This is a genomic window from Kordia jejudonensis, assembly GCF_001005315.1.
Classification (GTDB): Bacteria; Bacteroidota; Bacteroidia; order Flavobacteriales; family Flavobacteriaceae; genus Kordia; species Kordia jejudonensis.
The window spans coordinates 1-57,671 of sequence record NZ_LBMG01000023.1; the positions used below are offsets into that span (position 1 = coordinate 1).

58 protein-coding genes (1 of these 58 running past the window's edge) are annotated in these 57,671 nt (G+C 33.5%); 20 read left to right on the forward strand and 38 right to left on the reverse strand.

The features are described from left to right. Nucleotides 1–97: 97 nt before the first annotated feature. From AA089_RS11935 to AA089_RS11960, 6 genes are all read left to right on the forward strand, one after another. Complete coding sequence (locus AA089_RS11935; RefSeq protein WP_046757187.1) at nt 98–1,105, forward strand: glycosyltransferase; 1,008 nt, start codon at nt 98–100, stop codon at nt 1,103–1,105. 89 nt (nt 1,106–1,194) lie between these two features. Beyond that, complete coding sequence (locus AA089_RS11940) at nt 1,195–2,070, forward strand: YbbR-like domain-containing protein (protein ID WP_156168987.1); 876 nt, start codon at nt 1,195–1,197, stop codon at nt 2,068–2,070. Then, entirely contained in the window at nt 2,067–2,660 is a 594-nt protein-coding gene (gene coaE, locus AA089_RS11945) for a dephospho-CoA kinase (RefSeq protein WP_046757189.1), read from the forward strand. The genes AA089_RS11940 and coaE overlap by 4 nt, the downstream gene beginning before the upstream one ends. A 72-nt stretch (nt 2,661–2,732) precedes the next feature. Next, nucleotides 2,733–4,310 carry a sensor histidine kinase gene (locus tag AA089_RS11950; protein WP_046757190.1) on the forward strand — a complete coding sequence of 526 codons (1,578 nt, stop codon included), beginning with the start codon at nt 2,733–2,735 and terminating at the stop codon, nt 4,308–4,310. Nucleotides 4,311–4,314: 4 nt separating this feature from the next. Next, complete coding sequence (locus tag AA089_RS11955; protein ID WP_046757191.1) at nt 4,315–5,028, forward strand: response regulator transcription factor; 714 nt, start codon at nt 4,315–4,317, stop codon at nt 5,026–5,028. A gap of 171 nt (nt 5,029–5,199) precedes the next feature. After that, nucleotides 5,200–6,750 (forward strand): delta-60 repeat domain-containing protein, encoded by a 1,551-nt coding sequence (locus tag AA089_RS11960; protein ID WP_046757192.1) that lies wholly within the window; start codon nt 5,200–5,202, stop codon nt 6,748–6,750. A gap of 14 nt (nt 6,751–6,764) precedes the next feature. Here the strand turns inward: AA089_RS11960 and AA089_RS11965 are convergent, their stop codons facing one another. From AA089_RS11965 to AA089_RS12020, 12 genes are all read right to left on the reverse strand, one after another. Beyond that, complete coding sequence (locus AA089_RS11965; protein ID WP_046757193.1) at nt 6,765–7,280, reverse strand: cupin domain-containing protein; 516 nt, start codon at nt 7,278–7,280, stop codon at nt 6,765–6,767. Between the two features lie 1,134 nt (nt 7,281–8,414). Next, nucleotides 8,415–9,323 (reverse strand): tRNA (adenosine(37)-N6)-dimethylallyltransferase MiaA, encoded by a 909-nt coding sequence (gene miaA / locus AA089_RS11970; RefSeq protein ID WP_046757194.1) that lies wholly within the window; start codon nt 9,321–9,323, stop codon nt 8,415–8,417. Between the two features lie 8 nt (nt 9,324–9,331). Continuing rightward, nucleotides 9,332–10,162 carry an ion transporter gene (locus tag AA089_RS11975; RefSeq protein ID WP_046757195.1) on the reverse strand — a complete coding sequence of 277 codons (831 nt, stop codon included), beginning with the start codon at nt 10,160–10,162 and terminating at the stop codon, nt 9,332–9,334. Between the two features lie 90 nt (nt 10,163–10,252). Continuing rightward, nucleotides 10,253–12,214, reverse strand: coding sequence for a DUF3857 domain-containing protein (locus tag AA089_RS11980; RefSeq protein ID WP_082113263.1), 1,962 nt, complete (start codon nt 12,212–12,214; stop codon nt 10,253–10,255). Nucleotides 12,215–12,217: 3 nt separating this feature from the next. Further along, the gene (locus AA089_RS11985; protein WP_046757197.1) at nt 12,218–13,582 is read right to left on the reverse strand and encodes an exonuclease domain-containing protein; all 1,365 of its coding nucleotides are present in this window, start codon (nt 13,580–13,582) and stop codon (nt 12,218–12,220) included. A 58-nt stretch (nt 13,583–13,640) separates the two neighbouring features. Continuing rightward, nucleotides 13,641–14,309, reverse strand: coding sequence for a YggS family pyridoxal phosphate-dependent enzyme (locus tag AA089_RS11990; protein WP_046757198.1), 669 nt, complete (start codon nt 14,307–14,309; stop codon nt 13,641–13,643). 163 nt (nt 14,310–14,472) lie between these two features. Next, on the reverse strand, nt 14,473–15,711 hold the full coding sequence (locus tag AA089_RS11995) for a DUF1015 domain-containing protein (protein WP_046757199.1): 1,239 nt from the start codon (nt 15,709–15,711) through the stop codon (nt 14,473–14,475). A gap of 1 nt (nt 15,712) precedes the next feature. Then, a complete protein-coding gene (locus AA089_RS12000; protein ID WP_053002351.1) occupies nt 15,713–16,333 on the reverse strand; it encodes a M23 family metallopeptidase in 621 nt (206 codons plus the stop codon). Further along, nucleotides 16,330–16,770, reverse strand: coding sequence for a YcxB family protein (locus tag AA089_RS12005; RefSeq protein WP_046757200.1), 441 nt, complete (start codon nt 16,768–16,770; stop codon nt 16,330–16,332). Before AA089_RS12005 ends, AA089_RS12000 begins: the two co-directional genes overlap by 4 nt. Then, nucleotides 16,770–17,657 (reverse strand): 3-hydroxybutyryl-CoA dehydrogenase, encoded by an 888-nt coding sequence (locus AA089_RS12010; protein WP_046757201.1) that lies wholly within the window; start codon nt 17,655–17,657, stop codon nt 16,770–16,772. Before AA089_RS12010 ends, AA089_RS12005 begins: the two co-directional genes overlap by 1 nt. A 10-nt stretch (nt 17,658–17,667) precedes the next feature. Beyond that, on the reverse strand, nt 17,668–18,360 hold the full coding sequence (locus AA089_RS12015; RefSeq protein ID WP_046757202.1) for a hypothetical protein: 693 nt from the start codon (nt 18,358–18,360) through the stop codon (nt 17,668–17,670). A 4-nt stretch (nt 18,361–18,364) separates the two neighbouring features. Further along, nucleotides 18,365–19,330: a Gfo/Idh/MocA family protein gene (locus tag AA089_RS12020; RefSeq protein ID WP_046757203.1), complete on the reverse strand. Its 966-nt coding sequence runs from the start codon at nt 19,328–19,330 to the stop codon at nt 18,365–18,367. Nucleotides 19,331–19,605: 275 nt separating this feature from the next. On the opposite strand from AA089_RS12020, the gene AA089_RS12025 reads away from it, so the two are divergent. Continuing rightward, the gene (locus AA089_RS12025) at nt 19,606–20,247 is read left to right on the forward strand and encodes a protein-L-isoaspartate(D-aspartate) O-methyltransferase (protein WP_046757204.1); all 642 of its coding nucleotides are present in this window, start codon (nt 19,606–19,608) and stop codon (nt 20,245–20,247) included. A 196-nt stretch (nt 20,248–20,443) separates the two neighbouring features. Continuing rightward, nucleotides 20,444–24,007 carry an amino acid adenylation domain-containing protein gene (locus tag AA089_RS12030; protein ID WP_046757205.1) on the forward strand — a complete coding sequence of 1,188 codons (3,564 nt, stop codon included), beginning with the start codon at nt 20,444–20,446 and terminating at the stop codon, nt 24,005–24,007. A 185-nt stretch (nt 24,008–24,192) separates the two neighbouring features. Here AA089_RS12030 and AA089_RS12035 read toward each other — a convergent pair whose 3' ends face one another. From AA089_RS12035 to smpB, 11 genes are all read right to left on the reverse strand, one after another. Further along, entirely contained in the window at nt 24,193–24,975 is a 783-nt protein-coding gene (locus AA089_RS12035) for a hypothetical protein (RefSeq protein WP_046757206.1), read from the reverse strand. A gap of 166 nt (nt 24,976–25,141) precedes the next feature. Then, nucleotides 25,142–25,564 (reverse strand): DUF4345 domain-containing protein, encoded by a 423-nt coding sequence (locus AA089_RS12040; protein ID WP_046757207.1) that lies wholly within the window; start codon nt 25,562–25,564, stop codon nt 25,142–25,144. A 193-nt stretch (nt 25,565–25,757) separates the two neighbouring features. Next, on the reverse strand, nt 25,758–26,276 hold the full coding sequence (locus tag AA089_RS12045; protein ID WP_046757208.1) for a RidA family protein: 519 nt from the start codon (nt 26,274–26,276) through the stop codon (nt 25,758–25,760). Between the two features lie 217 nt (nt 26,277–26,493). Next, nucleotides 26,494–26,772 carry a hypothetical protein gene (locus AA089_RS12050; RefSeq protein WP_046757209.1) on the reverse strand — a complete coding sequence of 93 codons (279 nt, stop codon included), beginning with the start codon at nt 26,770–26,772 and terminating at the stop codon, nt 26,494–26,496. 3 nt (nt 26,773–26,775) lie between these two features. After that, nucleotides 26,776–27,339 (reverse strand): lasso peptide biosynthesis protein, encoded by a 564-nt coding sequence (locus AA089_RS12055; protein WP_046757210.1) that lies wholly within the window; start codon nt 27,337–27,339, stop codon nt 26,776–26,778. Beyond that, entirely contained in the window at nt 27,305–28,270 is a 966-nt protein-coding gene (locus AA089_RS12060) for a CFI-box-CTERM domain-containing protein (protein WP_046757211.1), read from the reverse strand. The genes AA089_RS12055 and AA089_RS12060 overlap by 35 nt, the downstream gene beginning before the upstream one ends. A gap of 77 nt (nt 28,271–28,347) precedes the next feature. Beyond that, nucleotides 28,348–29,994 carry a hypothetical protein gene (locus tag AA089_RS12065; protein ID WP_046757212.1) on the reverse strand — a complete coding sequence of 549 codons (1,647 nt, stop codon included), beginning with the start codon at nt 29,992–29,994 and terminating at the stop codon, nt 28,348–28,350. A 222-nt stretch (nt 29,995–30,216) separates the two neighbouring features. Further along, the gene (locus tag AA089_RS12070; RefSeq protein ID WP_046757213.1) at nt 30,217–31,188 is read right to left on the reverse strand and encodes a hypothetical protein; all 972 of its coding nucleotides are present in this window, start codon (nt 31,186–31,188) and stop codon (nt 30,217–30,219) included. A gap of 323 nt (nt 31,189–31,511) precedes the next feature. Further along, the gene (locus AA089_RS12075; protein WP_064972222.1) at nt 31,512–32,123 is read right to left on the reverse strand and encodes a hypothetical protein; all 612 of its coding nucleotides are present in this window, start codon (nt 32,121–32,123) and stop codon (nt 31,512–31,514) included. A 148-nt stretch (nt 32,124–32,271) separates the two neighbouring features. Further along, on the reverse strand, nt 32,272–33,330 hold the full coding sequence (locus AA089_RS12080) for a hypothetical protein (RefSeq protein ID WP_046757214.1): 1,059 nt from the start codon (nt 33,328–33,330) through the stop codon (nt 32,272–32,274). Between the two features lie 459 nt (nt 33,331–33,789). After that, complete coding sequence (smpB, locus tag AA089_RS12085) at nt 33,790–34,248, reverse strand: SsrA-binding protein SmpB (RefSeq protein WP_046757215.1); 459 nt, start codon at nt 34,246–34,248, stop codon at nt 33,790–33,792. Between the two features lie 263 nt (nt 34,249–34,511). Here smpB and AA089_RS24740 point away from each other — a divergent pair, with 263 nt between their 5' ends. Then, nucleotides 34,512–34,676 (forward strand): hypothetical protein, encoded by a 165-nt coding sequence (locus AA089_RS24740; protein WP_156168988.1) that lies wholly within the window; start codon nt 34,512–34,514, stop codon nt 34,674–34,676. 188 nt (nt 34,677–34,864) lie between these two features. Here AA089_RS24740 and AA089_RS12090 read toward each other — a convergent pair whose 3' ends face one another. The 5 genes from AA089_RS12090 to AA089_RS12110 form a co-directional block, all read right to left on the reverse strand. After that, on the reverse strand, nt 34,865–35,389 hold the full coding sequence (locus AA089_RS12090; protein ID WP_046757216.1) for a SixA phosphatase family protein: 525 nt from the start codon (nt 35,387–35,389) through the stop codon (nt 34,865–34,867). Between the two features lie 19 nt (nt 35,390–35,408). Beyond that, the gene (gene deoD / locus AA089_RS12095; protein WP_046757217.1) at nt 35,409–36,107 is read right to left on the reverse strand and encodes a purine-nucleoside phosphorylase; all 699 of its coding nucleotides are present in this window, start codon (nt 36,105–36,107) and stop codon (nt 35,409–35,411) included. Between the two features lie 3 nt (nt 36,108–36,110). Continuing rightward, entirely contained in the window at nt 36,111–36,776 is a 666-nt protein-coding gene (deoC, locus tag AA089_RS12100; protein WP_046757218.1) for a deoxyribose-phosphate aldolase, read from the reverse strand. Between the two features lie 321 nt (nt 36,777–37,097). Further along, complete coding sequence (locus AA089_RS12105; protein ID WP_046757219.1) at nt 37,098–37,586, reverse strand: acyl-CoA thioesterase; 489 nt, start codon at nt 37,584–37,586, stop codon at nt 37,098–37,100. Between the two features lie 54 nt (nt 37,587–37,640). Continuing rightward, nucleotides 37,641–38,237 carry a TetR/AcrR family transcriptional regulator gene (locus tag AA089_RS12110; protein ID WP_046757220.1) on the reverse strand — a complete coding sequence of 199 codons (597 nt, stop codon included), beginning with the start codon at nt 38,235–38,237 and terminating at the stop codon, nt 37,641–37,643. Nucleotides 38,238–38,380: 143 nt separating this feature from the next. Between AA089_RS12110 and AA089_RS12115 the strand changes: the two genes are divergently transcribed. Both AA089_RS12115 and AA089_RS12120 read left to right on the forward strand, forming a co-directional pair. Further along, nucleotides 38,381–38,569: a hypothetical protein gene (locus AA089_RS12115; protein WP_046757221.1), complete on the forward strand. Its 189-nt coding sequence runs from the start codon at nt 38,381–38,383 to the stop codon at nt 38,567–38,569. Between the two features lie 47 nt (nt 38,570–38,616). Beyond that, nucleotides 38,617–38,859 carry a hypothetical protein gene (locus AA089_RS12120; RefSeq protein ID WP_046757222.1) on the forward strand — a complete coding sequence of 81 codons (243 nt, stop codon included), beginning with the start codon at nt 38,617–38,619 and terminating at the stop codon, nt 38,857–38,859. Between the two features lie 185 nt (nt 38,860–39,044). Here the strand turns inward: AA089_RS12120 and AA089_RS12125 are convergent, their stop codons facing one another. Beyond that, complete coding sequence (locus AA089_RS12125) at nt 39,045–40,139, reverse strand: adenylate/guanylate cyclase domain-containing protein (RefSeq protein WP_046757223.1); 1,095 nt, start codon at nt 40,137–40,139, stop codon at nt 39,045–39,047. A 248-nt stretch (nt 40,140–40,387) separates the two neighbouring features. Continuing rightward, nucleotides 40,388–42,994 (reverse strand): ATP-dependent chaperone ClpB, encoded by a 2,607-nt coding sequence (gene clpB / locus AA089_RS12130; RefSeq protein ID WP_046757224.1) that lies wholly within the window; start codon nt 42,992–42,994, stop codon nt 40,388–40,390. A 168-nt stretch (nt 42,995–43,162) separates the two neighbouring features. Here clpB and ytxJ point away from each other — a divergent pair, with 168 nt between their 5' ends. The 7 genes from ytxJ (at nt 43,163) to AA089_RS12165 (ending at nt 48,007) form a co-directional block, all read left to right on the forward strand. Next, nucleotides 43,163–43,558, forward strand: a complete 396-nt coding sequence (gene ytxJ / locus AA089_RS12135) for a bacillithiol system redox-active protein YtxJ (RefSeq protein WP_046757225.1) — start codon at nt 43,163–43,165, stop codon at nt 43,556–43,558. A 120-nt stretch (nt 43,559–43,678) separates the two neighbouring features. Beyond that, nucleotides 43,679–44,800 (forward strand): helix-turn-helix domain-containing protein, encoded by a 1,122-nt coding sequence (locus tag AA089_RS12140; protein WP_046757226.1) that lies wholly within the window; start codon nt 43,679–43,681, stop codon nt 44,798–44,800. Between the two features lie 150 nt (nt 44,801–44,950). Further along, on the forward strand, nt 44,951–45,148 hold the full coding sequence (locus tag AA089_RS12145; RefSeq protein ID WP_046757227.1) for a hypothetical protein: 198 nt from the start codon (nt 44,951–44,953) through the stop codon (nt 45,146–45,148). Nucleotides 45,149–45,208: 60 nt separating this feature from the next. Further along, entirely contained in the window at nt 45,209–45,403 is a 195-nt protein-coding gene (locus AA089_RS24745) for a hypothetical protein (protein ID WP_156168989.1), read from the forward strand. A 46-nt stretch (nt 45,404–45,449) separates the two neighbouring features. Next, nucleotides 45,450–45,629: a class I lanthipeptide gene (locus tag AA089_RS12155; RefSeq protein ID WP_046757229.1), complete on the forward strand. Its 180-nt coding sequence runs from the start codon at nt 45,450–45,452 to the stop codon at nt 45,627–45,629. A 116-nt stretch (nt 45,630–45,745) separates the two neighbouring features. After that, the gene (locus AA089_RS12160) at nt 45,746–46,495 is read left to right on the forward strand and encodes a sulfite exporter TauE/SafE family protein (protein WP_046757230.1); all 750 of its coding nucleotides are present in this window, start codon (nt 45,746–45,748) and stop codon (nt 46,493–46,495) included. Between the two features lie 210 nt (nt 46,496–46,705). After that, the gene (locus AA089_RS12165; protein WP_046757231.1) at nt 46,706–48,007 is read left to right on the forward strand and encodes a polysaccharide lyase family 7 protein; all 1,302 of its coding nucleotides are present in this window, start codon (nt 46,706–46,708) and stop codon (nt 48,005–48,007) included. A 127-nt stretch (nt 48,008–48,134) separates the two neighbouring features. Here the strand turns inward: AA089_RS12165 and fahA are convergent, their stop codons facing one another. Beyond that, entirely contained in the window at nt 48,135–49,424 is a 1,290-nt protein-coding gene (gene fahA / locus AA089_RS12170; protein ID WP_046757232.1) for a fumarylacetoacetase, read from the reverse strand. A gap of 122 nt (nt 49,425–49,546) precedes the next feature. On the opposite strand from fahA, the gene glyA reads away from it, so the two are divergent. Together glyA and AA089_RS12180 are read left to right on the forward strand one after the other, a co-directional pair. Beyond that, nucleotides 49,547–50,821 carry a serine hydroxymethyltransferase gene (gene glyA / locus AA089_RS12175; protein ID WP_046757233.1) on the forward strand — a complete coding sequence of 425 codons (1,275 nt, stop codon included), beginning with the start codon at nt 49,547–49,549 and terminating at the stop codon, nt 50,819–50,821. A gap of 174 nt (nt 50,822–50,995) precedes the next feature. Beyond that, a complete protein-coding gene (locus AA089_RS12180) occupies nt 50,996–52,708 on the forward strand; it encodes an FG-GAP-like repeat-containing protein (protein WP_046757234.1) in 1,713 nt (570 codons plus the stop codon). A 12-nt stretch (nt 52,709–52,720) separates the two neighbouring features. Here the strand turns inward: AA089_RS12180 and AA089_RS12185 are convergent, their stop codons facing one another. The 7 genes from AA089_RS12185 to AA089_RS12215 all read right to left on the reverse strand — a co-directional run. Beyond that, nucleotides 52,721–53,080, reverse strand: coding sequence for a hypothetical protein (locus tag AA089_RS12185; RefSeq protein ID WP_046757235.1), 360 nt, complete (start codon nt 53,078–53,080; stop codon nt 52,721–52,723). 180 nt (nt 53,081–53,260) lie between these two features. Beyond that, a complete protein-coding gene (locus tag AA089_RS12190; RefSeq protein WP_046757236.1) occupies nt 53,261–53,932 on the reverse strand; it encodes an alpha/beta fold hydrolase in 672 nt (223 codons plus the stop codon). Further along, nucleotides 53,907–54,230 (reverse strand): hypothetical protein, encoded by a 324-nt coding sequence (locus AA089_RS12195; protein ID WP_046757237.1) that lies wholly within the window; start codon nt 54,228–54,230, stop codon nt 53,907–53,909. The genes AA089_RS12190 and AA089_RS12195 overlap by 26 nt, the downstream gene beginning before the upstream one ends. 102 nt (nt 54,231–54,332) lie before the next feature. Further along, nucleotides 54,333–55,907: a hypothetical protein gene (locus AA089_RS12200; protein WP_046757238.1), complete on the reverse strand. Its 1,575-nt coding sequence runs from the start codon at nt 55,905–55,907 to the stop codon at nt 54,333–54,335. A 76-nt stretch (nt 55,908–55,983) separates the two neighbouring features. Then, on the reverse strand, nt 55,984–56,142 hold the full coding sequence (locus AA089_RS12205) for a hypothetical protein (protein WP_156168990.1): 159 nt from the start codon (nt 56,140–56,142) through the stop codon (nt 55,984–55,986). Between the two features lie 90 nt (nt 56,143–56,232). Continuing rightward, nucleotides 56,233–57,171: a carboxypeptidase-like regulatory domain-containing protein gene (locus AA089_RS12210; protein ID WP_046757240.1), complete on the reverse strand. Its 939-nt coding sequence runs from the start codon at nt 57,169–57,171 to the stop codon at nt 56,233–56,235. A 104-nt stretch (nt 57,172–57,275) separates the two neighbouring features. Further along, nucleotides 57,276–57,671: the 3' portion of an MFS transporter gene (locus tag AA089_RS12215; protein ID WP_046757241.1), read on the reverse strand. Its footprint extends 780 nt past the window's final position; 396 of the gene's 1,176 nt are visible here — the last part of the coding sequence; the start codon falls outside the window, past its right edge; it ends in the stop codon at nt 57,276–57,278.

Genomic DNA, 57,671 nt, shown 5'->3' on the forward strand with positions numbered 1-57,671 from the left:
AACGGTTAAATTCGTGAAGTAATCTTTTTTAAACATATATTATCATTAAAAGCTGTTCTTCATTGAACAGCTTTTTTTGTTTCCCTATATTTGCGATATGCAACTAAAATTCTCAATTATTGTTCCTGTCTATAACAGACCCGATGAAGTAGAGGAATTATTGGAAAGTATTGTCAAACAAACATTTCAACAAGATTTTGAAGTGGTTATTGTGGAAGATGGCTCTACGATTCCAGCCAAACATATTGTGGAAAAATACCAAAGTAAACTTACTATAAGTTACTTCTTTAAGCCGAACTCAGGTCCAGGTGACTCTAGAAATTACGGAATGCAACGCGCAAAAGGGAATTATTTTTTAATATTTGATTCTGATTGTATTTTACCGCCACAGTACCTAACTGAAGTTGACATAGCACTAAAAGAAAATTATTACGATTGTTTTGGTGGACCAGATGCAGCACATAGCTCGTTTACAACTATACAAAAAGCAATTAGTTATGCAATGACCGCTTTTTTAACAACTGGAGGAATCAGAGGAGGAAAAAAAGCAGTAAACAAATTTCAACCAAGAAGTTTCAACATGGGAATTTCCAAAGAAGCTTTTGAAAAAACACAAGGTTTTGGGCAAATTCATCCAGGAGAAGATCCCGATTTAACCATACGAATCTGGAAATCAGGCTATGAAACCACATTGCTTCCAAAGGCGTATGTATATCACAAACGGAGAATTTCGTGGGAAAAATTTCATATTCAAGTCAATAAATTTGGAATGGTACGCCCAATCTTAAATTTGTGGCATCCTGAAACCGCAAAAATTACCTATTGGTTTCCAACACTATTCTGTATAGGTTTTATAATTTCAATACTCACAAGTATATTTTTAAAATTTCATTGGTTTTCATTCGGATATGGCGTATATTTTATTGCAATATTGTTAGATGCGTTGCGAACCACAAAAAATATCAAAATTGCTGTGTTGGCAGTATTTGCCGTTTGTATACAATTTTACGGATATGGATGGGGATTTTTAAAATCGACACTTGCCATAAAGGTGTTCAAAAACGATCCAGAAAAAAGATTTCCTAAATTATTCTTTAAAAAATAACTATGTTCAAAGGGATTAAAAATATATTTTCAGAAATATTTAAAGGAAGAAAAATAAATACTTTCCTGATTTTTTTCTTCGTCTCTTTCATGTTATGGACACTAATCAAGCTATCAAATACGTATACAGATACCATCAAAATGAACGTTACGTATACCAACTTATCAGATGATAAAATTCTATTAGGAAGTCAAGAAAATATAGTAGAAGCACAAGTAAAAACTACTGGTTTTCGAATGTTGCGACAGAAATTCTTCAAAAGTACCGTTGAAGTCGATTTAAAAAAAGTAAACAAATTCAAAGAAGCAGAAACATTTTACGTGTTAGCTGACGATGCGATTAATAAACATCTTTATCAAGAAACGGAAATATTAAAAGTCTCGCCCGACACATTATTTTTTAAACTGGGAAAAAACAAAACAAAAGAAGTGCCTGTAGTGCATCAATTAGCACTAGCATTTGAAAAAGGGTACAATTTATACGACTCATTACGAATTGAACCCAAAACAATTACCATTTCAGGACCTGAAGATATTGTCGATGCTCAAAAAGTAGTATTTACGGAAATAAAGCAAATTGAAGCGATCAATAAAGATATTGAACTTGACGTAAAGCTGCTAAAAAATGATTCCTTACAACGATTAACATACAATACTGAAAAAGTTAAGGCAATCGCTAAGGTTGATAAATTTACAGAAGGGAAACTCAATATTCCTTTGCAAGTAACCAATTTGCCCAAAGGCTATTCCATAAAATTATTTCCAAAAGAAGTAACGGTTACATTTACGGCAAACATTTCTGACTTTGATCAAATAACAGAAAATGACTTTTCAATATTCTGTGATTACAAAGAAGTAGAAAATACGGAAGCTTCCTTTTTAATTCCAAAACTTGGAAAACTTCCCCCAAAAGTAAAAACATATCGAATTGATACTAAAAAAGTTAACTTCTTAATAAAAAAATGATTGTAGGACTCACAGGCGGTATCGGAAGTGGAAAAACAACCATCGCAAAAATGTTTCATGAACTAGGCGTTTCCATCTACATTGCAGATGTTGAAGCAAAAAAACTCATGAACACTTCTAAAATCATTCAAAAAGAATTGATAGAAACCTTTGGAGATGAAACCTATGTCGATGGAGAATTAAATAGAAGTTACCTTTCTAACATTGTATTTAACAATCCTGAAGAATTACAAAAAATAAATGCAATTGTACATCCGCGCGTTGGCGAGCATTTTAAAAGTTGGTATCATGAACGTCGCAATGAAGCATACATCATCAAAGAAGTAGCTATTTTGTTTGAAAATGGTTCCTATACACAATGTGACAAAATCATTACCGTTGTTGCACCTATCGAAGCACGTTTTCGTCGTCTCATACAAAGAGATCAAACCACACGTGAAGCCATACAAAGTAGAATGAATAATCAATGGAGTGATGCGAAAAAAACAGCACTTTCAGATTACATTATTCATAACGACAACCTCGCAAAAGCAAAAGAACAAGTAAAAAAAATACACCAAGAAATATTGCTGAATAGCGAGAAAATCTGACAAAATTAACATATTTGTTAAGGTTTGGTTAAAAAGTTAAAATAACCGAGATTAAGCGTTAATTTTGATCAAATGAGTAAACGATTATTTATTGTTCTGGTCATTTTGATGAGTTTATCGCTCATCGGGATTATATTTGTGCAAGGATATTGGATTGCTTCTGCGGTAAAAGAAAAGCAGGAATCTTTCTCTCTAAATGCAAATCAAATTCTAACCAACGTTTCTGAAAGTATCAGCAAATCAGAACACCTGAAATACTATACTAAATTTCAAGAATTAATTGATAGTATAGAAGAACCTGAAAGTTCACAAATCATAGGTGTTTTAGAAATACGAAGTAGAAACGAAAAAAATAATGAAACTAGTATTTACACTAGAGGAATTATAGAAGAAGATTACAATATTTTCCCTTCGTTCATTGATAACAAAGACGATAGTACAAGCTTAAAAAACTATAAACGCGTTACCACACGTACCGTGTACAAAGAAGATTTGCTAGATGATGCCAACTTTAGTGGAATATCATTTGTGGAACGCATGCGTGAAGTAGATAATATCTCTATGAAAATGGCGCAATATCAGGAAGATATAGATGAGTTTACAAAGCAAGTGCCCATACACAAACGTGTATCTGTAGATTTTTTACACTTTCTGTTTAAAGATAATATCGATAAGCTTGGTATAAATTTAGATTATGAATTTGGTGTATATGATGATGGATTAGGAACAAAAATCAAATCTAAAAATTTCAAAATTACGGATAGCGGAATGTATGATGTTCCGATCTTTGAAACGTTAGAAGGCGAAAGTGGATATACATTATTTGTAAGTTTTCCGAAGCGTAACAAATACGTTTTATCGTCTATCATGGGAATGGCAATTATGTCAATTGTATTTACCTTAATTATCATCATTGCATATTCGAGTGCGCTGTATCAACTAATTAAGCAAAAACAGATTTCAGAAATAAAAACTGATTTCATCAACAATATGACGCATGAATTTAAAACGCCTATTGCGACAATCAATTTAGCGTTAGATGCAGTGCAAAATCCGAAAATAATTGATGACAGAGACAAAGTAAAACGATACCTGAGAATGATTCGTGAAGAAAACAAACGAATGCATGCACAAGTAGAAAACGTATTGCAAATCTCTAAACTAGAAAAAAATCAATTAGAAATTCGGAAAGATGAAGTTGATGTTCACGACCTAATTGAAGATGCAATGTCTCACATAGAACTCATTGTTGAAGATAGAAACGGATATGTGAAAACACATTTAGAAGCAAACGACTCAATGGTAATGGCAAATGATACACACTTTACCAATGTACTTGTGAACGTCTTAGACAACGCTATCAAATACACAGAAGGAGAACCAAAAATTGACATTTATACCGAAAAGGTAAAAAATAATATCATAATAAAAGTAAAAGATCAGGGACAGGGAATGTCCAAATCAGTACAAAAAAGAATATTTGAAAAATTTTATAGAGAACATACCGGTGATATTCATAATGTAAAAGGACATGGACTCGGCTTAGCTTACGTAAAACGAATCATAGACGACCACGATGGTCAAGTATCCGTTGAAAGTGAAAAAGGCAAAGGAAGTACCTTTATTATCAAATTACCACTAATATCGTAACCACATGGAGATTCAAAACAAAAAGATTTTATTAGTAGAAGATGATCCGAATTTTGGAACAGTATTAAAAGACTATCTATCAATGAACGATTATGACGTTGTTCATGCAAAGAACGGAATGGAAGGATTTGAAAAATTCAAAAAAGACAATTACGACCTTTGCATACTTGACGTAATGATGCCGTACAAAGATGGTTTTACGCTTGCGAAAGAAATCCGCGAGAAAAATACTGAAGTTCCAATCATTTTCCTCACTGCCAAAGCATTAAAAGAAGATGTGATGAAAGGATACAAAGTAGGCGCAGACGACTACTTAAACAAGCCTTTTGATTCGGAAGTATTATTGATGAAAATCAAAGCAATAATGCAACGAAAAACATCTGATTCTGTAGCTGATAGCAAACAATTCGAATTCGTAATTGGAAGATTTAGCCTAAACTCTAAATTAAGATTCTTAACATTTGATAATGAAGAACCTATCAAATTGTCTCCAAAAGAAAACGAATTATTGCGTTTACTAGCACTGCACGAAAATGATTTAATGCCTAGAGAATTGGCGTTGACGAAAATTTGGAGAGATGACAACTACTTTACATCCAGATCAATGGACGTGTATATTGCAAAACTACGTAAGTATCTAAAAAGAGATGAAGATGTAGAAATTCTTAATATTCACGGCGAAGGATTTAGATTAGTTATCAAAAACAAAGCAGAATAAAATAGAAATTATACACATTTGTTACCCCTAAACAATTGAAATATAGTCGACTGTAATGTCGACTTTTTCAATTAATCCCTAGTAAGTCTATGGGATACACTTTTTAAGTAAATAATTAGCGTCTTATTATTGATATTTTAATTTTTGTACATTTGTATAAACTGAGCTGCTATGAAAAAATATTGCTTATTATTACTTCCCTTTTTAATTACTTGTAGTTCGTTATTTTCACAAAATTTAGACACGTATAATTTTATAAAGACCACTATTAATGGTTATAATGTATGGGCTTATGATTTTGCCTATGATACCGCGGGAAATATTTATGCAGCGGGTAACATTGAAGACCCTAATACTGATTTTGAAGAAACAGCCGTTTTAAAATATCTGCCTAATGGTGTTTTAGATAACACATTTGGTATAGATGGAGTTTTTATCTATAATTTTGGATCAGAAAAGCAGACTGCTAGAGATATTGAAATTGATAGCAATGGCAAAGTGGTAATAACTGGGATTGCTATACATTCAAATACTGAAAGAGATATTTTTATTGCCCGATTAACACAAAATGGAACATTAGATACTAGTTTTAACAGTAATGGAATTGTATCAATAGCCAATGGTTATGCGAATGATGTTCATAAAGTCCTTATTAGTAACGAGGGGAAGATTATAGTAGGAGGAACTATAGCTACAAGTACAAACACATCTTTAGCACTTATCAGGCTGAATGATAATGGTTCATATGACAATACATTTAGTTTAAATGGAATCAGCACTATAGATGTAAGTACGATTTTTCCAGGTGCTACCTCTACATATGTAGGTAATTCTATTCATGATTTGCATATTCTTTCAGATGGAAAAATACTTGCGTTTACTTCTGTAAACCATAACACAATGTTAGTTAAATACAATACTTCAGGTAGTTTAGATACTACTTACGGAGCTGGTGATGGTATGTTTATATATAATCCACCTTCTGGAATTATACATTATCCACAGAAATTTCATGTAAATAATGATGGAAGCGTATTTATGTTTATTAGAGGATTCTGTTATAGCTGTAATGCTGGAAGCGGAAATGTTCTGTATTACTGGGTTTTTAAAATTGATGCCAACGGAGCATATGATATTACGTTCAGTGATGATGGACAATATTTTATATCAAATATTTCTTTTCCGCAAACTGCTATAGCAGTTTCTGAAACGCAAGAAGTATATGTTGGCGTTGAAATATATAGTAATTTTGAAGTTAGAAAGCTTACCAGTACAGGAAGTTTAGATACTTCTTTTCATGGTGATGGAAGTTGGAATCCTACAGAAGTAGAACGTAGAAAAATGTTTCCTTATGAAATGTCAGTAAATTCAAATAATGAATTGATGATATTAGGGAAATTTTTCATTAGTGGTTTTTTGGATAATTTCTTTTTCTATTCCCCGTTACCAACACAAAACAATGTGATACTAAGTGTTGAAGAAGCGGTTTTAAATGGAGAATTTGCCTTATATCCAAATCCTACAAAAGATGTTTTTTATGTAAAAAACGACAATTTCAGCAGACCTGTAACAATTGAAGTTTACAATAGTTTGGGAATGCGTTTATTTACCAAAGAAATCTCTACGATAGATAATACAGTTAGCTTAAAAGGATATGCAAGTGGTGTTTACTACATAAAATTCTCAGGAACAAATACAACAAGTACGATTTTAAAAAACTAACATATTCTAAGAAATTAACGTGTTAACTTATGAATAATGTCCGAATGTTGAGGATATTTTTCTTGTAAGGTTGAACGATCCGCTAATTCAAAATCATCAAAATCAAATCCTGGTGCTACGGTGCAACCTACAAACGCGTACGAATCTTTTACTGATACGCTTGACGCAAACCAACAACCTGCAGGAACTACCAATTGCGGCTGTTCTCCGTTGCTAAAATTCATTCCGACTTTATGTTCAGTATAAGCGCCGTTTTCGTCAATCACATGAACCGACAATGAGCTTCCACCATAAAAATGCCAAATTTCATCTTGTTTAATTCTGTGAAACGCAGAAAAATTCTCAGAAGTGAGCAAAAAATAAATGCTCGTACAATAATTACGATCGCCCGAAAAATCATTTGGCAACGCAGCTTTAGGAATCACTGACGAACTTCTATATACTTCCTTATAAAATCCACCTTCTGGATGCGGAAGGAGTTGTAAGCTTTCCACTAATTTTTCTATTTGGTATTTGTTCGCTGCGCTCATGGTATGTTAGTATGTTGGTATTTTGGTATGTTAGTATTTTGGTATGTTGGTATTTTAGTATGTTGGTGTATTGGTATGTTAGTATGTTGGAATATTGGTATTTTAGTATGTTGGTAGTTAAATTAAATTTTTAACTTTCTTTACTCTTTACTCTTTACTCTTTACTCTTTACTCTTTACTCTTTACTCTTTACTCTTTACTCTTTACTCTTTACTCTTTACTCTTTACTCTTTACTCTTTACTCTTTACTCTTTACTCTTTACTCTTTACTCTTTACTCTTTACTCTTTACTCTTTACTCTTTACTCTTTACTCTTTACTCTTTACTCTTTACTCTTTACTCTTTACTCTTTACTCTTTACTCTTTACTCTTTACTCTTTACTCTTTACTCTTTACTCTTTACTCTTTACTCTTTACTCTTTACTCTTTACTCTTTACTCTTTACTCTTTACTCTTTACTCTTTACTCTTTACTCTTTACTCTTTACTCTTTACTCTTTACTCTTTACTCTTTACTCTTTACTCTTTACTCTTTACTCTTTACTCTTTACTCTTTACTCTTTACTCTTTACTCTTTACTCTTTACTCTTTACTCTTTACTCTTTACTCTTTACTCTTTACTCTTTACTCTTTACTCTTTACTCTTTTTTTTTTACTCTTGTCCTTTGTGTCTGTTAATTTGATTTCTTTACGAATCAACGAATCAACGAATCAACGAATCAACGAATCAACGAATCAACGAATCAACGAATCAACGAATCAACGAATCAACGAATCAACGAATCAACGAATCAACGAATCAACGAATCAACGAATCAACGAATCAACGAATCAACGAATCAACGAATCAACGAATCAACGAATCAACGAATCAACGAATCAACGAATCAACGAATCAACGAATCAACGAATCAACGAATCAACGAATCAACGAATCAACGAATCAACGAATCAACGAATCAACGAATCAACGAATCAACGAATCAACGAATCAACGAATCAACGAATCAACGAATCAACGAATCAACGAATCAACGAATCAACGAATCAACGAATCAACGAATCAACGAATCAACGAATCAACGAATCAACGAATCAACGAATCAACGAATCAACGAATCAACGAATCAACAAATCAACAAATCAACGAATCAACCTTTTCTACAACTGTTTCAATCTCCGTTTCATAATCAAACCAAATCGTTTGTGCATCTCTTCGAAACCAAGTTCCTTGCCGTTTGGCAAATCTCCGTGTATTTTTCTTAATCTCACTTACAGCAAAATCTAAGGTAAAATCGCCATCAAAATAGCTGAATAATTCTCGATAGCCAACAGTTTGTAAGGCATTCAATGTTTTGTGTGGATACAACTGTTGAGCTTCTTCAAGCAAACCTTCTTGCATCATTATGTCAACGCGTCTATTAATTCGGTCGTATATAATTTCTCTATCTGCGGTCAATCCAATTTTAATCGAAGTAAAATTGCGTTTCGTATTTTCAGCTTTCAAAAAGCTCGAATACGGTTGTCCACTTCCAATACAAATCTCCAAGGCACGAATCAAACGATGTGGATTCTCTAAGGCAACTTTTTCGTAATATACGGGATCAAGTTTTTGTAATTTCTCTTGCAATGAAACAATGCCTTTTTCTTCCAATTCTTGATTTAAATATTCTCTGATTTGGGGATCTACATTAGGAAATTCGTCCAAACCTTTCAAAACGGCATCGACATACAAACCACTTCCGCCAACCATAATGACAACTTTGTGTTTTTGAAACAATGCATCAAGTTTGGCAATGGCATCTTTTTCAAACTGACCAACATTATACGCGTCAAAAATACTAATATGTTGTATAAAATGATGTGTCGCCGCGTTTAGTTCTTCTTCCGATGGAACCGCAGTTCCAATAGTCATTTCCTTAAAAAACTGACGTGAATCACAAGAAATAATTTCCGTATTGAAATATTGTGCAAGTTTAATACTTAAAGCCGTTTTTCCAATAGCCGTAGCGCCAACAATAGAAATCAGATAGTTCTCAGACATACAATACGTTAATCAGTTTCTTCAGGATGTAAGCCTTCTCCGCAATTGTAGCAATACTCAGCTTTATTTCGATGTTTTTCCGCAGCGCAATTTGGACACGATTGCGTATTCAAATCTACGCCACCTTTACTGTGTTGATTGGCAAATTCAGCCGTTACAATTCCAGTAGGAACCGCAATAATTCCGTATCCTAAAATCATGATAATTGAAGCGATAAATTGTCCCAAAGCGGTTAATGGAGCAATATCGCCATAACCAACAGTTGTTAGCGTTACAATTGCCCAATATATACTTCTAGGAATGCTGGTAAAGCCACTATCTTGACCACTTTCAATCAAATACATTACAGAACCTAGAATGGTACACAAAATCAAAATAAACATGATAAATACACCAATTTTGATTTTACTTGCATTCAACGCACGCATAATATTGTTTGATTCTCCAATGTAACGCGCCAACTTTAACACTCTAAAAATTCGCATCAATCGTAAAGCACGTAAGGCAATCAGTGATTGCGAACCGATAATAAATAATGATAAATATTTTGGAACGGTAGATAACAAATCGATGATTCCGTAAAAGCTAAAAATATATTTTGTTGGTTTTTTTATCGAAATAATTCGAGCAAAATATTCAATAGTAAAAAGAATTGTAATTACCCATTCTGCAATGTTCAGAAAATCGCCGTGTTTGGTGGCAAATTCATTAACACTTTCGAGCATTACCAATAAAATACTCGCCAAAATGAGGATGAGTAATATTACATCAAACAGTTTTCCTGCGGGCGTATCTGCTTCGTAAATAATTTCGTGAAGTTTCGATTTCCAATTTGCCATAGTTGCAATTTACCATTTATTTTAATCAAACTCAATTTCAAGAAATCTTTTCAACTAAACTTACAAACAATGCTTGGTAGCTTTTACCAATTACAGTTTTTTTCTTATGGTCAAACGTGTATTACTTTCCAACGTTGACAAATCATTAAAAAATGCTTTCAGTTCTTGATATTCATCTGCTTTAAAATGAAAATCGTTGATTACTAGCTTGAAAGTCATATTCAATTGTCCATCTTTTGCAACGGATTTCATACCGCAAATGGCTTTCGTTCCTGCAAGTTTGAGTGTTTTATTTTCTGGAAGATTCACATATTCATAACCTTCAGGAATCGACATAATAAATCGTGAAGTGTATATTCTTGGATATGCAAAATCTACTGGATATTTACGTTCTTCAAGTCGAAAAGGATTTGATGGAAACAGTTTAAAGAAAAACGGATCTATGTATGTGTTTTCACTTGAAATATCATCAATGAAATCGAGCATAAAAAATTCTTTAATCTGTGTATTGACATCAGTACGTCCTTCCACATCATATTTAGAAACTTCTATAAAAGGAATTCGTTTTTCAACAGCGTCTAAGTAGCTATCTTCATCAGTATCCTCGAGTTCTTTTCGTTTTTCATATGCCAAATATCCTGTGCCAACGAGCGAAATTTTACCTTTAACGCTTCCATCTTCATCCACCACAATATTAATCATGGTATTTTGACGGTTTTCTGCAAACGGGTTTATGGTATGCCAATAACTCGGATTTTTAAAATCCATTGCTCTTCCAAGGTAGTTTAATGCTCTAACTTGTGTCAAACCAAACGAAAGTAATTTGTCCGAAGCATCTAATAAAAACACTTCCTTGCCAATAGTTACTTTGGCAACTACATAATTAAAATCGGACATGACAGGATGCAATTGCGTTGGCAATCCTCTTGATCGTGTGGAAAGCATGACGGTTTCGGCTTTTAAATTTGCACCAAGCAAACTATTGACCAATGACAAGTTGATTTCGGCAACATTTCCAATTTTATTTTGAAATGCTTGTCTTACATTTGAATCTTTAAAAAGTCCGTATTCTCCATTCCACGTATAATGTTCTTTGATAAAGTCGTATACTTTTCTAGCCCGATCGTACTCAGATCCTTCATTTAAAATAGACTCAGGAAGCTGATTTTTAAAGAATTTTTTACGTTTCACTTGCGCACCAATATCTCTATCGGTTCGCATTTCTTTATCTACAGCTTTCCACGTTTTGGTATACACATCTTTTCCGCCATCAAAATGATAATATTCAGACATTTCAAAAGCTATTTTTGACATGTAATTATTTTTGGAAAGCATATACGCTTCTTCCTTAAATGCAGGAATGTCTCTCATGGCATATTTAAACACTTCACAATCAGCTTTATCGGCAAGTCCAGGCACGTAAAAGCATCTTTTCTTTACATTCGATTTGTTGATTGCCAGTTTTAAAAAACCTTTCAAAGATCTGTTGTATCGATAGTTTCCAGGAATTTTAGCACTAAACTCACTATACTCTTTTGGAATGTCGCTCTGAAAATCCCAACCTTCAAAATTGTATACAAAAGGCGTTTCCAACGTGTATTGATATTCCAACACACTTCCAGGTTTTACGCTTGGAAACGTAAACCGTTTTGCAGACCAATTCTCGGTATGATCTATCGTAAACACTTGATTATCTGTAAGTCGAACTTTTCCATCAGCATTATGGGTTATTGCTTTTATGTCCTTAATTTTTTCTTTAGATTTTTTTGTGTGGTAATATGGAATTTCAATATCAGCATGTTGTACACCATCTTTATCTAAAACTTTGATTTTTGTGTAATAATGTTTCACTAACAAGATTCGATCTTTGATCAATTGAAACGAAACATCGCCATATTCTTCCAAAACGACCGCATGTGCAGTGGTATCTTTTTCATATACACGCATATTGATTTCTTCTTTGGAAACCGCACCAAATTTTTCACTCAAAGGGTTTTGTCCGACACACACAAACGTGATTAGGAAAAGAAAAGACAAGCAATATAATTTCATAATTTAGGGTAAAAGGATAATTTTAAATCTATTTTTTTTGCGAAGATGACTTTGAATAATATGTTGTACATCTCTATTATTCTCCATTGGTGTAATAATTGATTTCAGGACTTCCGTGTTGGTTACTTGATAGTTTAAACTATAAAAACCAAATCCTTTGTAAATCCCGTTTTCTATCAAAATAGCGCTGCGTTCGTCGTGTACACGACCTTTGTCAATAATCAGCATGTTTTTATTTTGATAACTATATTTTTCAATTGCTTCCTGAACACGTTTGTTGTAACTTTCTACGGCTTCTTCCTGAATACATGCGCCGTTACATTCTTTAATTGTGTAGGGAAAACACTGCGTTTTAGAAGGATCTAATTCATTTATTTTTTGACAGAGACGAAATTCAGCCGTTAATTTAAACATCACATGTTTGGCTTGCGACATGTTTGTAAACGTTGTAATGTGCTTTTTTCGTCCATCCGCTTTTTCAATTCGCAATCCAATATAACCGTTCGCGTCTTTGTAGGAAGCCATTGCATACTGAAAAACAGTTTTTCGTTGCGCTCTGTTATACATTGGCTTTTTACGTTTAATCTCTTCACTTTCCTTCAAAAGTGCGATCAATTCACTTCCTGTACGTTCAAAAGTTACCGTAGCGACTTGTTTTTGAATCTTTTTGGATTTATTGTTTGTTCCAGTAAAATGCTGATTGACACGTTTTTTAATGTTTTTACTTTTGCCAATGTAAATAATATCGCCTTTCACATTGTGCATATAATACACGCCAGTTGCCGAAGGTAAATTTTCTACAATGTCAAGTAGGCGAGTGGCCACTTTTTTACGAATCTCGGTTTTAACAGCTTGTTGTATGATGTTTTTCTCAACATCTTTATCGAGTAGTACTTTAAAGAGTTTTACGGTTGCCAATGCATCGCCAGAAGCACGATGTCTGTCACTCATTGGAATTCCCAAGGCACGAACCAATTTTCCAAGTTTGTACGATTCCATTTCTGGAATTAACTTTTTGGATAATTCTACCGTGCATAATGATTTTCGATTGAATGGAAATCCTAAGCGCTTAAATTCGAGTTGTAAAATGCGATAATCAAACATGGCATTGTGCGCCACAATGATACAATCTTGTGTAATTTCTACAACACGTTTGGCAATTTCATAGAATTTTGGGGCATCACGAAGCATTTTGCTATTAATTCCTGTCAAATTCACGACAAATGGTTGAATGTCGCGTTCAGGATTTACTAAGCTTATGAACTGATCTACAATTTCATGTCCATCAAACTTATAGATCGCAATTTCGGTAATTCCTTCTTCATTGTATTTTCCTCCAGTCGTTTCTATGTCTACTATTGCGTACAAGCTATGCGTCTTCGTTTTTTGTTTCGGGTATAAATATAAAAATATCCAAAGGATTTATTTAGTTCGATGACGTATAATTTCGAGCGCCAAAAATACTACTGCCAATTCTGACCATGGTACTGCCTTCTTCAATTGCCAAATTGTAATCGCCACTCATGCCCATAGAAATGATTTCTAAAGACGGATTTTTGGTGTGTAAATCGTCAAAAGTAGCTTTTAAGTGTTTAAATTCATTTTGAACTTGCGCCGTATTATCTGTAAATGTTGCCATGCCCATAACACCGACAATTTGGATGTTTTCTAACTGTGTAAATTCTGCGGAAGCGAGCAAATAAGCAGCATCAGAAGCATCCATGCCAAATTTAGAATCTTCTTCGGCAATTTTTATTTGTAGCAAACAACGTATAATTCGGTTGTATTTTTTAGCCTGTTTGTTGATTTCTTTTAAAAGTTTGAAACTATCGACACCGTGAATTAGATCGACAAATTCCGCCATGTATTTTACTTTATTTCGCTGTACATGACCAATCATATGCCAAGAAATATCTTTGGGCAATTGCGCCCACTTTTCTGCCATTTCCTGAATTTTATTTTCGCCAAATACACGTTGTCCAGCGTCATATGCTTCTTGCAAGTCGCTTATAGGCTTCGTTTTGGAAACTGCCACGAGCGTTACGTGGTTGGGTAATGTAGTATGTAATTCTTTTATTTTTTCTGAAATTGACATCTTTTAAATTGTAAATGTTGAATGGTAAATGTTATATGTTGAATTTTATATGCTAAATGCTAAATTTTAAATTTTTTCCCTAATTCCCAAGACCCAAGACCCAAGACCCAAAACCAAAAACCCAAGACCAAAAACCCAAGACCCAAAACGAAAACCCCCAAAATCAAAACTCATAAATCGCAACACCGCTTCTTAACTTTGGTTCTATATAGGTACTTTTTGGTGGCATGGTCAATCCGTCATCGGCAATTTGTTTCATTTCGTCAACATTTGCAGGCACCAAGCCAAAACCAACGGCAAATTCTTTTTGATCGATTCGGTTTTTCATTTCAATGACATTGTGTTTGTCGTATCCGTAATCTATCCGTTGATCGTTGCGCAAATCGGTAATTCCTAAAATGGGTTTCAGGATCGTAATATAAAGAATATGTGTGTCGAGTTTGCTTAACGAATCGGTAAATTCATAATTCGTCCTACGTAAGTATAAAGAATAAAACTCTCCGTCCAAATACATGCTAAAATGATGTTTTTTTGACGGTTTGTACAATTCTAAACCACGATTTTCGATTCGGAAAAACTGATCGAGTTTCAACAAAAACTGTTCTTTAGACAAACCATTTAAGTCTTTTACCAATCGGTTAAATTCGTGAATGCGTAATTCAGATTCAGGAATCAAAAAACTCATAAACGCGTTATACGGTTCGTTTCCCGTATGTTCAGGATTCGATTGTTTTAAATCTTCTCCCAAAAGAAATGACGAAGCCGAACGATGATGTCCGTCAGCAATGTAAATTTCGTCCATGCGCTCAAATGCGGCTTGAATCACTTGAATATCGTCTGTATTTTCCATTTTCCAGAAATAATGTGTATCTCTGTATGTAGTTGTAAACTCGTATTCAGCGCGCGTTTTGGTATATTTTTCTAAGACGGAATTAATTTTGTCAGAATCAGGATACGTTAACAACACAGGTTCTGCATTGAAACCAACGGTTTTTAGGTATTCTTTAAAAACTTGCTCGCGATATTCAATAGTATCTTCATGTTTTTTGATGACATTATTTTTATAATCTTCATTGCTCGCGGCAGCTACAATGCCTGTAAAAACTTGCTTTTCACGATTGACAATTCTATAAATATAAAAACAAGCCGTTTCATCTTGTATAAAAATATCATCTTCTTTAAACTCCAAATAACGATTCCGAACTAAGGTATAACGCTCCTTTCCAGAGATTTCTTTGTGATATTTATAACCAGGATTTACAATATGTAGAAACGAAAACGGATTGTAATCTAAGCGAGCTTCGCGTTCATCTTGCGTGTAACTTTGATACGAGCGAGAAGCGACTAAACTAACTTTGTCACGCGTTGGACGCACCGCTTTGAATGGTTTTATCGTTGCCAAATTATTTTCTGTTAGATGTTATAAATTTTGTAGGATTTACGTATCCTGTCGTATTTTTACTGTAGCCGCCACCAATATCCATGAGAATACGATCGCGAATTTCTAGGTGTAAATGTGCATAGTACGTGCCATTTGCATTGCCAATAGTGCCAATTTGCATGCCTTTCGTTACAAAATTACCCTTTTTTACGGAGATTTTGTCACAATGTGCGTATAAGGATTCGTAATATTCGCCTTTATATTTGTGAATAATTCGAATGACATTTCCCCAGCCGCTGCCAATGTCTTCGGCAAAATTTACATATCCATTTGCAATACTGTAAATAGGATCGCCCAAATCTGTATTTCCGCCGCCTGTGCCATTCCAGTCATCACCTAAATGATCATTAACGGTAAATTTTTGCGCATTGTAATAACCGTTTGCATTGGGTTTTCCTACGGGGAAATCGAAACCTGAAGCTATATACGTTGATTTTTTACTAAATATAGAATCAAAAAAGACGAATGCAGATGACACAGCTTTCGTCTTTTTCGGTTTGTTATTTTCCGTATTTTTTTGAGGAGTCGTTTGTTGACAACCAAAAAAACACAGACATAATAATATGAAGGTAAGTTGCTTCAAACGTTTACTAGTTTTTTGAATGTAGCTTTGTCTTGTTCCGTCAAAAATATATTTTTTGGAACATATATATATTTTGCGCTTGTTATATATAGTAACCAATACTTTTCTTCCTCAACTACTTTTTTTAATCGTAAAAAATGCCATGAAGCAGTACTTCCATTTTTTGTGAGATGTATAAGTTCTTCATCAAATTGCAATTGTGTTTCCGAAAAGAAAGGTTTTAAGTTTTTTAACGCAAACCAAAAAAGTAGTATAAAACTGATGATGAATAGTGCAAAGACAATGTATACCATTAAAAGATAACTAATGCGCCAACTCATTAACAAACCCCAAATTAATACAAAAGGAATCAGTTTCAATACATTTTTGCGCAACGTGTTCCATACGATGCGCATGTATTGTTTTTTAGTAAGTTGATACATTTTTGTATCAATCATTATCGAAACATTTTTGCTACTTTTTCTGCTTTTCTACTTTCTGAATAATCGTAGAAACCTTCTCCAGATTTTACGCCTAACTTTCCAGCCATTACCATATTTACCAATAATGGGCATGGTGCGTATTTTGGATTTTTAAATCCTTCATACATTACATTTAAGATGGATAAACAAACATCTAGCCCAATAAAATCAGCCAATTGCAATGGTCCCATCGGATGAGCCATTCCTAATTTCATTACCGTATCAATTTCTTGAACACCTGCAACACCGTTGTATAAGGTTTCAATAGATTCGTTGATCATTGGCATTAAAATTCTGTTTGCTACAAATCCAGGATAATCGTTCACTTCCGTTGGCACTTTATTCAGTTTTTTCGAAAGTTCCATGATAGTATTGGTAACTTCGTCAGAAGTGTTGTAACCGCGAATAATTTCTACCAATTTCATGATCGGAACAGGATTCATAAAGTGCATTCCGATAACCATTTCAGGACGCGATGTTACGGCGCCAATTTGTGTAATAGAAATAGAAGAAGTGTTGGTTGCCAAAATGGTATCTTCTGGACACAATTCGTCTAAATCTTTAAATATCTTCAACTTTAAATCTACGTTTTCCGTTGCAGCTTCAACCACCAAACCAGCATATTCAACTCCTTCTTTTATGCTTGTAAATGTGGCAATATTGTTTAATGTATGTTGTTTTTCTTCTTCTGAAATCTTTTCTTTAGCAACCATACGATCTAAGTTTTTCGTGATTGTTGCCATTCCTTTGTCTAAAGAAGCTTGCGAGATATCAATGAGTTGTACTTTAAAACCAAACTGAGCAAAAGTATGCGCAATTCCATTTCCCATAGTTCCAGCTCCGATAACAGCTACGTTTTTCATAGTATATAGTTTATTTAGTCTGTAATTTTAGTTTTTTTCCGTGCCACGGACAGTATTTCCAGTTTCCGTTTACCAATTCGTCATCTTCTGGACACATTTTTTCTTCTACCATACTTGCTAATGGGAGCTTGATATTAAATCTTGATTTTTGATTCATTACAATAGAAAACTTTGAAAATTCAGTCATTGGCGTAATAAGTTTACCTTGTTTGTCTCTTTTTTTGAATACATGAAATTTTAACTGCTTTCCAAGTTCTCCCAGCGTTTGTGTCATGGAAGGTTTTAATACAGATAGCACTTCAAGATATTCAGCAGAAATTTCAGATTCTTCTAATTCATCATACACAGTTCCTGATTTGTCTAGTATCTGAATGTTAGAATATTTCGGTTTAAAATTACCATATGCGGTAAGTTCTGAATTCATAGATGCTACTAAAACATACTCGTCAAGAATAGTTACAAACGAATTGATATCTTTCGAATTTACAATTCTACTTCCGTTCATGACTACTTCCCAGTATTCTGTTGGAATCCACCAAATCATTTTAAAATTGTCTTTATTCTTTTTGACGATTTGAATATCTTTTGTTAAATCAGAAATGTCGATTTGGTCAATATTTTTTAATACTATCTTTTCTTGTGCAAACGAAAACGTTATCGTAAAAAAGGCAAGAAGTACGATTGCTTTTTTGGTACTTAACATAAATTTAGTTGTTGAATTTTTCTATAATTTGAATGGCGATACGCAACGCTTCTGTTCCTTGTTCTAACGAAACAATTGGTGTCGTATCATTATTAATAGCATCTGCAAACGTTTCCAATTCGTCTAAAATGGCGTTGTTTTGATGAATGTCAGGATTTTCAAAATAGATTTGCTTTTTCACACCTTCTGCATTTTGAAGAATCAACGCGAATTCATCCACTTTTTTTGGCGCATCTTTCATTTTTACGACTTCAACTTTCTTTTCTAAAAAATCGACAGCAATGTACGCATCACGTTGAAAGAAACGAGTTTTACGCATGTTTTTCATAGAAATACGACTTGAAGTCAGATTGGCAACGCAACCATTTTCAAATTCCAAACGCGCATTGGCAATATCTGGCGAATTGCTAATAACCGAAACTCCACTTGCGTGAATATCTTTTACTTTAGAATTTACCACACTTAAAATAGCATCAATATCGTGAATCATCAAATCTAATACCACAGGAACATCTGTTCCACGCGGATTAAATTCTGCCAAACGATGAGTTTCAATAAACATTGGCGAATTGATTTGATCTTTTACAGCTTTAAATGCAGGATTAAAACGTTCTACATGTCCTACTTGCCCTTTTACATTGTGTTTTGTTGCTAAAGCGATTAATTCCTCTGCTTCTGCAACCGTATTTGTAATTGGTTTTTCAATAAAAACATGCTTTCCTTTTGTAATTGCTTTCTTTGCACATTCGTGATGTGAAAGTGTTGGAGTAACGATATCTACTACATCTACGGCGTCAATTAGGGCTTCAATTGTGTCAAAATAGATGTATCCAAATTCGGCTACTATTTTCTGCGCATATTCAGGATTTGCGTCATAAAAACCTATAAGTTCGTATTGAGATGATTGTTCTAATAATCGTAAGTGAATTTTTCCTAAGTGTCCAGCACCTAAAACTCCAGCTTTTAGCATAAAAAAAGTGTTTTCCACAAAAATAATTTATTTTTTGAAAACCTTCGGGATATCCGTAATATTTATTATTTTGATTGAAAGATTGAAAGATTGAAAGATTGAAAGATTGAAAGATTGAAAGTTCAAATTCAATTTCAATTTCAGTTCAAAGTTCAATGTTGTAAACAAATCAACAATCGTACATCGTGAATCAAATCACTTCGCAGTCAGGAAGTTGAGTTTTTCCAGAATTATTTTTATTAATAGATAAAAAATACGCTTATTTTTGTGCGAGGATGAAAGACACGTTTAAACATAGAGGAATGCGAAATCAGCTAGCACAAGTGGTTGCTGACAAAGGAATTACAGATGAAAATGTCCTAAATGGAATTCGAAACATTCCACGTCATTTATTTATGGATTCTAGCTTTGAAGCACATGCGTATCAAGACAAAGCGTTTCCTATTGGCGCCGATCAAACCATTTCGCAACCGTATACAGTAGCTTTTCAAACTGAATTATTAGAAATTACAAAAGGATCAAAAATTCTTGAAATCGGTACAGGAAGCGGTTACCAAACTGCCATGTTACTCGAACTTGGCGCAAAAGTATACAGCATAGAACGACAAAAAGAATTATTTAAGCGTACGAGTTTATTCTTGCCAAAATTGGGCTATCGTCCAAAACGACTCATCTTTGGAGACGGTTACAAAGGATTGCCCGAAGAAGCACCATTTGATGGAATTGTAGTAACGGCTGGCGCTCCATTTGTACCAAAACCGTTACTTTCACAACTAAAAATAGGAGGAAAGCTGGTCATTCCTGTGGGCGATACTTCACAAATTATGACACTTTTCGTAAGAACATCTGAAAAAGAATTTACCAAAAAAGAATTTGGCAAATTTCGTTTTGTGCCAATGTTAGAAGATAAAAACTAAAAAGTACGTACACATATCTACGTTTTTCACGTAATAAAAAGGCTTGTATTTATTTTGAACTTGCAGAATTTAATCATAGCTTTATTCACATAAAAACAACACTGAATTACCTAATGTATCACTAGATAATTCTGGACTTTCCCTAATCCATTAGACTTTATTAAAATTAGTTAATAACAAATAAAATAAAGGACCTATGGAGACAGTAACTCAAAGCATTGAGGATATCTCAGCTACAACAATTTGTGGACTTATTAAAGTGCAAATGCTAACACATCCTGATCGGATAGCAATTGTGGATGGAAAAATTAATATTGACTACAAACGTTTGCTTGCCAAAGCGAATCAAGTTGCTGGTGCGCTTCAACATCGTAAGATTCCAAAAGGATCGTTAATTGGTGTTTGCATGCATCGTTCATGGGAATTAGTAGCGACATTAATTGGCGTTATGCAAGCTGGTTGCGCGTATGTTCCATTAGATCCTACCTATCCGAAAGATCGTATCAAATACATGCTAGAAGATTCTAAAGCGAAAGCGGCAGTTGTATCCGATGGAACGACTGCGAATTTGTGTGCAGGAGTTGAAAATGTAGTGTGGATTGATGCACTTGGAGATCATTCGGATGAAAATATACACGCTTCAAAAAACGAATTAGCGTATGTTATTTATACTTCAGGTTCTACAGGAAAACCAAAAGGTGTAGCTGTTGAACATAAAAATATAGTAGCCATGCGGGCATCTGTTCGGCAAATGTTTAGCGATAAAGAATTGAACGGAATGCTCGCTGCTGCTTCGGTTTGTTTTGATACTTCGGTAATGGAAATTATGGGAACACTTTCGCTAGGGGGAAAGATAATATTAGTTCAAAATGCATTAGAATTAACTAAAATTCCCGCATTAGATCAAGTACGAACCTTTGTGATGGTTCCGTCGTCTGTTCAAGCATTATTGGCAACAGAAACATTGCCCAAAAATATAAAATGTGTCGTTTTTGGAGGAGAAGCTTTAAAACGATCGTTAGTTGAGCAAGTGTATGCGCACGATTCTGTAGAACGCGTATTAAACGCATACGGACCAACGGAAGACACTGTATATTCTACTATTTCAGAAGTGTCGAGAGATACAAAAATAGTAACGATAGGAAAATCTGTTCTAAACTCACGAGCTTATATTTTAAACGAAAATCTTCAACCAGTTTCCAATGGCGATGCTGGCGAATTGCACTTAGCGGGAACAAAACTGGCACGCGGTTATTTGTATGATGAAGCAAAAACAAACGAACGTTTTATAGAAATTGAACCTACTGAAGCCATTCCTGATCGCAGATTATATAAAACGGGCGATTTATGTCGTTGGGCAGAAAATGGAGAAATTGAATTTTTAGGAAGAGTCGATCAGCAAGTAAAAATACGAGGTTTCCGCATTGAACTTGAAGAAATAGAATCTACACTTGAAACCATGGAAGGCATTCATGCTGTTGCGGCCGCTGCTGTTGAAGGCGGAATTAGGCAAAAAATGTTATTGCTTTATGTGGTTAAAAAAGATGATTCTATCACCACAGAGCACATAAAATCATACATCGCTGCACGTTTGCCAAAGTACATGATTCCACAAGTTGTAAAGTATTTGGACGAATTGCCATTGTTGCCAAATGATAAGCTCGATCGAAAGAAACTCATGCAATTGGCGCAAAAATCATCATCCAAAGAAACGACAACGGAAAATCTTTTGGGACAATTTAAAAGCTCAAATGAAAGCTTAAAAGAAGCCGTCTTGGAAACGATTCAACGTGAAGTTGCCACCATTATGAATATTGATGATTCAAAAACGATTTTGCCGAATCAACCTTTTGACGAACATGGACTCGATTCGTTGTCTACGTTAGAATTTAGCAGTAGACTTTCTAAATCATTAGGAAAAAAAATAACCGCGCCAATTATTCTTAGACATCCAACACCAAATGCTTTGACAAATTATGTCGTAGATATTACAGAAAATGGAGGAGAAGTTGTCGAAAATGCATCTTGTAAGGTGTTTAGTGATACATTGGCGAAGTTTCAATTTGACATTCAATCGAGTTTTCCAACGTTTCAAGCAGCAAATGCAACGGCTTGGAGTGCAGATGATAAAAGTAAGCTTGTGCAAGAAGTATTGCGTATGGTAAATGACAATCGTAGAAATCCGTATGGGAAAGTATTACGCACAGGAAGTGCCGCTACAGGAGTTGTGGGCGATGCGTTTAATGACGAAGAACAAGAAGCAATTATTTGGTCAACAAACTTGTATTTTGGACTCAACAGAGATGATAGAGTAATTAAAGAAGCAACGTTGGCACTAGAAAAATTTGGAACAGGCATGGGGATTTCGGCGTCTGCATCTGGAATGACGAATCAGCATGTAGCTTTTGAAAAAGAATTTGCAGATTTGGTCGGAAAAGAAGACGCTTGCTTATTTCCTACTGGCTATACGGCAAATGTAGGTGCGATTTCTGGAATTCTTGGAAAAAATGATGTCGTTGTCATCGATCAACTTTGTCATGCTTCTATTGTAGATGGTGCGCGTTTGAGTGGTGCCGAAATACGAACATTTAAACATAATGATGCCAAAGATTTAGAAACCGTATTACAATCGGAAGTGTCTCCATATCGTACAGTTTTAGTCGTGTTGGAAAGTGTATACAGTATGGGCGAAGGAACAGCGCCAGTTGCGGAAATTGTAAAAATGGCAAAAAAATACAACGCATTGACTTTTGTTGACGAAGCGCATTCTTTTGGTTTTTATGGAAAAAATGGTGCTGGAATTTGTGCCGCGCAAGGTGCTACCGAAAATGTAGATTTTTTAATGACAACACTCAGCAAAGCGTTGGGAAGTATTGGCGGAATTATTGCCGCAAGTCGTGAACATATTGGTTTGTTAAAAGCATCATCAAGAGCGTACATATTTCAGGCGTCTATCAGTCCTGCGGATATTGCTGCTGCGTTGACTTCCTTGCGATTGCTTCGTGCCGATGAAAAATTGCGCGAACAGTTGTGGGACAGAACGCGATACATGCGTCGACGATTTGAAGAAGCTGGATATGATTTAGGCACAGGAGACGGACCAATTATTACACCACATTTTGGCGATAAAGACAAATTGTATGCGATTGTACAGAGTTTATATAAACGTGGTGTACAAACTTTGGCGGTAACGTATCCGATTGTGGAAATTGGTCGTGGACGTTTACGATTTATCTGTTCTGCGGCGCATACGCGAAAAGATATTGATAAAACGGTTGAAGCACTTATTGAAGCCGAACGCGAAGTAGATGCACAAATGGTAATTACACAAAAAGAACAGAAAAAGGAAAGTGTTTCGAATGAAGCGTTACAAGAATGGGCAACTACTTTTACTTCTTATATAAAGCATTGGTTGACACAAATCACGGGCGCTACGCCAAACCTTATGATTTCTGTACGAAGTTCTGATGACAAGAATCCAATTAGAATAGTCATAAATGACGGCGTGTGTACACAAACTGATCAGGTCGTTTCAGGATTACCTTCTTGTGCTGTATGTGTTGAAAATAAAGAAGCGTTAATTGCTATACAATCGTGTGATATGCAAGCGATATTGAATCATATTTCTAACGGAAATTTTGTGCTAAACGGACAAGTGGAAGCTTTTATTTGGCTTTTTGCACGATTGGTAGACTTTCAAAAAGTGATGCAAGCAAGTTCAAATTATACACAGAAGGAATCAGAAGAAGTGATTGTTTAATAATTTTGAATCTTTGAAATTGTGCACATTCGGGAGCTTTTTAGATGTGCTTGTTTTTTTATTGAAATTAATACAATGTTTATGCTTAATGACTTGTTATAAAAAGGTATAACTAACAGAAAAATTTAGAAAAAACAAAAATAATATAACAAGCAATTATATGCTGTCAATATTGCTTACTGTATTTATTTCATCAATTCAATTTGATACTTTGTAGCATCAAAAGCCATTTGTAAACCTCTTAGGTTATACTCAGATTTATTTTGTTGAAATAATGTATTCAAGTATTCCGTTTGCTTACTAATATTGTCATTTTCTCTTTTAAAGATTTGGTATTTTAAGAGAATTAAATTCGCCATAATTTTATCCGAAATATTTATATCAGTTTGATTTAAATACGCTTCTATCGTACTTTTTATCTTGGAATCATTTTCAGGTAGTTCATCGAATAGATACGCATTTGCCAAGTCAGATTTATTCATACTAGCGTAATCATTCTGATTGGACATATCTTTTCGGTAAGTCATTTTATTTGCATTTAGAAAATACCATCTAGTGTAAGAATCATTTTCCATTTTAATTTCTTTTTCAAACTTCTTTTTCTTTACACTCCAGTTTGTGAAAGCAATTAAAAGTTCAGTTTCATCATCTTTCTTTAAAATAGCAAATCGAATCAAGTAATTTCTTTTTCCGGGCTTTTCAATTTCAATATCCAACTTATTTTCTACTGAAACATATTTTTTCAGCGCTTTTAGAATAGCGGAGACCTCTTTATGACTTGCTTCTGGAAATAGATTTTCTCTTAAAAATAAATCAATGTACAGATAATGAGTCAAATAAAAATCATCCATTTTAAGATAATTCGCTTCTGTCAAATGATCTGTTTTAATGTTGATTTTATCAGATTGTGCGTGCCCAAAATTTGTGAATAAAGCTAAAAGTAGAAGTGTAATTAATTTTCGGTTCATTTTGTTGGTTTATATTTAGTACAAATAGTTTTATATGAAACGTAATATGCGAAAAGATACTAAATTCCCAGTTCAATACATAGCAGATTTTTTAAATTTTAGCCACTTTCTAAAAATGTCCAAACCTTTGTGTTAGCAGCAACTTACGCTATTTTTATATATAATATTACTTACTGACTTTTTCAGCAATAGTATTCATTTCGCCATATTTTTTAAGTTGGTACATGGAATAAAAACCGAGTACAAATTCTGCTATGATTCCGAAAACGTAGCCACCTGTTGGCAATCCATCCATTACCATGCTTAATGCTCGTCCAATAGCAAGAGATATCATAAATACTATATTCAATTCCGTGGCGATTTTCCAGTATTCAGCTTTCCAAATTCCGATAATCCAAACGAGTGATATTCCGATATATAGACACATAATAGCTTTCAGCATATTTGAAAGGTCAATTGTTTTTACTTGTATGTTTAAGTGTTCAGGTAAAACTGATGGCGAACCATAAATTATTGCTGTCGGAACTACAATTAATAAGGATACGATGAGATGTAGATTTTTTAGAATCCAATTTAGTTTACTTTTCATATTTTTTATTGCGATAGTTGAATTCCGCTTTGCTTTTTTTAGCTTGTTGGTAAAACGGTCTAGTATAACCGTCAGTTACGGGCTTATATACTTTAATATTCGGTTTGGTACTGATGCTCGCAATTCCAAGTGGATTCGGACGTAGTCGAATTCGCCGTAATTGCGGTTATACATTGTAGTGCGTTCGTATTTTTTATTCCGATTTGTGTACTTCAAGTTCAATTTCAACCATAAATTCAGGTAATGCTAATCCTTTTACTTCAAGCCAAGAACCAGTCGGAAATCCGTTTTTATAAATTTCAGCTCGATATGCTGATTTTTCTAGCATTTGTGCCATATCAGTTGTGAAAATATCTTCTTTTACCACATCGTCAAATGTACAATCAAAGTGTTTTAATATTTTTTCTAAATCAGCATAACAGTTTTTCATCTGCTGTTCTATATCGCCAATCGCAGTTGGATTTCCTTCATCGTCCATACTTACAGCTCCAGAAATTTTAATGTTATTTCCAATTTTTACAGCGTGTGAATATCCATATGCTTTTTCCACTTCCAGTCGAAGTGAAAAATATTCAGGTTTTTCGGATTCAACTATTACTTCTTTTTCCACTTCTTTCTTTTCTTCCTTTTGTTTTTTTTCACAACTTTGGAATCCAAAAGCCAATACAAAAAGTACTGTGAGTAAAGTCAGTCGGTTAGTTGGTTTTTTCATATTTCTGATCATTTAGAGCCTACTTTGGTCGGTTTTCGGCTATCCCGTTTTTCTTATGAGTTTCGTTTTTCAGTATGACGCACAATGTGTTTGTGTATGGTTTGTTGTATGTTTAAGCACTAAAGTAGCAAATAAACCACAGATAGAAAGTCCATGAGGATTTTCGTAAGTAGGCTAGAACTTAGCAATTGATTTTATACGGTGTTGTAAACAGAATTTATTTCAACCATATTTGTTTCCTAACGAAACTTGGGATTTGTAATATCCAAAAATGGTCTTTTGTTTTATCTAAATCAATATTCAAATTTGCTTTGTTATACATATTCATTAAAGTCAGATTATGTAATTGACTTTCTGTTACGAAATATAGATTCGCTAAATCAAACTCGTCTTTTAATGGATATGCATCTTTATCGTGTTTATAAATGTAATCTCCTTTTTCGAGATGTTGATTTAATTTTAAAAACTCTTTTATATAGATGTATTCTAATTCCATAATTTACGCTTGTTCGTAAAATTTACCTTGATATTTTAAAATTAAATCGGGCAAATTTAAATTCATATTCATTTGTTTTTTTGCTACGTCAATTACTACAGCCCAAGTTCCGATTGGGCTTATTGGTGAATTTGATAAATAATCCGAAAGATTGATATTTTGCACCATTATTGTTTGTGGACTAAATTCAAGACCAGAAACAGCACCATATTCAATATTGTGTACTTTATCAGTCTCAATATCTATATCGTTTATAATTGGTGCATTTCTTGCTTCTTCTTGTAAAGTTTTTGTGATTGCTATATCAAAAACTTTTCCATTTATTTCAATCCAAGAATGGTCAAAAAAATAGTCGTTAGCTTTGACCTCACCTAATTTCCATTTGCAATCAATTCCAGATTCTTTTAGTAAAACATATATCGCTGAACTACTCTCGTGACAAGCTCCTGTCCAATCTAATCTATAAGTTATATCTAAAAACTCATTGAAAACCTTTCCAATAATATCTTTCTTTTCAAAATTCGCAATCACTTCATTTAGATTGTCTGTCCAATGTTTGTTCAGCATTGTTGTAAACAGTTTTTTTTATGTATTTATAAATAGGGTTGAATATCTTTTTTCTTAGATTTTTTTTGGTTGTTGCTTTAGTGCTAATTGTTCGTGCAATTTGTGGTGACATTAGATAATATAGATTTACAGAAATTCTCCCTAAAACTGTTGTATTCAGTTTTTCATCTCTAAATTGTCTAAATAGAAGAACTTCTTCTGATTCAGATGAATCATAAACAGCTGTTGCAATAAAACAACGACTATCTTTATTATTAATTCCATCAACGACAACTTTCGGCGTTTTTGGATGATTTAAAAAAAGTGCTTTCCTTTCAGGTTTGTAAACAATATTTACATTTCGTATTATCTGATATATTCTTTCAATAATTTCGGCAGGTGTATTTGGATTTCGCATTAATCCATCATAGTAGTCCAAATTAAGGTCTTCATAGAAATTCAATTTTGGATTAAGAATAGCTCTTTTCAAAATCTTTTCATTAACTCGATTATTATAAGAAAAAGCTCTAAGAACTTCAATATTACTATCAAAAGATAAAGTTTCTAAAAGTTTCTCAGGCGTAGATGGGTTTTTAACAACATTAGCTCTTACAGCACTTAAAATGTGTTTTGCCAATTCGTGTAGAGTTTTTTCAGGTGCTAATGGATTTTTAGAAAGTTCAGTATTTAATTTAGTTGAACTTGCGATTTGATTAATGATATTGATAAATTTTGATTCAGCTGCAAGTTTACTTTCATTAGTGTAATTATAACGAATTTCAATGTTCTTACAGAATTTCAAAATGTATAATTGTAAATCTTCAGGTATTTTATTTGTTGTCAATTGGCCAATACTCAATCCATATTCCCCTTTTTCAATTTCAGATTTTTTATCAGAAATTAAGAAATTAAGTTCCTCAATGTTATTGGGTTGTAATGTGGTTACTGACATTTCGTTTAAATTGTTTACAATGGTAAATATAACAAACGTCGCTGACCCAAAGGGCAGCTATGTTTTGTTATATAGTGTTAGCTGCTAGCTTTGTATGTTAATGTTCCGGTAATCTTTTCAGGTTCATTTTTACAAGTGATTTCATAGTCAATTGTAAAATCAGTATGACTTTTTACAAGAATATAAGAAGGAAAAGCCATAGTTTCATTTGTGTTTAGTTCTTTAAAATAGCATTCGATTATAGTTTGATTTGGTTTGTCATAGTAATAATTATAGTCAAAATAATAATTTAACATTGAGCGAAATTTATCTTCTTCCTGTCCTTTTCGCTCATAACCAAACATACCAAAGTTTATAAATTGAGGTATTATATTTCTTGGGTTATATTCATTAACGACACTATTTTGATTCTGTTTTAAGCTATTAAATAAAAAGCTATTATCTGAGTTCAAATCTTCTATATTTTGAAACATTTTTGGAATAGGAACTTTTTTTGATTTAATAACTTTTACATTTTCAGGAATTGAAAGTTGAACTCTGATTTCTTCGTTATGCTGTTTTCCTGTATTTGTGATGACAATTGGTAATAAAGAAAGTTTCGATAATTTTTTCCAAAAGTCCATTAAATCAAGTAATTCATTAATTTTCCAGTAAAAATCCTTATATAATTTTTTCTTTTCCTTCTCTATTTCACTGCCTATTAAGGTTGTTTTATTTGGAGTTAGTGGAAATCCTATACTCATTGTTTTGGTTTCTTTAAGTTCTCCAAAATTGAAGAACTCTTTTTCTGGTTCTACATTTAGAAGTTTTTTTAGTCCTCTAGTAATTAATTTAATCTCATAATTGCTTATAACAACGGGTTCATTACTATACTCAAATGAACTTTTTAAAGTAGAGAATGTACTGAAATCATTTATATCAAACTCTTTCTCAAAAGTTTTTACTTTAAAATCGTACTTGCTAATTTTCTCAAACAATTCTTTTACCTTTTGTTTTTTGCTAGAAAAGAGGTTTGAATTTTTGATATCAGCGATTTTAATATCTGATATTATTTTTTTTGAAAATACTTTGTTATGGTAGAATTGAAGTTGGAAGTTCGCTTTGTTTAAGGTTACCTGCTCCGAATAGTTATATAAAATCCAGTCGAGTAAATGACTCTCAAATTCATTTTTATGAACGATCTTTCCTAAAGTTGAAATTTTGATTATTTGATTTACCATTCCATTGGCAATCAATTTTTTAGTTGGGTAGTCCGTTAAAATATCTTTTGAGAAAAAGAATTTGTCAATACCCGCAACTAATGCATCCTCTAGAGTTTCAATATTATTCGGTTCAAAGTAAACTCTTAACCTATTTTTTATTTTATGTAGGCTTTTAAATTTTTCTGGAAATTCTGTTTCTTGTTTGTCCTTTATTGAGTTGAATAACAATTTTGTTGAGTGAGAGGAATTCCCAACTAAATAAATGGAATAGATTTTAGCGGCGCTATAATCTAAAGTAAGATTTTGAAGCCACTGGAAAATATCATTTGTTCTAAAATTATTTATTGACGACTTCACTTGACTTATTTCCATACTTTGGTCGGGAAATGTCCATATAATGTCAACTTTATCGTAATCTGTTTTAGGTTCAACGCAAATTGAATTCCAATCACCATTCAAAGATTTTAAGACAGCAATTAGCGATTGAAATAAATATCCTCTAATACTTTCTTGTCCACTCATATTTTTTTCGGCTTGCAGCTAACGTGTTTGTGTATGGCTCGTTGCTCGTTGCGTGCAAATTAGCGATTATTTTTCGGTTGGGCACAAGCCAGATTTTTAAATTTTACTATTTATCCTTTTCTTGGAAATCGTCAAATTTAAAAATTTGGCGACTTTCCAAATATGCTTTAACTTCGATTGAACAACTGATTAGCAATGAGCTATACACGTTGTTAGCAACAGTTATTTGTTCCAATGAATAATATCAATTGGCAAATATTCAGCTCCTAATTTCGCGTTGGGAACTTTTGTTTGAAAACAATCCACCATTTCTTGTGGAATTGCTAATTCACTATTTGGATTAGTTATCATCACTTTAAAAGGAAACTCATCTTTTCTGCCATAATCTAAAGGATGTTGATATAAATCGGGTAGCAATTCATCACGAGTTCCATTTTTAATGGGTAATAAGTGTCTTGTTATTATTACACAATCAACATTTTCAAATTTTAATAATGTGCCTTGCTTGTCTTTTGCAAAAGAATCTTGAGTAAATAAACCAGCTTGAGGACTTGAAATAGCAGAGATAGGTTCATAAATGAAGTCGTCCCATACAATAACAAGAACGCAGTAAATATTCGGGTTATCATTTTTAAATCCCTCAAATTTTGAGTTTGCACTAATCAAAAAGTCCTTTACTACGTTATCTCTAGGCAACATAGTTTTTGAAGTGTCAACTGCTTTTATAAGGTCACTTCTGGACGGTAATTGAGTAGGATTATCTGCTCTTTCATTGTGTTTTTTAACAAATTCAGGCGATTTTACTTCTATCGCTAACTCTAAATTATCGGTTGTTACAATAATTTCAGGATTTTTTTGTGAAGTAGAGGATTTAGGTTCGTATTCAATTTTTTTTAAACTATCCCATTCATGAGTCACAGTTTTATTTACAATCAGCAATTCAGCCAATACTTGCAGTAATTGGTCGTAATGAGCAGTTTCATTTTCCTTTGAATTGATATTTGCTATTTTTTTTAGATAATCTTTTCCAGCATTTGGAATGGCTTTTTCTATATTTATTATTGCATCGATAATCGATTTGGCAAGTGGATGTTCTAATCCACTTTTATAAAATTCAAAATGATATTTGAAGAAATGCCATTTGTTGAAAATGTCAGAATTAAAAATCTGTTTAATTATTTCTCCTTTGGTCATTTCTAATTGTTGCTAACGCATGAATATACAGAATTCCTGTTTTTATACTAAATACAGTAAATAACAGGAACTAATTTTACAACAACTTCCTCTTATTCTCTCTAAATGTAAAACAAAGATTACACATACGCAATGCGGTTTTCCACAAAACCACTAAAATACTTCGTGAGTTCGTGACAAAAAAGATAAAAATGGATTCCTGCCTGCGCAGGAATGACAGAGTGTTAACTTTAATAACTACGTAATAATTCAGGATGATGTAAAAAGGGTATTTTATGAATTCTGTTACATATTGCCAATTCTCCTATGCGGTATATGGAATGTTAGGTATAAAAATCAGTCGTTTTTATAGTTACCTTTTCTTTTATATTTCTTCGCACGATTATTGGGACAAGAATTAATAGAATTCCAAATACGATAATAATTACTACATCTCCATTACCGTTTTTTAGTTTACTTTCAAAAGAAGTAAGATCGATTTTATTGCGAAACATTGAATAATTTCCGCAAGGTTTATTTGACTCAATATCTACTTTTAAGTATTCAGTTCTACAGACAAAAAAATCATATTCAGTAGTTTCAGAATTATTTAATGGATTTGGCGAGATCAAGTAATATCCGTTGAGTTCAAAATTAGATAAGTAAGGTCGGCACATGATTCCATTGTCTCCGAAAATTGTAATTCTTTTTCTATTTTCTTTTCCTTTGTATTTTTTAATGATTTCGACAGTCATTGAATAAGGTATTTTTCTGTCATAATCAGTTATCTTACGGTCAAGATATTCATCAAAGGAAATTATTTTGACCAATGCAACAAATTCAGAATTTCTTGCTGTCAAACTAAAAGAATCATTCCAACGACGTGAACAACTACAAGCGAATAATTCGAAAGATGAAAATAGGATGAATACTAAAAATAGAAATTTCTGTCTCAAGGATGGTTTTTTTATGATTTCAACGTGTTCGTGTATGATTAATTGCGTGGTTTAGTACGTAATTTAGCAAATAAAAACCGAATAGAAAATCCGCGAGGATTTTCGTAAGTAGGCTAGAACTAGCAATAAATTATATACGATGTTAGCTTTAGTTATTTTCGCTAAATTCCAATTGTTGTAATGATTGATATTCTATGTTAATAATTCTTTTTATTTCTAATTTTATTGAATTAAGGATATTCAATTCTGGATATTCTTTTATTAATAGGTATTGGTTCTTTTCAGCAGATTCTTGATGGTAAATTATGCTGGAAAAATTTTGAAAATGAAATATATCTTCCAAAGTTTTTATATGATTGTTGGTCTTGAAAGTTGTTTTTGCTAATTCACTTCTTAATTGAGGATAGAATATCCAAAACAAATCTTCTTTAGTTCCATTCTCTGATATTCCTACAGGACAAATTCCCATAATTCGTGATTCTGTAATTGAACGACATTTATCAAAATAATAAACTTCTGATATTTTATATCCAATAATATTGTTTGAATGTGATTTTAAAATGCTTGTGATTTCATCATTGTTATATTCTTTGTAAAAATCAGATGTTTTGTAAATCTTATTTTTTGGATTTAATTTAATCTGGTTTTTAATTGTTTTCCATAAAAGATTGTTTTTAAAAAGTAACTTATTGTTAAAGTTGTTTGGAATGTATTTATAGTAACGACTCCAAGAAAAATTGCAAGAATCAGCAACAAAAGGATATTCAATATAGTTTTCATTATTCTTATTTAATGAATCTATGACGAATATCTTTTGATTTGACTTTAAAGATTTGAATTGGTATGAATTAAAATATTTTCGTTTATTAATTAATTTCCCTGATTTGTCATAATATCTCCAAATTCCAGATTTTTGATTTTCATTATAGTGACCTTTTAATATTAGTTTTTTTTCAGGATTCCAGATTTTGATTTTTTTATCAAATTTACCTTTAAGAGTATCAATTTGAAATGAGTAGTTCAAAGTGTCAATATAAATTATCTCTGAACCAGTTATTTCTTTTTGTTTTGTTGAATCTCCAATGAACGATGCAGGATATTTAGTTCTTTTCCATTTGGTTCTTAATATTTCCACATCATCAATTATTTGACAAAATGAAAATGATGAATTTAGCACCATTAGTAAAAGCAAATATTTAAAAGACATTGAACTAAGTTTGGTTTTAATTAAAGCTAACGTATGTATATACAGAATTCCTGTTTTTATACTAAATAGGGAAAATAACAGGAACTAATTTTACAACAACTTCCTCTTATTCTCTCTAAATGTAAAACAAAGATTACACATACGCAATGCGGTTTTCCACAAAACCACTAAAATACTTCGTGAATTCGTGACAAAAAAAAGATAAAAATGGATTCCTGCCTGCGCAGGAATGACAGAGTGGTTACTGAAATAATTATGTGCTAGTAAAAAAATCTTTAGGGAATCAAATTAGAGTTGTTGCAAATCTACAGCTTTTGTTTTCCGCAAAACCACTAAAATACTTCGTGAATTCGTGACAAAAAAAAGATAAAAATGGATTCCTGCCTTACTGAATCAAGTTCAGCACAGGTCGCAGGAATGACAGAGTGGTTACTGAAATTTTAAAATGATTGTAGAAACTTAACGGAAACTTTTCTTGATACGATCCAAATTTCGCTTGTTGTCACGATCTTTTATCGTTTCACGCTTGTCATGGATCTTTTTTCCTTTGGCAAGTGCAATAGTTAGTTTTGCCAAGCCTTTTTCATTTAGAAATAAACGTAGTGGAACAATCGTCAATCCTGAGTTTTTAACTTGTTTGTTCAAACCGCGCAATTCTTTCTTATTCAATAATAATTTACGCGTACTACGTGGTTGATGATTGTAATGTGTTCCAAACGCATATTCTTCAATATACATATTGACCACAAAGAGTTCGCCTTGTTCATTGAACTCGCAGAAACTTTCGGCAATAGAAGCTTTGCTCATTCGAATAGATTTAATCTCAGTTCCCGTCAAGACAATTCCTGCCGTGAATTTCTCTAAGATTTCATATTGAAAGCGCGCCTTCTTGTTTTGTATGTTGATGTTTTTTTGCATAAATGGACGCAAATATAGCTATTTCACTGTAAATTTTATCGAATTAACTTCGAGAACTCAAAAAAATACAAAATTGATCTCAATTATTTTAAAAAAGGAAAGATTGTTAAATTCGATGTGTAATTCTTTAAAATATGTAAGATTTTGTCACTGTTCAATTTATAAATTGAATAGCTTTTGTTTTATAAATCAGAAAGTATAATGCTTGATAATGTGGTGTTTACGTTGTAGTTTTATTCCAATATTAATTAAAACCAAATATTATGAGAAAACAAAAATTAAACACGTTAAAGCTCAACAAAGAGTCCATTACAAACTTAGATGGAAACCAAATTAAAGGTGGACACGGTTGTCCTACTCAACACTACAGTTGTCAAAATTCGTGCTGGTGCGATGTAACAAGAGTTGCTGAACGCTGCCCAGTTTAGTAGGATACATACCAACTTTGTGTAAATATATAAAAGGCTGTCAAAAAAGCATAAAAAAGCGTCATTCTGAATTCAATTCAGAATCTCATTGCACTGATTTTCAATGGTTATGAGAAACCGAATCAAGTTCGGCTTGACGAAAATTTAACTTTTCAGGCAGCCTTTTTAAAATTATAAGGAATATTTTTCTAATTAATCGTGAGCAATTGAACGGTTTTTGTATCTCCAGTAACAGTCACAATATATACATTTCCATTATTGGAATCGTCAATAGATTCAAACATTTCTTTGCTTAACAATCTATTTGTAATAGCTGGAGTCGTGTTGCTATGTCCAACAATTAAGACCGTTTTTCCTGCGGTATCTTTTAAAAACTTTGGAAGATCTAATCGAAACGGATGATACGATTTAATTTCTAATTCGTTAGCATCTGCCGTTGGTTTTGCCGTTTGTATTGTTCGGTTGTATTCTGTAGAATAGACCGCATCAAATTTTACATTTTTAAATACATCTGCCCAATAAGCGGCTCTATTGTGTCCGTCTTTTGTTAATTCAGGATCTTTATTTGATTTGTCGCTCCGATTTTTTTCCGCATGGCGAATAAGATAATATACCGAAGTTTCAACTTCTTTGGCGTCTTTTGCTTTGGTTTCTTGTGCGAAGCAATTCATTACTAAGAACAGACTGAATAGTAGTACAATGTTTTTTTTCATCAATAATTGTTTTTTAGGTTTAGATGATGGCTAGTGCAATTTCAATCATTTCTTTGAAAGTTTGTGCGCGTTCCTCAGAAGTTGTGGTTTCATGAGTCACTAAACTATCAGAAATTGTCAATAAAGATAATGCTTTTACTTGAAATCGTGCAGCTAAGGTGTATAAAGCGGCAGTTTCCATTTCTACACATAAAACTCCATATGCTGCCCATTTTTTATAATATTCTTCGTCTTCTTGATAAAAAACGTCGCTTGTTAGTATGTTTCCAGCTTTTACGGCAATGTTTTTTTCTTTCGCGGCATTGATGGCAGCTAAGAACAATTCGGCATTCGCTGTAGGTGCAAACGTTTCTCCATGAAAAGGCAAATCGTTCATGCTACTGTTTGAAGATGAAGACATGGCAACGACAATGTCTCGAATACGAATTTCTTTTTGATACGAACCTGCGCTACCAACTCTAATTAGTTTTTGAACATCATATTCGTTGATCAATTCATGTGCATAAATGCTAATGGAAGGCGCGCCCATTCCTGTTCCTTGTACGGAAATTGGTTTCCCTTTGTATGTTCCTGTGTAGCCAAACATCCCGCGAACATCGTTGTACAGTTTGGGATGTTCAAAATAGGTTTCTGCAATCCATTTGGCACGCATGGGATCGCCAGGCAATAAAACTGTTGGTGCAATTTCTCCTTTTTTTGCGTTGATGTGAATGCTCATAAGTTAGTATGTATTTGTTGATGATGTTCCTGTAACAATGGTAATTCCGTTGGAAGTTCCTAAACGGGAAACACCTAAATCGATATATTTTTTGGCAGTTTCAAAGTCTCGGATTCCGCCAGAAGCTTTTAGTTTTGCCTTTCCGTTTACGGTTGTTTTCATGAGTGTAATATCTTCAAAAGTAGCGCCGCCAGTTCCGAATCCTGTTGAGGTTTTTACAAAATCAGCATTGGCTTCTACGGCTAATTGACATGCTTTTATTTTTTCTTCTTCCGAAAGATAACACGTTTCAATGATAACTTTTAGGATATGATTTCCAGCCGCTTTTTTGAGTTGTTGTATTTCTTCTTTTACTAGATTTTCTTTGCCAGATTTTAACCAGCCAATGTTGATGACCATATCAAATTCGTCAGCGCCATCGTGTTTTGCTTGCAGTAATTCGGAAACTTTTGCTTCGGTACTCATCGCGCCAAGCGGAAAACCAATCACGCTGCATACTTGAACAGTAGCTGTATTTTCTAAGTATTTTTTAGCGAAAGCGACATGACAACTGTTGACACAAACCGAATAAAAATCATGTTCAATAGCTTCCTTACAGAGTTGTTGAATATCTGCAATTGTTGCCGTAGGTTTTAGTAATGTGTGATCGATGTAACGATTGATGTGCATATTATTTTTAAAATTCTATGATTAAATATATTATAAATAACAACCTAAGATTAGTATAAAACCTTTCTCGTTCTTTTCTTTGCTTGCCCAAAGAAAATGAACCAAAAGAAATGGCACTTTTATGAGGAATTTTTAGTTCTTCTTTTTGGGAAGTACTAAAACCGTCATCCAAACACTAAATTTTTTCCAAGGCTTCAAAAATTCTTAACGTGTTTGCATGTCTATTCTACATAAAAGAAACACTTAGGTAATCATTTATTCTTGTTCGTTATTTAACTGTGTAAATATATTTAAAAAATAAGCGAGTGAAGCTGATATTTATCACGAAACCGTTGCCATGCGTAAATTTTTCACGCGTTCGTCAAAATTGGTTTCTGTAATAGGAAGAACAACATTGGTAAACAATTCCATAAAGTATTCATTGTGTTCGTGCGTTTTTCCTTTGAGAATGTTAAAGTGAATAAATGAACTCCATAACACACATTTGAGTTCCGTTTTTGCTTCGTTCCACATGCGAATTTCTACCAATAATTGCTTTTTGCCAAATTGAATCAACTGTGATTCTACGGAAACGGTTTCCATGACAAAAGCAGGCTTTACATAAGCAATTTGATGTGAACCAACAACCCAAGTTGTGCCAGTATTTTTCGCATTTTCAAAGATGTCAATATTATAATAGTCAATAAGTTGATCTTCTCTTGCGTTGATAAGATAATCTAAGTATTTGCTGTTGTTTAAGTGATTTAATGGATCACAATCTTGAAAACGAATTTTGGTTTTACTGTTTAAAATTTTTGGTAATTGTTTCATATCTTGTTGTTTAGTAATATACCAATTGGTATATTTTAAGTAAAAAAAATAGTTTTATGCTCTTAATTCTTCGTTGATCATTTTATCAATTTGATTCATGGTGTCCTGTATGTAAAAATCATCATCCATTGTATATGCCATAAAAATTGCACCTTGAATCATGGTGTCAATTCGTTTGGCAGTGTACATAGCGTTAATTTCTGTCGAAATTTCTCCGAGTTCAATTCCTTCTTCAATAATAGTCGCCAACTGATCTTGAATTCGTTGAATGATGGTGCGTACTTTTTCTAGTAGTAATGTATTTTGATGATTGGAATCTACACCAACATTTAAAATTGGACAACCGCCCATTTTGTTGGTATATCTATAATAATTACGATAAAAATCGGAGATGAGCAAAAGCTTTTCAATAGGAGAATCACTTTTATCCATGTGTTTTACAATTTCCCGCATTAAGCTTTTTACCATGAATTTAAATGCGGCAATCGCGAGTTGTTCTTTGTTTTCAAAATTGCCATAAATCGCGCCTTTTGTCAAACCTGTAGCTTTCGTAATGTCAGCAATACTGGTAGCTGCGTATCCATTTTTGTTAAAAATAGGCGCCACTGTTTCAATAATGAATGCTTTTGTTTTTTCCGCTTTGGTAATCATATTTCAAATATAATTAAAAAAATATACCAATCGGTATAAAAATTATTTTTATTGTAAAAACGTAGTTCTTGTATTGTTTGTGTGTAGTTGTAAGTGTTTGATTATTAGTAAATTTAATTCACTAATAATTTAAAACCTAGGATATGAAGAAAAGAAACCTACCTGTAAAGCTGTATTTAAAAAAGCGAAGTATTGCTTCTTTGGATTTGAAAATGATTAAAGGAGGAACAGATCCTACAAATGATCCGACAGCAACAGAATCGCTCGGGAAGCAGAGTACATGTCCTATAGAAACATGTACATGTCTCGTAGGTGCGCCAGTGCGAGTTTAAGAGTATTTACGTATTAATATAGTACCATATTTTAAAAAATAATAATCATGAAGAAAAAGAATTTCGTAGCAAAATTATCATTAAACAAGAAAAATGTAGCCATATTAGAAACAGAAAAGCTTATCGGCGGAACTGGTTATACCGCAGATTGTCCACCATTTACAATTGCAGCTTTGTGTGGCACCGGCGGAACAGGAACAGCAGGTTGTGGAACTTATAATACGTGTTTAACAGATGCCGCGTTGAGTTGCACACCAAGAGGTTGTGGAAATACATTGTTTAATTGCTAAAATCTGAATTATATACCTACTATAATTATAAATTTTGAGTTAGTTAAGGGAGATAGAAGTGTGTGTAAATGTGCTTCTATCTTTTTTTTGAAGATTTAATAATTAAAAGATTGAAAGATTGAAAGATTGAAGAATTTAAAGATTGAAGGATGTTCTGCCATGAATTCACGAATCTTATTATCATATCATATACTTTGCAAAATTGTGTAGAGTTCTTTGGTTTTCAGTTTTCCTCGCAATTCTTTGTTTCCAACGGAAATTGTTTGAAATTCTTCTTCCAATTGCAACGAATCATGTAATTCTTTTGAGATGAGAATGTCTACACCAATTGTATTGCAAAGTGATTGTATTCTCGCAGTTGCATTTAAAACATCTCCTGTAAAAATGATATCTTTTTTAAGACTTCCAATCTCGCCCGTGGTAACAGTTCCTAAATGAATTCCTGCTTTGAATGATAGTTGCATCTTGAATGTTGCTTGAAACCAATCTTGCTTTGCTTGCAAATCTTTTTTCATGTCAAAAAAACAGTGAATGCAATTATTTTTTGCGATTCCATTTTTATAATTCCAAGAAATGACCATTTCATCACCCACATATTGATATATTTCTCCAGAATGTTTTATAACAGCTTCCGATAGAATGTTGTAATATTCTTTAAGCAGTTTGAAATATTCAGTATGTCCCAACTTTTCAGCAATTGTAGTGGAAGATTTCATATCAAGAAACATGAAAATTCGATCTTCTTCTTTTGGTTTGTGATATTTTCCTCTGATAATATTCACTAAAATTCCATGTCCAATATTTTCACTTATTTCTGAATAAAACAATGAAGCGCCTAAGGAAACAGCCATTTGAAGTACTGTACTCAGGAAGCTTATATTCGTTAAATACTCTAAAAATTTATTCCAAACTTTAGGATCAAAGATGTTCGTTTCTAGTTCAATACTTGCCGCAATTGGATACATAATGCAAATAATTAGAAATAGAAAAAGGGAATATATGATGATTTTTCCAATAATTTTTATGAGAAAGCTGCTTCTAGAAAAATAGCGATTGAGAAATAATAACTCGATAGTTCCAATCAAAAAACCTACAAAAGTAACTGCAATCATAGCAAATACTACTATTTTGAAGCTAAGATTGATAACTCCATCAGGCATGAATTCGTAGTCTTTTGTAGCTGCAAATTCAACAGTTAAAAAAATGATTCCAAAAAGTAGCCAAATGATTCCAAATGGTAGAATTCGGGCAATATTTCTTTTTAGTTGTGGAGAAAGCATTTATTTCTTTTCAGTTTGTAGCTATAACTTACAAAATATAAAGTTAGGAAAAGATATAGAATTCTATATTTAAAAAATTGGGATATGATTTTACGTGTGCTAATTTCTCAAAACTTTAACTTTTCCCAATAAAATAAAGCGTTCCGAGTAGCGTTTATATACTGAATCTTGTAGTTCAGGAACTAGAAATAGTTTCTGTCTTTGTTAGTAAATGCAAAGCGCAACTAAATTAGTTGCGCTTTGTGTGTTTATGATGGATCTGCAATTAAATCTGTTTGATTTCGAAATACGAGTTCATCATCAAATTCATCCAATAGAATGATGCTATCTACCGTAACTTTTCCACTCAGAATTTCTTTTGAAAGCTGATTGAGTACTTTGCGTTGAATGACACGTTTTACAGGTCGCGCACCAAATTGTGGATCGAATCCATGCTTGGCTAAATACGCAATAGCTTCTTCGGTAGCATCCAATGTAATTTGCTGTTTCGCCAACATTTTGATAATATTTTTGAATTGTAAGCGTACAATTTCTTTGATATTACTTTGTGTTAATGGCGTAAACATGACAATATCATCAATACGATTTAAAAATTCTGGGCGAACCGTTTGTTTCAACAAACCTAAGACTTCCACTTTGGCAGCTTCCATCGCAGTATTTACATCTTGCACAGCTTTGAATTTTTCTTCAATGATATGACTTCCCATGTTTGATGTCATAATGATGATGGTATTTTTGAAATCTGCAATTCTCCCTTTGTTGTCTGTCAATCGTCCTTCATCGAGCACTTGTAATAATACATTAAAGGTATCAGGATGCGCTTTTTCAATTTCATCTAACAATACTACAGAATATGGTTTTCTTCGTACGGCTTCTGTCAATTGGCCACCTTCATCATAACCTACATATCCTGGAGGCGCACCAACCAAGCGACTTACCGAATGTGATTCTTGATATTCGCTCATGTCAATTCGGGTCATGGCGTTTTCATCATCAAATAAGTAGGAGGCAAGTGCTTTTGCTAATTCAGTTTTTCCAACACCTGTAGTTCCTAAAAATAGGAAGGAACCAATTGGACGATTTACATCTTGCAATCCTGCACGACTTCTACGAACAGCATCTGAAACTGCAATGATGGCTTCTTCTTGTCCCACTACACGTTTGTGCAATTCTGTTTCCAATTGTAACAGTTTTTCACGTTCGCTTTGCAGCATTTTGGTCACAGGAATTCCTGTCCACTTTGCCACAACTTCCGCAATATCTTCGTTGGTAACTTCTTCTTTAATGAGTGCATGATCTTCTTGTAGGGCTAAATCTTGCTGTAACGCATCTAGTTTTGCTTGTGCTTCTTTGATTTTTCCATAGCGCAATTCGGCAACTTTTCCATAATTCCCTTCGCGTTCTGCTCGTTCCGCTTCCGCGCGATAGTTCTCAATAGCTTCTTTTGTCGCTTGTACTTGATCGACGACATCTTTTTCAGATTGCCATTTTGCGAAAATTTCGTTGCGTTCGTCTTTGATGTTTGCCAATTCAGCATTTAACGATTTGAGTTTGACTTCATCATTTTCACGCTTAATTGCTTCAATTTCAATTTCTAACTGCATGATGCGTCTGTCTAACACATCTAAATCTTCAGGTTTAGAGTTGATTTCCATGCGGAGTTTAGAAGCAGCTTCATCAATTAAATCAATGGCTTTGTCTGGCAAGAAACGATTCGTAATATAGCGTTGTGAAAGTTCAACTGCTGCAATAATCGCTTCGTCTTTGATACGTACTTTATGGTGTGTTTCGTACTTTTCTTTGATTCCTCTTAAAATAGAAATTGCACTTTCCGTATCAGGTTCGTTTACCATAATCTTCTGAAAACGACGTTCTAAAGCTTTGTCTTTTTCAAAGTATTTTTGATATTCATCTAAAGTTGTTGCTCCAATAGCTCTCAATTCGCCACGTGCTAAAGCAGGTTTTAAAATGTTTGCAGCATCCATGGCGCCTTGTCCGCCACCAGCACCAACTAAGGTGTGAATTTCGTCAATAAAAAGTACAATATCGCCATCAGCAGAAGTTACTTCTTTGATGACAGCTTTTAAGCGTTCTTCAAATTCTCCTTTGAATTTTGCACCAGCAATTAATGCGCCCATATCAAGCGAATAGATTTGCTTGTCTTTTAGATTTTCAGGAACATCGCCTTGTATGATTCTGTGCGCTAAACCTTCTGCAATAGCGGTTTTACCAACACCTGGCTCTCCAACTAAAATTGGATTGTTTTTCGTTCTTCTGGATAGTATTTGCAAAACTCTACGGATTTCTTCATCGCGTCCAATAACAGGATCAAGCTTTCCATCATTTGCTAATTGATTCAAATTATTTGCATATTTGTTTAGCGAATTATACGTTTCTTCAGCATTTGCCGAAGTTACAGGTTCGCCTTTGCTCAATTCTAAAATGGCAGCTTTTAAATCTTTTTCGGTTACCCCTTGATCTTTTAAAATCTGCGCTATTTTACTTTTCGATTTAAATATTGCCAGCACCAAGTGTGACGTAGAAACAAATTCGTCGCCCATATCTTTTGCAATAATACTGGCATCCGTCAGTGTTTTTCCTGTAGCAGGCGAAAGCATGATATTTCCGCCACTAACTTTTGCAAAACTTGTCAGCGTACTGTCTAATATTTGAGTTAATAATGCAACATTTACATCTAGTTTTTTTAGAAGAAATGGTAATACATTGTCGTCAACTTCCATAATGGCTTTGAAAAGATGTTCATTTTCAATGAGTTGATGTCCAAATGTTTGTGTAAGTTGCTGCGCTTGTTGTACAGCTTCTTGCGATTTTATAGTATAATTATTAAAATTCATAGCGTTGTATTGTGTGTTTTTTGATAATTTTACAATTCTTGTTCCATTTACGGATTCAAGACAAAATGGCGGTTAAACGTAATGTTTTCAAGACATTTTGACATTTTTACAAATATTGAAAGTTTTCAAAAGTACTTTCGACTCACTCTTTAAATTTAGTACATACTTATGGGAATATTCAATAAAATATTCGGAAATTCTGATACTTCTGAAACTCCAGAGCCTTCAAAAATCCATTGGACACCTTTGACAGATATGGATCAATTGGACACTATTGTGGAAACGTCTAAAACACAACCTGTAGCTATTTTTAAGCACAGCACACGTTGTGGAATTAGCAACATGGTCATTAAACAGTTTGAAAAATCGTATGATTTGGAAGCAAACCAAATGAAGGTTTATTATTTAGATTTGTTGAATTACCGCCCAATTTCACAAGAGATTGCTGCACGTTTTCAGGTATGGCATGAAAGTCCACAGTTGATTGTTATAAAGAACGGTAGTACTGTTGCGCATGCTTCTCACAGTCAAATTAACGCGCTTCCGTTGGCACAATTTGTATAACAATTGCTCCTTTTTTAGCTTAGCATACGAATTAAGAATTTTTTAAGAGAGATTTTACTTTCTTATTTGTACATTGATTGGACAACATTCAATCAATCAACAAACGTTCTTAACACTGCTATGAAAGCTACCATTAACTTATGGATAATGCTATTTTTTGCATTTGCCATACAATCGTTCGTACTCGCTATTTTATTTTTTTTGAAGCGAAAAGGAGACAGAATTGCGAATAGTATTTTCGGAATTTTTCTCATGTTGTTCTCGTACAATCTACTTTTTAATTGTGCGTATTGGTCTAACTATCAAGGCTCTTTTGTAGAGCATATGTCGTTTACCAATTTTATTCCTTGGGTTTCTTATGGCCCATTACTTTATGTATATATCAAACGCGTTTTAAAGCAACGTCCTTTTACGTGGACAGATTTTAGACATGCCATTCCAGTTATTTGGATCTTAATGGTATTTGGACGTTTTTACTTTTTACCCTACGATGTAAAATTAACGGTCGCGGCAGAGAACACCTATGAAAATTATGTGAATTGGTGGCCAATTCCTAGAGAATACATGGTGTACACTGTTATGCTGTTGATGTTTGTCTACGTTTTTAAAATTTATGCTTTTTACAAGAAAGAAAAAGGCAACGTACCTGAGCCGCAACGGTTGTGGATAAAGTCGTTATGGCTTTGTTTTTCAGGGTTTGCCTTTGTGTTTTTTATCTACTTTGTACTGATTTATATGCGTTTAATGACGATTTCCAATGATTATTTAATTGGTTATGCCATGATATTTTTTATCGGAATTGTCTCGTATTTCAGTTTTATGCAACCTAATATTTTTTCAGGAACAATCCAGTTTCCATTTGCTAAATATCAAAATAATGGATTGTCCAGAACCATAGCCAATGAAATGAAAGATAAGTTGGTTTTTTTGATGGAATCGGATAAATTATTTTTAGATAATTCGCTTACGCTAGATGTGTTAGCGGAGCGATTGAACTTATCTCGACATCATACTTCACAGTTGATCAATGAATATTTCAGGGTAAACTTCTTCGAGTTTGTCAATAACTATCGGATTGACGAAGCCAAAAAGCTTTTGCAAGATCATAACAATACGTTAAATATCAATCAGATAATTTACGCTGCTGGATTTAACAATAGAACTTCATTTTACAACGCATTCAAGAAAAAGACAGGTGTTTCGCCCAAATCCTACAGAAATACACACAGGAAGACTTCATGATTTTTAAAATTTTGTTTTTGTAAACCTTTATCGGTTGGGATGTTTTTGTACACTTTTCTGATTTCCTTTATTCCTGAAATAAACGGCCATTTATTCAGAATAGGGGAAGCCGAAAAACTAAAAGAGTAGGCATATTGTAAATAAAACATCATGAAAAAACAAGAGTTAACATCAGTATTAAAGTTAAAGAAGTCGGTAGTATCAAATTTCAATACGTTGAAAGTAAAAGGAGGAACTATTGGCATTGAATCTGCTGACAGGTTGCACTGTGAAACAGAAGATTGTACGCAAAATTGTTTCACATTATTGTATACAAACTGTTATCAATGTCCAAATACGACTTGTTAAGCAATGCAAACGTGGAAGCCGAAAAACGTACGAGTAGGCATATTTAAAAAACAATTCATCATGAAGAAAAAAAGCAACGTAAAATCGTTAAAGATTAATAAATCAAGTGTCGCAAGTTTATCAGATAAAAAAGTAGACATGATCAAAGGCGGATCAGCAGTTCCACATTTGTGTCCAACTTTCATTCCGATACTTTGCTTAGTTACCTATCGTTCATGCAACTTTACGGAAACGTTTCGATCGTGTCCTGTATAATTTTGCATCATTTAAATTATTTATAAATCATTAAAACCGAAACATTATGAAAAAATCAGTGATCAAAAATTCATTACAGATTAAAAAAGCAACCATTGCGCAGTTACATGATACACAAGTTGATTCCATAAAAGGTGGATCTACCATTGCAACTTCCGTATTGGCAGCATTGTGTAGAACTATTAACCCACTAGATTGTTCAATGAGTGCATTTTGTGCATATTAGATTGATTCAATTTTTTGTGATTGACAACTTCAGGCTTCGGTTTGGAGTTGTTTTTTTGTGTAAACATATGACAAACTCAACTTTTCTAGTAACTTGCGGTCAAATTGAGCGTTTTCATGTGTGATCCAATAATTTATGTACTTTTAGGTTTGGCAGTTGGCTATATTGGCGGTTTTGCAGGTATTGGTGGCGGACCGTTTTTAGTATCATTTCTAGTTTTATACTGTGGAATGTCGCAATTAGCCGCACAAGGAAATGTACTGACCATGATGTTAGGTCCAATGAGTTTATTAGGCGTCATGTCTATGTATGAATATGTCAAAAAACAATGGATTCATATTGCCATTGGTGTGATTTCCTATTGTGTTTTCTCGTATTTTGGCGCCGTCTTTGCTTTTTATATTGGAGAGACAGACTTAAAATATTACTTCGCCGTATTATTAATCATTATTGCTTTTCTTCAATTTAAATCATATTTGAAAAAAAACGCAAAAGCTTCTGACAAAGAACACATTGCCTATCATTGGATATTTATTTTAGCCGCTTGTACAGGAATTTTAGGAGGTATGTTTGGCATTGGAGCTGGTGTTTTAATGGTTCCAATACTAATTAGCGGATTTAAGCTTAAAAAGGAATATGCACGCGCTTTGAGTTTAGCCATCCTAATTCCACCTGTGAGTTACGGCGCATTTATAAAATATAACTTTGAAAATCCTGTCGATTGGCAATTGGTTGGCATCCTTTTTGGCACTTACTTCATTTCAAACTTCTTCGGAGCTAAGATGGGCAGCAAAGTTTCAGGGAAAGCATTCACGCTTGTGTATGGCATCATTTTGTTATCTATTGCCATTATATATTTAGTCTAATGACTATTTAATACAACTTCACAATAATTCCTAGTTTTCTTTTTTTAACAATCTTGTAGTAAAAATGTTACAGATTTAACACTTTACTAAAACCATATCTATTTTATGGTTTTACATGTAATTATACACTTTTTTTTGTCGTATAATTGGTTAACCAAATTGGAAAACCAGTTTGGTTAACCAGAAATTTAACCAAAAACCATTTAAATCATGAAACATTTTTTTTCGAATGTAACGTACAAATTATTAAAAATTGCAACTGTGGTCTGCCTTATCTTTTGCTATGTAGCATGCTCCGAAGATACAATTACTGAAACAGACGAAGTACTTTTAGTAGATGAAGACTTGACATTGCAAGCAAAGAACTCTGAAATTATACCTGTGAGCGTTTCTGCTAACGGCGATGATGGAAATGTTCCCCAAAACACATTGGACGGAAGCCTAGGAACACGTTGGTCATCAAATGGCTATAATGGAAAATACATTACCTACGATTTGGGAAGTGTAAAGTCCGTTTCGTCAGTTAAATTAGCTTTCTACAAAGGAAATCAGCGAAAAGCATACTTTAAAATTAGAGTGGGAACATCTATTTATAATTTACAAACAATTGTAGACAAAAAAACATCAGGGAGTAGTGGAAACACAAACGGATTAGAAACCTACACTTTCAATACAGTTAATGTACGCTATGTACGTATTTCATGTTTTGGAAATTCTTCAAGTTCTTGGAATAGTATTACAGAAACAGAAATTTATGGAACTGGCGGAACTACTGGCGGTGGAAACTCACCTGGAGATGTTTTAGGTTTGACATCAAATGACTGGAAATTGAATGGATTTACAGGAAGTCCAGGAGCAAACGCAACGTATAGAGACAATGTATTGGCTTCTACAGGACAAACGTTTTCAACATATAACGATCCTAATTATTTTTATACAGATGGCGAATGGACATTTTTTAAATGCTACAGAGGTTTAGGTGGATCTGCAAATTCTGGAAATCCTAGAGTGGAATTACGAGAAATGAGCAATGGAAATTTAGCCAGTTGGAACGGTGGATCTGGAAATAATACGATGACATTTACAGTGAGAGTTGATCGTTTGCCGCAAGATGCTGATAATAATGGTGGAGTTTTATGTTTTGCACAAATTCACGGTCCGTCAAATACGGTTGATGATGTGATTAGAGTACAATTTATAGGAGATGAAAATCAAACTTCTGGAAATGTACGTCTTAAAATTAGCGGTTACATCACTGAAGATGTTCAAGGAAAAAGTCTAATTATTGACAATGGCTACAAACTTGATACAAGTTATACGTTTAAAATTCAGTACAACAATGGAGTTGTAAAAGTTTTTGATGGTGGTTCTGAAATTTTCTCACAAGCAATTGGAACAAACACTTCAGGAAACTATTTCAAAGTTGGAAACTACTTGCAATCAGTTCAAGGAGCTAGTTATACAGGTTCGCACGGAATTGTACGCATTAAGAATTTAAGTATTACACACTAAGCTTTTCAAGTATTTGAAAAGTGAAATTCTGAATTTATTTCAGCATCAAACTATTTTATTTTTCTCGAATTAGCACAAAAAAACTCCCAATGTAAGTATTGGGAGTTTTATGTATATAAATGGTACTTTATTTTTTCTTCGGTTGAAAAACGGGCAATAATTTTGAAGAAACTTCTCCAAAACCAATACGTACATGTTCATTTTTACAATGTCCGCGCATGGTTACCGTATCGCCATCATTGATAAACGTTCGTTCAGATCCATCATTTAATTTCACAGGGTTTTTTCCTGCCCAAGACAATTCTAACATAGAACCATACGAATCAGGTGTTTTTCCAGAAAGCGTTCCACTTCCCATCATATCGCCAGAATTTACAGGACAACCATTTACCGTATGATGCGTCAATTGCTGAACCATGTTCCAATACATGTATTTAAAATTAGAACGCGCAACAATAGTTTCTTCACTATTTTCAGGTGTAATACCTACTTCTAAATGAATATCATAACTTTTCTTTCCTGAATATTGTAAATATTCTAACTGTGGTTTTAAAGGTTTTGGACTTTCTACTCTAAATGGCTCTAAAGCATCCATAGTAACGATCCAAGGAGAAATTGACGATGCAAAACTCTTTCCTAAAAATGGTCCTAATGGTACATATTCCCACTTTTGAATGTCACGTGCACTCCAATCATTAAACAATACAACACCAAAAATATAATCTTCTGCTTCATCAATAGGAATTGGTTCTCCTAAATTGTTAGCATCTGTAGTAATGAATGCCATTTCCAATTCAAAATCAACACGCTGCGAAGGACCAAAAACAGGTGTTTCTGCTCCAGCGGGCAATGTTTGTCCTTGCGGACGATGAATCGGAATTCCAGATGGAATAATCGAAGAACTTCTTCCATGATATCCTACAGGAACGTGCAACCAATTTGGCATTAATGCGTTATCGGCACCACGAAACATAGTACCTACATTTGTCGCATGTTCAATACTTGAATAAAAATCAGTATAATCACCAATTTGAACTGGCAATTGCATTTCTATTTCATCTAAAGTAAAAATAATTGTATTTCTATGTTCTGCATGATCGCGCAAATCGCCATTATCGGCATCAAAAATGTCTCCAATACGATTACGAACCAAGCGCCATGTTTTCTTTCCGTCCGAAATAAAATCATTCAAGCTATCTTGAAGAAAAATATCATCTGTCAACGGAATTCCATCAAAGTATCCAAGTTGGTGTAGTGCTCCTAAATCTATGGCAAAATCGCCTATACGTGTACCAATGGTAATCACATCATCTCTAGTGAGGAAAACTCCAAAAGGAATGTTTTGTATAGGGAAGTCACTATCAGGAGCAACTTCTAGCCATGTTTTTCTATTGGGATTATTTGTAGTATCTGGCATGGTTGTGTTGAATATTTATAATTTGATAAAAATTGTTATTTCTATTCAAATATATGAGTTTTCTATATGAGTTATGGAATCTATATCATATTTTTGGATTTTATTAACATAGACTCAAAATAATGCAACGCGACGAACAAATTTTTGAATTAATTCAAGCCGAAAAAGAAAGACAAAAAGAAGGATTAGAGTTGATCGCTTCTGAAAACTTTGTAAGCGACCAAGTAATGGAAGCTGTTGGCTCTGTACTGACTAATAAATACGCAGAAGGATATCCTGGAAAACGTTACTACGGCGGCTGTGAAGTTGTAGATGAAGTAGAAAATATAGCTATTGAAAGAGCAAAAGCTTTATTTGGTGCCGAATACGTTAATGTACAACCACATAGTGGAAGTCAAGCAAATACAGCCGTTTTTGCAGCGTGTTTGAAACCAGGAGACAAAATCTTAGGATTCGATTTATCTCATGGTGGACACTTAACACATGGTTCTCCCGTAAACTTCTCTGGAAAATTATACACACCAACTTTTTACGGAGTAGAAGAGGAGACAGGCGTATTAAATTATGATAAAATTCAAGAAATTGCTACCAAAGAGCAACCAAAAATGATCATCGCTGGTGCATCTGCATATTCAAGAGATATCGATTTTGAACGCTTTCGCGAGATTGCTGATAGTGTAAATGCACTATTATTAGCCGATATTTCACATCCTTCTGGATTGATTGCTAAAGGCCTATTAAACGATCCAATTCCACATTGTCATATTGTTACGACAACCACACATAAAACCTTGCGTGGACCTCGTGGTGGACTCATCATGATGGGGAAAGATTTTGAAAATCCTTTTGGACTCAAATTGAAGAATGGAAACTTACGCAAAATGTCTTCATTACTAGATAGTGGCGTTTTTCCAGGAAACCAAGGCGGACCTTTAGAACATGTCATTGCAGGAAAAGCAATTGCTTTTGGAGAAGCATTGACAGATGCCTTTATGCACTACATTTTACAAGTTCAAAAAAATGCAAAAGCTATGGCGGCAGCATTTGTAGCCAAAGGATATCATATTATTTCTGGTGGAACAGACAATCACATGATGTTAATTGATCTTAGAAATAAAAACATCACAGGAAAAGATGCTGAAAAAGCACTTGGAAAAGCTGATATTACGGTGAATAAAAATATGGTTCCGTTTGACGATAAAAGTCCGTTTGTAACGTCTGGAATTCGTGTTGGTACTGCAGCAATAACAACCAGAGGTCTTAAAGAAGACGATATGGCACTTATTGTTGAATATATCGATGAAGCGTTGATGAATTACGAAAGTGATGAAAAATTAGAAAGCATTGCATTTAAAGTAAATGTAATGATGTCTGATAAGCCATTATTTCAAGCATAAGTCCTAAAAAAGAGCGCAATAGTATAACGTTTTAACATAAAATTAAGATTTATTATATTTGCAATGAGATGTAAAAAATTGCAAATATGAAATACGCTATTCAGATTTGTAACATAAATTGAAAAGTGAGTAGCGAATTCCATCTGCCATTACTGTATTCTAAACAATAAACAGATGAAAAGTTATACTATTGCTGTATTAACGTGCCTGTGTATTTCCCTAGCAAGCGCACAAGTACTTTTTGAAGACAAAGCTTTTGAACTCGGTATCAATATTACTGGAAACGCAAGTACACAACTTGGTGGCGTGAGTTTCTACGATTACGATAATGATGGTTGGGACGACTTAACCTTTGCGAGTAAAGAAAATTTCCCCGTACGATTTTTTAAAAACAATTCAGGAACGTTTGTAGAAGAGACATTCAACATTACTATCGGAAATCATTCCAAACAGGTATTGTGGGTCGATTATGATAACGATGGCGATAATGATTTGTTTGTGACAAAATTTGATGCGTCAAACAAATTGTACCAAAACGATGGAAATTTCAATTTTACAGATGTGACCGCTATTGCGGGATTTCCCTCAACAACATTATTTACCTATGGCGCTTCTTTTGGCGATTATGACAATGATGGCGATTTAGATTTATTCTTAAGTAATAAAGATGATGCTAAAATCATTCCGAATCAATTGTATAGAAATAACGGAAACGGAACATTTACAGATGTTTCGTTGATAGCTGGCATCAGTTCGGTTGGACATTTATCATTCTGTTCTTCATTTTTTGACTATGATAATGATGGCTTTTTAGATATTTATATTTCCAATGACCGATTTGCCAATACAAATATTCTCTACAAAAACAACGGAAACGGAACCTTTACAGATGTAAGTTTGGCTTCTGGTGCTGGCGTTGCGGCAAATGCAATGTCTACCACAATTGACGATTACAATTATGATGGTTTTCTAGATATTTACGTTACGAATACCACAGAAGGAAATCATCTTCTCAAAAATAATGGCGACGGAACGTTTACAGATGAAGCTACTGCTTCAGGAACCATTTTTAATAGCATAGGTTGGGGCGCAAATTTCTTTGATGCAGACAATGATACCGATTTAGATTTGTATGTTTCTAGTATGATAAACGATCCAAATTCAGGATTGTTAACCACCGCTTTTTATGAATGTGATGCAAATTATACGTATACAATTCCTGCAAATGCTGGATTTACAACAGACACATACACAAGTTTCTCAAATGCCATTGGCGATGTCAATAATGATGGTTATCAGGATTTTGTGGTCATCAATTTGGCGCCAGATAACAATTCGTTATGGAGAAGTACTGGCGGAACAAACAATTGGTTAAAAGTCAAGCTGGACGGAACTACGAGTAACAAAGCAGGAATTGGCGCAAAAATAAAAGCAACTATCAATGGAGCGCCAATGTACAGATACGTATTGTGTGGCGAAGCATTTTTAGGACAAAACTCTGCTACAGAACTTTTCGGATTGGGCACAGCAACTACAATTGATATGCTCGAAATCTTCTGGCCAAGCGGCATTACAGATACATATACAAACGTAAATGCCAATCAATTACTTACTGTAACCGAAGGAAGCACATTAGGAATACAAGAAGAAAATGCTGGGAGTTTCAGCGTGTATCCAAATCCTGCAACGGATTACATTATCGTTTCAACTACAGTTTCTGAATCCTACACAAGTACGATTTATGACAGTTTGGGCAAACAAGTATTTTCTCAGAAATCACAAGGTTTGCATTCAAAATTGGATGTTTCAAATTTATCTAGTGGAATTTTCTTTTTAGAAATTCGTACTGAAAGCAGTAAAACTGTTCAAAAAATCATTATTTATTAAAATGATCTCAAACTAAAAAAGATAAATTAGCGCAAAAATAAGTAGCGTAATTCCGATAATAACTTTAAAAGGCATTAATTTTTTGGAAATCTTTACCAATACTCCGCCAACAGCTGGAATTTGACTTACCACATGCGTCAATAACAATAAGCCGCCTGAAACTGCTACCAATTCATATAGAAAGCCACCTTTTGAGAAAATAAGCAGAAAAAGTCCAAGACCAAATGAAATACCTCCGATAATAAGAGTAAACGGCATTAATTTCTTGGCGACATTATTAAAGAAATTGCTTTCGCCATCAAGTTTGTCTAGTGCGGTAATTCCGAGTAGAATTCCTGCTAATATATTGGCAATGTCAAAAATAAATCCCATGGTTTTTTGAATTTAGTGTTAAACTATTCTTTGTTTTTATTGTAATACCAATATACAAATAAAAAAAGCATCTTAACAGCATGTTTGTCTTTTAGAATACTATTCGATATAAGGATTTTTTTTTGGATGAATTCAAATAGGTTTTAAGAAAGAATATCTTGTTTGTTAAAAATGGAATGCTTAATTCTTTTCAGTGGTTATGATTGGCATTGTGTTTTCGATAATTATTTTTTGGAATTCTTCTCTATGTTCATAAGGAATCAAATGTCCAGCTTTTTCAAGTGTAAATAATTCTTTTTGAGTTGCTTGTAGAAGGTTGTAATAACTTTGTGTTAGTTTTGAGTTGGTTTGATAATCACGCTCGCCAATTATAAAAAATACAGGACAGTCAATTTTTTTTAAAGATTGAAATAAATTTTCTTGACTTGCTTCGTTAAAAAGTGGTAACCAAGTATTTGCCCACGACAATACTCGTTTTTTAAATGATTTTTTCTTAGCATATTTTTTCCCTTCAAAATCAAAAAGCCATTTTCTTGCATAATATAATTCTTCTGCCGTTTTAAACGGAATAGATACTTTAGACAGTTCATTTATTGCCTTGGTATTCTTCTGTTCTTTAGCATGTTTTTTTAGCATTTCTAGTGTTAGAAGTTCACTTTCACTCTGATGTACTAGTGGATTCGTTGCTATAAAAGCGTGAATAAGTTCAGGATGATTTTTCGCTATATGAAAGCCAAGTAATGTACCATATGAATGTGCTACCAGTACAATTTTTTTCTTATTAAACTTTTGAAGAAGATATTGTATGAGTATATAAGTGTCATTTTTAAAAAAGTTCTTGACTGAGATCAACTTCTAAATTCTTTAAATGTAACGTTTTACCTGTCTTTCGTTGATCCCACAATACTACAGTAAAGTCTTGTTGAAGTTTCCCAAACATTTTATCAATTTGGGTCATTACAGAATCTCCCGGACCACCATTTATATAAAGGAGTACTGGATTTTCAAGATAATCTCCTTTAATGCGAATTACTTGCTCTGAATTGGAAATACGTACTGTTTCAGTTGTATCAATTTTGGTGTTGGTTGTTTGACTATGTCCCAAATATCCATAAAGTACTATTAGTAGTAGCGTAATTGCTCGTCCCATTATATATGATTGAAAATTCTAAAACATTCAATCAAAAAGTATTCCAAAAACAGCCTTCGTGTTTAGTTAACACTTAAGCTTTTTTGACATCAATTAATGGTTTTAATCATCTTCAAAAATCACATTTTGATACGCGCCTGCATCAGTTTTGTTATTTGGTGCAGTAGTTCGGTTAGTTCCTAAAATATCATTTGGAGCAAACATTGAAGTTATTGTCGGATTTCCAATTCCGATTGCATCAGAATCTGCACCGATCATAAATTCGTTTTCTTCAGGATTTTTAAAGTCTATTGAATTCGAACTTAATAACAAGGAAACTTCATCAAATAGCGTTGATTCATTAAAGTTATATAGCGGATCGGTTGTAAATCTATTTTGAAAATCATCAAATTTAATCAAGCAATTCTGAAAATTATACACAAAGGCAGCGCTTTCATTTGCATCTAAAACTAGCTCAATATTATTATTTCCATCAATGATACAGTTTAAAAATGTAGCATCAATTGGTTCCAATAGTGGAAAACTTCCATCTTGCAAATCAAAATAGTTGTCCAATAATACTGTTGGAAATACTCTGAAACTATTTGTCCAATAATTGGCAAATGTACAATGCGTAAATCTATATTGTCCACCAAAATTACAGTATAAAGAAGCTTGTCCTGCATTTCCAATAACCGTATTTGTAGCTTCTACAAAACCAGTTCGTGCGAGTAAACCAACGGTAGCACTGTTATGAATTTGAGAATTGTTGAGTGTCAATGTCGGATTTGCAGTTCCGTCATTATTATCTGCCAAAATTCCTACGGAAGCATTTTTTATAGTTGCATGATTGATGAAGTTATTGGTACTTCCATCTGTCAGCCAAATGGTTCCCCATTGTCCTGGAACGTTCGCAAAAACAGGCTCTAAACGATCGCCTTCAAAAATAACTTCGCCTTCGAGTTCTTCTGTTGTACTTGTGGTTCCATTCACTTGCAATGAACCTTCATTGGCGACAATAATGCCCGAATTTGCATGAAAATGAACTCTTGCGCCTGCATCAATAGTTAAGACTTTATTTTGCCCAACGGCGGCATATCCGTAAATGACGTAAGGTTTATCATTTGTCCAGTTGAGTTCTGTATCTTCTAAAAAGAAACCTTCTATTCGTGTTTCATTGCCTTCATCATCAACACTTAACAACAATGTTTCAACAGTTCCGTCATTAAATTGTTGTGGATAGAGAAAAACAGCATCTTGCACAAGCGTGACGAGTTCTACTTTTTGCTGATTTCCACCTGTATCAAATTGTATGGCATCTGTATATAAAAACTGATCGCCACTCGCAAAATCATTGATATTCACGGTCGTTTCTACAAATATGAACAAACTGTCATTGGCTAATAATTCAACATTTTCAAATACTTTTCCAGCAATTCCATCAACATTTAAACGATATTTAGACGTTTCGCCTTCGCCCAATTGTATTGTTGGAATATTAATATCATCATCACTTCGGTTGTATACTTTTAGGTTATACGTACTTGAACCAATATTGGTAAAAATGGTGTCAAGGTATACGGTGTCTTTAGAAAATTCTAATTGTCCAGAACTCGGAACGGTTACAAAATCTTTTCGACATGAACTCCAAAGTATGGCAATTGCGAAAATTAAAAAAGCATATAAAAGTTTCTTCATTGTAATATTTTAATCATGATACATCTTCAAGTAGACATACATTTAGCTGTAAAAATATAACTTTTTGAAGTTCTAATTATTGTTTATCGCTCGATTTTTTATTTTCAGCACGTTTTGCAGCTCTTTCTGCTTTGCGTGCTGCTCTCTCTGCGCGTCTTTTTTCACGTTTTTCACGCCATTTTTTCTTTTGAAACGCAAAGTAGTTTTGAATGCGGAGTTTATTTTCTGTTTGCACTTTGGTCACTGGTTTATCATTATCTTCTATCAATGGCTCAGATGATATCACATATCCACCAACAGTAACAATTTCTCCTAAAACGTTTGATTATAATTGTACATCATGCTTATTTTTTGTGACTTTAATTTCTGTAGATTCATACCCAATATAATTAACGATTAACGTATCGTTTCTCTTCATATACAGTATGTAATGACCATCAAAATTTGTAGTTACGCTAGTTTCCGTATTTTTTACTTTCACTGTTGCACCAGCTAAAGGAAGTCCTGCATCATCGGTTATTGTTCCATTAACTGCTAGACTATCATTTCGCTTCTGTATATCTTCAGCAGTAACAATTGCCACAGCTCCAATATTTACTTTGACTAATCTTGAATTGGGAATTGGCAGTATTTGCGATTCACCCAAGCTATTGTCCGTTTGTAATACGACATTAATTTTTTCCTTCGTTACTTTTATTTCAGCAGTGATATATCCAACATAACTTACTATGAGTACATCATTTTTATTCACATTAAGTGTATAATTGCCATCAAAATCTGTAATTATTCCTTGTTGGGTTCCTTTAATTTTGATAGTTGCACCTGGCAATGGGAATCCAGTATCATCTGTAATTATACCACTAACTGTAATGCTTTCTTTTTGCTTGTGAAGCGATCCAATATGTAACGAAGTATATGTAGTAGCATTCGTGTGTTCCGTTTTTGGTTTTTCGATTGTATTTTTTTTCACTTCTTGAGAAAAAAGTGTGATGGGAAGCAAAAATGAAGCCGCATATGATAACCAATGATTTCGTTTTTTTCTATCGACAATTAGTTTCCGATCTAATTGAGAAGTATGAAAACGTCCGCAAACATTGTCATTTTTCTGAAAATGTTGTATAATTTGTTCATCACTTTCAGCGGTAAAATCAATAACTTCTTTCGTGCAAACGTTACAAAACTTACCTTTTTGTGTTGGTGTCATTTCATTCCAATCTTCATGACAAGGTTCTGGAATACGAATAGTTATTTTTGGATGTTTCATATGTTTATATTGAATATATTTCAAATAAAACATAAAAACATAAAAACATAAGGTAGAAAACCGACAATGAGTGAAGCACTCTTTTTAGTGAGTTAACGTATATGCTATACAGATTTCTTTCTTCTTCGGATTGCTAGTAATCCAACGATTGGTCCTAACGCCAATATGCTAAATACTATTGGTGTATCAGTTACTGTTTGCAATGCATTCAATAATTGTATACTTATGATTGTGATTGAAAACCCAATACAATTTACAATGGTTAGTGCGGTACCTTTTAATGCTACTGGCGCATTTTGTGCAACCAATGTAGAAAATAGTGGCGAATCTGCAATAACGACTATTCCCCAAAAAAGGAGAAATGCAATGAAAATTTCCAACGAATTTATATAAAATACAAACGGAAGCAAAAGGCAACAGATACACGACAATAATAACGATAAGTAGGCAATCTGTTTTACGTTGAATTTTTGAACTAAATAACCACCAAGTACACAACC

Bases quoted from the DNA above. Each gene is read 5' to 3' on its own strand.
- AA089_RS11935 (WP_046757187.1), top strand. From the start codon at position 98: ATGCAACTAAAATTCTCAATTATTGTTCCTGTCTATAACAGACCCGAT.
- AA089_RS11940 (WP_156168987.1), top strand. From the start codon at position 1,195: ATGTTATGGACACTAATCAAGCTATCAAATACGTATACAGATACCATC.
- coaE (WP_046757189.1), top strand. From the start codon at position 2,067: ATGATTGTAGGACTCACAGGCGGTATCGGAAGTGGAAAAACAACCATC.
- AA089_RS11950 (WP_046757190.1), top strand. From the start codon at position 2,733: ATGAGTAAACGATTATTTATTGTTCTGGTCATTTTGATGAGTTTATCG.
- AA089_RS11955 (WP_046757191.1), top strand. From the start codon at position 4,315: ATGGAGATTCAAAACAAAAAGATTTTATTAGTAGAAGATGATCCGAAT.
- AA089_RS11960 (WP_046757192.1), top strand. From the start codon at position 5,200: ATGAAAAAATATTGCTTATTATTACTTCCCTTTTTAATTACTTGTAGT.
- AA089_RS11965 (WP_046757193.1), bottom strand. From the start codon at position 7,280: ATGAGCGCAGCGAACAAATACCAAATAGAAAAATTAGTGGAAAGCTTA.
- miaA (WP_046757194.1), bottom strand. From the start codon at position 9,323: ATGTCTGAGAACTATCTGATTTCTATTGTTGGCGCTACGGCTATTGGA.
- AA089_RS11975 (WP_046757195.1), bottom strand. From the start codon at position 10,162: ATGGCAAATTGGAAATCGAAACTTCACGAAATTATTTACGAAGCAGAT.
- AA089_RS11980 (WP_082113263.1), bottom strand. From the start codon at position 12,214: ATGAAATTATATTGCTTGTCTTTTCTTTTCCTAATCACGTTTGTGTGT.
- AA089_RS11990 (WP_046757198.1), bottom strand. From the start codon at position 14,309: ATGTCAATTTCAGAAAAAATAAAAGAATTACATACTACATTACCCAAC.
- AA089_RS12005 (WP_046757200.1), bottom strand. From the start codon at position 16,770: ATGATTGATACAAAAATGTATCAACTTACTAAAAAACAATACATGCGC.
- AA089_RS12010 (WP_046757201.1), bottom strand. From the start codon at position 17,657: ATGAAAAACGTAGCTGTTATCGGAGCTGGAACTATGGGAAATGGAATT.
- AA089_RS12015 (WP_046757202.1), bottom strand. From the start codon at position 18,360: ATGTTAAGTACCAAAAAAGCAATCGTACTTCTTGCCTTTTTTACGATA.
- AA089_RS12020 (WP_046757203.1), bottom strand. From the start codon at position 19,330: ATGCTAAAAGCTGGAGTTTTAGGTGCTGGACACTTAGGAAAAATTCAC.
- AA089_RS12025 (WP_046757204.1), top strand. From the start codon at position 19,606: ATGAAAGACACGTTTAAACATAGAGGAATGCGAAATCAGCTAGCACAA.
- AA089_RS12030 (WP_046757205.1), top strand. From the start codon at position 20,444: ATGGAGACAGTAACTCAAAGCATTGAGGATATCTCAGCTACAACAATT.
- AA089_RS12035 (WP_046757206.1), bottom strand. From the start codon at position 24,975: ATGAACCGAAAATTAATTACACTTCTACTTTTAGCTTTATTCACAAAT.
- AA089_RS12040 (WP_046757207.1), bottom strand. From the start codon at position 25,564: ATGAAAAGTAAACTAAATTGGATTCTAAAAAATCTACATCTCATCGTA.
- AA089_RS12045 (WP_046757208.1), bottom strand. From the start codon at position 26,276: ATGAAAAAACCAACTAACCGACTGACTTTACTCACAGTACTTTTTGTA.
- AA089_RS12050 (WP_046757209.1), bottom strand. From the start codon at position 26,772: ATGGAATTAGAATACATCTATATAAAAGAGTTTTTAAAATTAAATCAA.
- AA089_RS12055 (WP_046757210.1), bottom strand. From the start codon at position 27,339: ATGCTGAACAAACATTGGACAGACAATCTAAATGAAGTGATTGCGAAT.
- AA089_RS12060 (WP_046757211.1), bottom strand. From the start codon at position 28,270: ATGTCAGTAACCACATTACAACCCAATAACATTGAGGAACTTAATTTC.
- AA089_RS12065 (WP_046757212.1), bottom strand. From the start codon at position 29,994: ATGAGTGGACAAGAAAGTATTAGAGGATATTTATTTCAATCGCTAATT.
- AA089_RS12070 (WP_046757213.1), bottom strand. From the start codon at position 31,188: ATGACCAAAGGAGAAATAATTAAACAGATTTTTAATTCTGACATTTTC.
- AA089_RS12080 (WP_046757214.1), bottom strand. From the start codon at position 33,330: ATGTCTTTTAAATATTTGCTTTTACTAATGGTGCTAAATTCATCATTT.
- smpB (WP_046757215.1), bottom strand. From the start codon at position 34,248: ATGCAAAAAAACATCAACATACAAAACAAGAAGGCGCGCTTTCAATAT.
- AA089_RS24740 (WP_156168988.1), top strand. From the start codon at position 34,512: ATGAGAAAACAAAAATTAAACACGTTAAAGCTCAACAAAGAGTCCATT.
- AA089_RS12090 (WP_046757216.1), bottom strand. From the start codon at position 35,389: ATGAAAAAAAACATTGTACTACTATTCAGTCTGTTCTTAGTAATGAAT.
- deoD (WP_046757217.1), bottom strand. From the start codon at position 36,107: ATGAGCATTCACATCAACGCAAAAAAAGGAGAAATTGCACCAACAGTT.
- deoC (WP_046757218.1), bottom strand. From the start codon at position 36,776: ATGCACATCAATCGTTACATCGATCACACATTACTAAAACCTACGGCA.
- AA089_RS12105 (WP_046757219.1), bottom strand. From the start codon at position 37,586: ATGAAACAATTACCAAAAATTTTAAACAGTAAAACCAAAATTCGTTTT.
- AA089_RS12110 (WP_046757220.1), bottom strand. From the start codon at position 38,237: ATGATTACCAAAGCGGAAAAAACAAAAGCATTCATTATTGAAACAGTG.
- AA089_RS12115 (WP_046757221.1), top strand. From the start codon at position 38,381: ATGAAGAAAAGAAACCTACCTGTAAAGCTGTATTTAAAAAAGCGAAGT.
- AA089_RS12120 (WP_046757222.1), top strand. From the start codon at position 38,617: ATGAAGAAAAAGAATTTCGTAGCAAAATTATCATTAAACAAGAAAAAT.
- AA089_RS12125 (WP_046757223.1), bottom strand. From the start codon at position 40,139: ATGCTTTCTCCACAACTAAAAAGAAATATTGCCCGAATTCTACCATTT.
- clpB (WP_046757224.1), bottom strand. From the start codon at position 42,994: ATGAATTTTAATAATTATACTATAAAATCGCAAGAAGCTGTACAACAA.
- ytxJ (WP_046757225.1), top strand. From the start codon at position 43,163: ATGGGAATATTCAATAAAATATTCGGAAATTCTGATACTTCTGAAACT.
- AA089_RS12140 (WP_046757226.1), top strand. From the start codon at position 43,679: ATGAAAGCTACCATTAACTTATGGATAATGCTATTTTTTGCATTTGCC.
- AA089_RS12145 (WP_046757227.1), top strand. From the start codon at position 44,951: ATGAAAAAACAAGAGTTAACATCAGTATTAAAGTTAAAGAAGTCGGTA.
- AA089_RS24745 (WP_156168989.1), top strand. From the start codon at position 45,209: ATGAAGAAAAAAAGCAACGTAAAATCGTTAAAGATTAATAAATCAAGT.
- AA089_RS12155 (WP_046757229.1), top strand. From the start codon at position 45,450: ATGAAAAAATCAGTGATCAAAAATTCATTACAGATTAAAAAAGCAACC.
- AA089_RS12160 (WP_046757230.1), top strand. From the start codon at position 45,746: ATGTGTGATCCAATAATTTATGTACTTTTAGGTTTGGCAGTTGGCTAT.
- AA089_RS12165 (WP_046757231.1), top strand. From the start codon at position 46,706: ATGAAACATTTTTTTTCGAATGTAACGTACAAATTATTAAAAATTGCA.
- fahA (WP_046757232.1), bottom strand. From the start codon at position 49,424: ATGCCAGATACTACAAATAATCCCAATAGAAAAACATGGCTAGAAGTT.
- glyA (WP_046757233.1), top strand. From the start codon at position 49,547: ATGCAACGCGACGAACAAATTTTTGAATTAATTCAAGCCGAAAAAGAA.
- AA089_RS12180 (WP_046757234.1), top strand. From the start codon at position 50,996: ATGAAAAGTTATACTATTGCTGTATTAACGTGCCTGTGTATTTCCCTA.
- AA089_RS12185 (WP_046757235.1), bottom strand. From the start codon at position 53,080: ATGGGATTTATTTTTGACATTGCCAATATATTAGCAGGAATTCTACTC.
- AA089_RS12195 (WP_046757237.1), bottom strand. From the start codon at position 54,230: ATGGGACGAGCAATTACGCTACTACTAATAGTACTTTATGGATATTTG.
- AA089_RS12200 (WP_046757238.1), bottom strand. From the start codon at position 55,907: ATGAAGAAACTTTTATATGCTTTTTTAATTTTCGCAATTGCCATACTT.
- AA089_RS12210 (WP_046757240.1), bottom strand. From the start codon at position 57,171: ATGAAACATCCAAAAATAACTATTCGTATTCCAGAACCTTGTCATGAA.